The following is a 53,868-nucleotide window of genomic DNA, read 5'->3' as shown; positions in this document are numbered from 1 at the left end:
CGCTTCGGTGACCACCGGCGACGGCGAAGGCACGGTCGCGGTGACAATCGGCTCCGCAGCGGCAGCCTTGGCGGCCTTTGCAGCGGCAACGGCAGCCATCTTTTCTTCGGCGGCTTTCTTTTTTGCGGCTTCGGCGGCGTCGAGCGCTGCCATGCGGCGTCCTTCGGCCGAATCGATGCGGCCCATGCGCCCGGTGACGGTCACCGTGCCATCAGGGTTCAAGGATGGCGGCTCGATCGGCACGCGCTCGCCACGCGCCCGCTTCTTGGTCCACTCCGAGACGATGGCCGCTTCCTTGACGCCGGCGATCGTTGGCTTGGGCGCATCGACGCCGCCCTTCGAGGCGCTGGCGAAAGCGGCGTCATACTTGCTCTGATAGGCCTGATAGGCGGTCTGCAGGCCTTGCGGCTGGGTGAAGGCCGGGCAGGGGCCCGTCGGGTTGAACGCACCAGTGCCTTCGGCAACGCCGTTGAAGATATAGCGCTTTTCGCAGACATCGACCTTCGGCGGCACCTTGGTGATCTCGAAGTGGTCGTAGCCTTCCTTCAGCATCGCCCAGAACTGGTAGTTCGGGTCGTTGCGATAGCGCGCCATGTTGGCGGCGGTCATGCGGAAGGGGAACGCCTGGATCTGGAATTCGGTCTGGCCGCCCTGGAAGGCATCGCGGCCGAAGGCATAGATCTCCTCGATCTGCGCGTCGGTCATGGAATAGCAGCCCGAAGAAGAGCAGGCGCCGTGAACCATCAGGTTCGAGCCGGTGCGGCCGTTGGCGCGGTCATAGTTGTTGGGATAGCCGATGTTGAACGACAGGTGATAGCTGGAGTTCGGGTTCATCTGCGAGGGACGAACCGAATAGAAGCCCTCCGGCGCCTGGCGGTCGCCCTCGGTGAATTTGGGGCCGAGCTTGCCCGACCATTTGCAGATGTTGTAGCTCGCTATCATGTCGTAGCGGCCGTTGGTCTTCTGCTTCCAGATCTCGACCTTGCCCTCTTCCTTGAAGATGCGGGCCATGACCGGCGAGGCGCGGCTCATGCCCTTCGCCTTCATCTCGGAAAGGATCTTCTCCGGCAGGCCCTTATTCTTCGGCGAAAAGTCGTTGATAGCGGATTCCGAACAGCCGGCCACCGCGAGAGCGGCCATGAGCAATCCAGCGCGTGCGATATTGGCGATCATCGATAAATGTCGTCTTCTTCATATCGGCGACAGCGTAAGCACGCCGTCGACCGGCCCGTCCTGATACTGCCTCGACCCTAAGGCCGTTAACCTTGAAAAATCCTTACCGCAAGTTCTCGGCCCGTCCCAAATGCGCAAAATCACGGCAAGTTCATTGAACGTGCCGAGGCGGCAATTTTGTGGCGAAAACGTGCCGTGGCCCATTCAGGCCACAGTTTGCGCAATCAGAGGCTGCGGCCGATCGCCAGATATTTCTCGCGGCGATGCTCGCGGAAATCGATATTCGAGCCGGCAAATTCGCTGAATGTCTTGGCGATCAGGTCGCCGGTGGCCGAAATCACCGCTTCCGCGTTGCGGTGCGCGCCGCCGAGCGGCTCGGTGATGATCTGGTCGATGATCTTGAGGCCGAGCAAATCCTGGGCGGTGATTTTCATGTTCGTCGCCGCGTCCTTGGAGCGCGTCGTATCGCGCCACAGGATGGAGGCAGCACCTTCCGGCGAAATCACCGAATAGATCGCATGTTCGAGCATGAAGACGCGGTTGGCCGCAGCGATCGCAATCGCGCCGCCCGAACCGCCTTCGCCGATGACGATGGCGATCGAAGGCACCTTGAGACCAAGGCTTGTTGAGGTCGAGCGCGCGATGGCTTCGGCCTGGCCGCGCTCTTCGGCGCCCACACCTGGATAGGCGCCGGCGGTGTCGACGAGCATCACGACCGGGATATTGAAGCGGTCGGCCATCTCCATCAGGCGCACAGCCTTGCGGTAGCCTTCTGGGCGCACCGAGCCGAAATTATGCTTGAGGCGGCTCTTGGTGTCGGAGCCCTTTTCCTGGCCGAGCACCAGCACCGGTTCGCCGCGGAAGCGGGCGAAGCCGCCAACCATGGCATTGTCCTCGCCGAAATTGCGGTCGCCGGCGAGCAAGGTGAAATCGGTGAACAGGCCGTTGATGTAGTCGAGGCAATGCGGCCGGTCGGGATGGCGGGCCACCTGAACCTTCTGCCACGGCGTCAGCGCCTTGTAGGCGTCGCGCAGCGCATCGCGCGAGCGCTTCTCCAGCCGCTTGATCTCGTCGCCGACATCGACGGCTTCACCGTTCTCGGCGAGCTTCTTGAGCTCGAGGATTTTGCCTTCAAGGTCGGCAACGGGCTTTTCGAAATCGAGGTAATTGTACATTGGCGAGCGGGCTACCACGCTGAAAAAGGAGGCACTGGGAGCACAAAAATGGCGGTGCCGCGCCAGTGGAACGTGGCACTCACATAGCGATATGGACCCTAATCGGCAAGCGGATGATGTTCGTTGACCAGTTTCAGCAGTCTTTCCTGAAGCACATGGGTGTAGATTTGTGTGGTTGAAATGTCGGAATGGCCCAGCAATTGCTGTACCGCGCGCAGGTCGGCACCGTTTTGCAGGAGGTGGCTGGCAAAGGCGTGGCGCAGCACGTGCGGCGAGATTTTTGCTGTGGCGATGCCCGCGCGCGCGGCAAGCCCCTTGAGGTCGCGGGCAAAAACCTGGCGGGGCAGGTGGCCACTTTCCGATGCTGAGGGAAACAGAAATACGCTCTCGGCCTGCTTGGAATCGCGATTGCGTTCATCGAGCCAGCGCCGCATGGCATCACGCGCCTTGGCCGACAGCGGCACCATGCGGTCCTTGTCGCCCTTGCCGCGCACAACGAAGAATCGCTCGTCGCGCAGTGCCACCGTCAGCGGCAGGCTGACCAGCTCTGAAACGCGCAAGCCCGTGGCGTAGAGCACCTCGACAAGCGCATGCATCCTCGTTGTAGCGAAGCTGTCGCCAGCAGGATCGGCGGCTTCCGTCGCCGCACGGTCGAGCAGCCGTCCGGTTTCGGCCTCGCTCATCGTCTTGGGCAGCGGCCGGTCTTTCCTCGGGCTGTCCAGGATGCCGGTCGGATCGTCGCCACGCAGCCCTTCGGCATAAAGGAAACGGAAGAATTGCCTGAGTGCCGAGAGCTTGCGCGCTTGCGAGGTGGCAGCGAAACCGCGGCCTGCGATGTCGTCGAGATAGTTGCGAATGCCGGCGGAATCAGCGTCGGCAAGGCGGCCGCCAAGATATTCGGAGGCGTCTTCGAGGTCGCGGCGATAGCTTGAAAGCGTGTTGTCGGCGGCACCGCGTTCGGCGCTCATCATTTCGAGGAAGGCCTCGATGCGCGCGCCGCTTTTCATTTCTTGGGTGCGAGCTTTTCGGGCGGGATGCGGACGGTGATTTCGGCCTTCTTGGGCTCAACGAACATCACCAGCGCGAACATGGCACCGTAAATGATGCCCGCCAGAACAGCGAGCGTGACAAGGAACCGGAAAAGTGTCGGCATCGATGTGTTTGCCCGTCCGTACTATCCTGTGCCCTTATGGGACGCCGCTTGCGGCAATTCAAGGGCGCGTTTGGTGCCATGCGCTTGACGCAACGGGGCTTTTCATGTCGATACGCCGGCGAAAGGGCCGCCATGACACCCGACGTGCAGACTCCATTTCCCGAAGGCTCGGTTGCTGCCCTGCTCGAACGGCTCGGCACACGCTCGATTGTCTTCGTTGGCCTGATGGGGGCGGGCAAGACCGCCATCGGCCGCAAGGTGGCGCAGGTGCTGGGTCTCGGCTTCATCGACAGCGACCACGAGATCGAAAGCGTGTCGCGGATGACCATTCCCGAGCTGTTCGAACGTTATGGAGAGGTCGAGTTCCGCGCGCTCGAACAGCGTGTCATCGGCCGGGTGCTGGAGAGCGGCCCGCAGGTGCTGTCGACCGGTGGCGGCGCCTTCATGAACGCGCAGACAAGGTCGGCTATCGCGGCGCACGGCGTCTCAGTCTGGCTCAAGGCCGACCTCGACCTTCTGATGGAGCGCGTCTCCAAGAAGCAGAATCGGCCGTTGTTGCAGAACGCCGATCCGCGTGCCGTGCTCGCCAAGCTGATGGACGAGCGCTACCCGGTCTACGCGCTTGCCGATCTCACGGTAGCGACCCGCGACGATCGCAAGGAAGCGATCGCCAGCGAGGTTATTGAAGCGCTGTGCAACCATCTTGGCGTGCCCGGCAGGATACATGTCTCGGAAGCCTCGGAGGATCACGAATGAGTGGCATCGTCACAGTCGAAGTCGGGCTTGGCGACCGCGCCTACGACATCCTGATCGGCCCGGGCCTGATCGAGCGTGGTGGCGAGTTGATCCAGCAGCGCCTGCCCAAGGCGCGTACGGCAATCGTTACCGACGAGAATGTCGCTGCAGCGCATCTGGAGCCGCTGGTGGCCAGCCTCACAGCTGCCGGCAACGCGCCTGCGGTGATCAAGCTTCCCGCCGGCGAAAAGACCAAAAGCTTCGATTCGCTGGAAACAGTCGTTGACCAGATCATCGCCGCCCGTCTCGAACGCGGCGATGCGGTGATCGCGCTCGGCGGTGGCGTCATCGGCGATCTCACTGGTTTCGCCGCCGGCATCGTGCGGCGCGGCATGAATTTCGTGCAGATGCCGACCTCGCTTCTCGCCCAGGTCGATTCGTCCGTTGGCGGCAAGACCGGCATCAACAGCCCGCGCGGCAAGAACCTGATCGGCGTCTTCCACCAGCCGAAGCTGGTGCTGGCTGATACGGCAGCACTCGACACCTTGCCGCTGCGCGAATTCCGCGCCGGCTACGCCGAGGTTGCCAAATATGGCCTGATCGACCGTCCGGAGTTCTTTGACTGGCTGGAGAAAAACTGGCGCGAGGTTTTTGACGGCGGCCCGGCCCGCATCGAGGCCATCGCGCAATCCTGCCGCGCCAAGGCCGATGTCGTCGCCCGCGACGAATTCGAGACCGGCGACCGGGCACTGCTCAATCTCGGCCATACCTTCGGCCACGCGCTCGAAGCCGCCACCGCCTATGACGGTGCGCGACTTGTTCATGGCGAGGGTGTCGCCATCGGCATGGCGCTGGCGCATCGTTTTTCGGCGCGGCTCAATCTGGCAAGCCCCGACGATGCGGCGCGCGTCGAAGCGCATCTGCGCGATGTTGGCCTGCCCTGGCGCATGGCCGACATACCAGGCAGCCTGCCCGACGCCGATGCGCTGTTCAATTACATCACCCAGGACAAGAAGGTGTCGCGCGGCGCGTTGACCTTCATCCTGACGCGCGGCATCGGCCAGTCCTTCATTGCCAAGGACGTGCCGGCTTCCGAAGTGATCTCCTTCCTCAAGGAGAATCACCCGGGATGAGCGGCTGGATCGTTGCGGGCGTTCTGGTGGGGCTGATCCTTGTGGTCCTGGCCTTCCGCGACCGCCTGCTTACCTCGCTGGGCTACGAGCTGATCGCGCTGACGCCGCAGCGTTCCGCCCATGACGAGCTGCGCGGGGCGGTCGACGAGTTCCACCGCGACGGCCAGGTGGTCAAGCAGGACCGCGACCAGGTCGGCGGCCTGCTCGACCTGCACGAGCTCGAAGTCTCCGACGTCATGGTCCACCGCACCGCCATGCGCTCGGTCAATGCCGACATCGCCTCCGAATTGCTGGTCCGCGAGATCCTGCAGAGCCCCTATACGCGCATGCCCTTGTGGCGCGGTTCGATCGACAACATCGTTGGCGTCATCCACGCCAAGGACCTGCTGCGCGCGCTCAACGACGTCGAGGGCGACTATTCCAGGGTCGATGTCCTCAAGGTTGCGTCCAAGCCGTGGTTCGTGCCCGACACCACGACGCTGCAGGAGCAGCTCAACGCCTTTTTACGCCGCAAGGCGCATTTCGCCATCGTCGTCGACGAATATGGCGAGGTCGAAGGGCTGGTGACGCTCGAAGACATCATCGAGGAAATCGTCGGCGAAATCGCCGACGAGCACGACATCGATGTCCAGGGCGTCAAGCAGGAGGCCGATGGCTCGGTTGTGGTCGACGGCACCGTGCCGATCCGCGACCTCAACCGCGCGCTGGACTGGCACCTGCCCGACGACGAGGCAACGACAATCGCAGGCCTCGTCATTCACGAGACCCAGTCGATTCCCGAGGAAAAGCAGGCCTTCACCTTCCACGGCAAGCGCTTCATCGTCATGAAACGCGACAAGAATCGGCTGGCACGAATCAGGATCAGGCCGGCGGTGGCGGAGCCGCAGACGGCTGCAGTGCGACCGTCGAAGTAGCGCCGGGCCACAAGATTCGCCCTACGAACAGACCGAGCAACGCCCCGGCGAATTGGGCCACAATGAAGGCTGGTACATTGACCGGTGCGATGCCGGCAAATGTGTTGGTCAGGGCACGCGCTATGGTCACCGCCGGACTGGCGAAAGATGTCGACGAAGTGAACCAGTAGGCCGCGAGAATGTACAGGCCGACGGCAAAGGGCGTCGTTTTTGGCGCCTGAGCAATGCATCCAAGGATGGTCAGAATCAGGCCGAATGTGGCGATCGCCTCGCCGAGCCATTGGCCCGGGCCTGTGCGAACGGTTGTCGAAAACTGTACGATCGGCAAGTCGAACATCGCGTGCGTGGCCCAGACACCCAGGATCGCGCCGACCACCTGTGCGGCGACGTATGGCAAGAGCGATGACCATTCGAGACGATTCTCAAGGGCAAGTACGAGGCTGACCGCAGGGTTGAGATGGGCGCCGGAAACGGGTCCGAATATCGAGATGAGCACCACCAAGATGGCGCCGGTCGCAACGGCATTGCAGAGCAACGCCAAGGCGACAATTCCGCCCGCTAATTGCGCCGCCATGATGCCAGAACCGACGACCGTTGCGAGCAGGAACGCGGTGCCGAGGCACTCAGACAGCAGGCGGCGGGTGAGAGGACGACTCATCTGCCGCTGTCGGTGCCTTTGGAACTCGCGCCCTCCATCCTGCCGATTTCGTCAAGATGCGAGGTCAACGCCATATGGTCCAGGCTGGCGATGGGGAGTGCCGTGAAGGCCCTGATGCGGTTGCGCATGTATTTGAAAGCGGTGACGAAGGCCGCTTCCTTTTCGAGGTCGGTGCCTTCGACATGGCTCGGATCCTCGATGCCCCAGTGCGCATTGGCGGGATGACCGAGCCACACCGGGCAGGCTTCGCCAGCCGCGTCGTCGCAGACAGTGAAGATGAAATCCATTTCCGGCGCACCTTTTACCGCGAATTCGTCCCAGGTCTTCGAGCGAAAATTCTGGGTTGGATAGCCGTAGCTTTCGAGCACCGTCAGCGCGAAGGGGTTGACGCTACCCTTGGGTTGGCTGCCGGCGGAGAAGGCGTTGAAATGCGGCGCGCCATCCTTGCGCAGGATGCTCTCGGCAAGGATCGAACGGGCGCTGTTGCCGGTGCACAGGAAAAGCACGTTGAAGGGGCGGTGGGGCATGGAATCACTCCGACGGGGCGCAGCAGGGGGACAGTTCGGCAATCAGCGGCGCGCAGATCTCCGGCCTGCCGTCGCAGCAATCCTGGAGCAGAAACAGCAGTACCTTGCGCAGGGCAGGGAGATCGGCGCGGTAGATGATCGAGCGGCCCTGGCGGTCGTTTCTGGCAAGGCCAGCACGGACGAGCACAGCGAGATGCGCCGACATGGTGTTTTGCGGCACGTCGAGCCTGCGCGCCAGGTCGCCGGCGGCGATGCCCTCAGGCTCGGCCGCAGCAAGCCGGCGGAAGGCTTCGAGCCGCGTCGGTTGGGCCAGAGCGGCCAGTGCGTCTATCGTACCGTTTGCATCCATATATCCAGACTAATGGATGTATGTGACGGTCAAATGACGGCGCAGTTGCGCCGCCAGCGTTGATAGGCTGCGAAGGAAAGTTGCTACCAGCGGGTCTTTTCGCCGGGCGCTGCGGGTTCGATCGCCAGCGCGTGCAGGCCGGCCTTGAGTTCGGCGGCGAGCGCATCGTTGACCGCGCGGTGGCGGTCGATGCGACTCATGCCGGCAAAGGCGGGTGCGACGATGCGGATGCGAAAATGGGTTTCGCCCGAGCCGTCAAATGTTGCATGGTCGCCGCCATCGACGTGGTGATGGCCGGCATGCAGGTGGCTTTCGTTGAGGACGGCAAGCCGTTCTGGCGAAAATGCCATGTTCAGCTTGTCTTCGATGGTTGCCTGTATGGACATCGGTCTCACCTTTCACCACATGTGTCGCCGCGAACAATCGTGCTATCAGGCGCAATTGAGCCGCAAATCAGGCGTTAGGGCCAACATCCTTGAAATGTCAATTCTTGTTTCACCGCGCCAAGAGGCGGTAAATACAATCCGATGAAGCCGTATCCGAAATATTTCGACAAGATCCGCGTCCGGCCCGATCCGGAAGCGGAGGTGAAGTCGCACGCGCCGATCTGCCAGTGGGACGGCTGCAAGCAGCCGGGAACGCATAAGGCACCCGTCGGCCGCATGAAGGAAGGCGAGTACTTCCAGTTCTGCTTTGACCATGTGCGCGAGTACAACAAGGGCTTCAATTATTTCTCCGGCCTCGCCGAGGGCGAAATCGCACGCTTCCAGAAAGAGGCGATGACCGGGCACAGGCCAACCTGGACCATTGGTTCCAATGCTGCGGCCAGTTCTGGTGGCACGGCGCGCTCGGCGCCGGATTTTGCCCAGCAGCGCTCGGGTCGTGCCGGCTACTACAACCGCATGCGCGACCCCAACACCATATTTGGCGGGCATGGCACGCCGCGCCAGCGGAAGGCCAAGCCGCTCGAAGCCAAGGCACTAGAGACGCTCGGGCTTGATACGAGAGCCACCGGGACCGATATCAAGACCCGCTACAAGGAACTGGTAAAACGCCACCACCCCGACGCCAATGGCGGCGATAGGGGCTCTGAGGACCGCTTCAGGGATGTGCTCCAGGCATATCGTGTGCTCAAGCAAGCGGGATTGTGTTGAGCCAGCCTGCGGTCGTGGTCTTTTCCAACTTTCATCTGGTCGGAAAAGGCTTTAAGACCGCCCCCGAAGAAAATTCGATTGCCGGCGTGGTCTGAAGCCATGCGCGTGGAGACGCTATGAACAAGGTCGATCGCGACATCACCAACCTGCCAGACACGACAGTGTCGGTGAAAGACACGTTTGGCTTCGACTCGAAGATGGTCGTTCCGGCCTATTCGGCCTCGTCGGAGCACGTGCCCGACATCGATCCGGACTATCTGTTCGACAAGGCCACCACGATGGCGATCCTCGCGGGCTTCGCCTACAACCGCCGCGTCATGGTGTCGGGCTATCACGGCACCGGCAAGTCGACCCATATCGAGCAGGTCGCCGCCCGCCTCAACTGGCCGATGGTGCGCGTCAACCTCGACAGCCATGTCAGCCGTATCGATCTCGTCGGCAAGGACGCGATCGTGGTCAAGGAAGGCATGCAGGTCACCGAATTCAAGGACGGCATCCTGCCTTGGGCCTACCAGCACAATGTCGCGCTGTGCTTTGACGAATACGATGCCGGCCGCCCCGACGTGATGTTCGTCATCCAGCGCGTGCTTGAATCCTCGGGCCGCCTGACCCTGCTCGACCAGAGCCGCGTCATCCGTCCGCACCCGGCTTTCCGCCTGTTCGCCACCGCCAACACCGTCGGCCTCGGCGACACCACCGGCCTCTATCACGGCACCCAGCAGATCAACCAGGCGCAGATGGACCGCTGGTCGATCGTGACGACGTTGAACTACCTGCCGCACGACAACGAGGTCGCGATCGTCATTGCCAAGGCCAAGCACTATCGCGACGCCAAGGGCAAGGAGATCGTCAACAAGATGGTCCGTGTCGCCGACATGACGCGTTCGGCCTTCATCAATGGTGACCTGTCGACCGTGATGAGCCCGCGTACCGTCATCACCTGGGCGGAAAACGCCGAGATATTCGGTGATGTCGGCATGGCGTTCCGCCTGACCTTCCTCAACAAGTGCGACGAACTCGAGCGCTCTGTGGTGGCCGAGTTCTATCAGCGCGCCTTTGGCGAGGACCTTCCCGAATCAGCCGCCAACGTCGTGCTGGGATAAGAACAGGCTCAGATGGCGGGGCCGGGCGACAACACACGCAACAAGTCAAAGACGGGCTCCGAAGCCGACGGCTTCAAGCGCGCCGTGACCGTTTGCATGCGTGCCATTTCGGGTGACAACGGCCTTGAAGTGGCCTTTGCCAAAGAGCGGCCGGCACTTGCCGGCAACCGCGCCCGCCTGCCTGAGCTGCCCAAGAAGGCCTCCGCCGGCGATATCGCCGTTACCCGCGGCCTTGGCGATTCCATGGCGCTCAAGCGCGCCTGCCACGACAGCCGCATCCACGCCCGCCTTGCGCCCGAGGGCAAGCATGCGCGCGCTGTCTTCGACGCCGTCGAGCAGGCCCGCGTCGAGGCAATTGGCAGCCGCGCCATGACCGGCGTCGCCCAAAACATCACCTCGATGCTCGAGGACAAATACACCAAGGCCAACCTCGCCGACGTCACCGAACAGTCCGAAGCGCCGCTCGAAGAAGCGCTGGCGCTGATGGTGCGCGAGAAGCTGACTGGCCAGCCCGTTCCCAAGAGCGGCCAGCGCATGGTCGATCTCTGGCGCGAGTGGGTGGAAAGCAAGGCCGTCGGCGATCTCGACGGGCTGCTCGGCAGCCTTGAAGACCAGCAGGCTTTCGCCCGTGTCGTGCGCCACATGCTGGCTTCGCTGGAGATGGCCGAGGAATACGGCGACGACCAGGAAACCGAGGATAACGAGGACCAGGACGACCAGCCGCAGGGCGAGGAGCAGAGCGAAGAGGGCGGTGAGGACGATGCTGGTTCCGACCAGTCGCAGTCCGAAGAAGCCGAATCTTCCGCCGAAGAGGAACAGACCGGCGAGATGGAGGCGTCCGACGCCACCTCCGACGATATGTCCGACGATGACGATGTCGATTCGGAGACGCCGGGCGAGGCACGCCGCCAGGACAATCCTTTCGCCAATCTGCCCAGGGAAATCGACTACAAGGTCTACACCACCGCCTTCGACGAGACTGTCGGCGCCGAAGAGCTGTGCGACGAAGACGAGCTCGACCGCCTGCGCGCCTTCTTGGACAAGCAGCTTGCCAATCTGTCCGGTGTTGTCGGCCGCCTCGCCAATCGCCTGCAGCGCCGCCTGATGGCGCAGCAGAACCGCTCATGGGACTTCGACCTGGAAGAGGGCTATCTCGACCCCGCACGTCTCGTGCGCGTCGTCATCGACCCGATGCAGCCGCTGTCGTTCAAGCAGGAGCGCGACACCAAGTTCCGCGACACGGTGGTTACGCTGGTGCTCGACAATTCCGGCTCGATGCGCGGCCGTCCGATCACCGTTGCCGCCACCTGCGCCGACATTCTGGCTCGCACGCTGGAGCGTTGCGGCGTCTCGGTTGAAATTCTTGGCTTCACGACCCGCGCCTGGAAGGGCGGTCAGTCGCGTGAGAAGTGGCTGAAGGACGGCAAGCCGCCGAATCCGGGCCGCCTCAACGATTTGCGCCACATCATCTACAAGAGTGCCGACGCGCCCTGGCGGCGTTCGCGGCGCAATCTCGGCCTGATGATGCGCGAAGGCCTGCTCAAGGAAAACATCGACGGCGAAGCGCTGCTTTGGGCGCACCAGCGCCTGATGGCGCGGCCCGAGCAGCGCAAGATCCTGATGATGATCTCGGATGGCGCGCCGGTCGACGATTCGACCCTGTCGGTCAATCCGGGCAACTATCTCGAACGTCATCTGCGCGCGGTCATCGACCTGATCGAAACGCGCTCGCCGGTCGAGCTTCTGGCCATCGGCATCGGCCATGACGTCACGCGCTACTATCGCCGTGCTGTCACGATTGTCGACGCGGAAGAACTGGCTGGTGCCATGACCGAGCAGCTGGCCTCGCTGTTTGGCGAAGAGAGCGCGCGTGAGACCCGCCGCGGCGGCTTCCGGCGCGCCGGATGATCTTTTCCGCGGCCCGATTGCGGCAGTTTGCGTGCGCTGCGACGGTGGCGCTCGCTTTTTCGACATCGCTCACCGCCTCTTCGCGGGCCGAGCAGCCGGCCATTGAACGGATGGAGGTTTCCGCCCGTTCGATCACCCAGTTCCAGATCGGCCTCGACCAAAAGATGTTCGGCCCGCTCGAATTCGTCGGTGGCCTCGAACTGACATCGTCGTCGCGTAATCTCGGCGCACTTTCCGCTTTCCGATTTTTGAAGCCGGGCAGCGATTTCATCGGCGTCGCCGACACCGGCTTCTGGTTCTTCGGGAGCATTGCGCGCGATTCGGCCCTGCGGCCGAGCGGTGTCGAGAATTTCCGCATGGTCCAGATGGTCGACGCCTCAGGCAACGCCATCGAAAAGAAGTGGCTGGCCGATGCCGAGGGCCTCGCCGTCAAGGACGGCATAGCCACGGTTGGCTTTGAGCGCATGCATCGCGTCGCCCAATACCAGATCGACCCGGACAACATGAAACCGGCGTTGCGCGAGCTCGACTTCCTGGTGCCGCGCAACGAACTGCGCCAGAACAGGGGCTTCGAGACGGTCGCCTATTCTCCCGAGAAGGGTGGGCTGGTGGTGGTGTCGGAAAAGAGCCTCGATGCGGCCGGCAACATCTTCGCCGCGATCATCGAGGGGCCGAAAAAGGGCGTCTTCACCGTCAAGCGCCACGGCGAGTTCGACATCACCGACGGCGCCTTCCTGCCTGACGGCGACCTGTTGCTACTCGAGCGCAGCTTCTCGATGGCATCGGGCGTGAAGATGCGGATGAGGCGCATAGCGTCAGAAAGCATCGTTAAAGGCCAGGTTGCCGACGGCCCGGTGCTGTTTGAGGCCAATATGGGCTACCAGATCGACAATATGGAAGGGCTCGACGTCTGGCAGCGCAGCGATGGCGCGCTGATGGTGTCGCTGATCTCCGACGACAACCACTCGATCCTGCAGCGCAATCTCTATCTGGAATTCATCCTGCACGGCGATTGAGTAGCGCAACCCTCAACCCTGTCGGTAAGGCCGAACGGCAAAGCGGAGCAGGGGGAGGTTTCGAGAGCGCTATCCCGTCCCTTGCTGTACACACGCCAGCGCAAAAAAAAGCGAGAGGCCCCCCAGCCCCTCGCTGCCCTTAACTCTGGGCCTCAGTGGAAGTTCAGGCCGCCAGATGTGTTGCGCGTGCCTGGGCGTAGTTTTGGCCGAAGCGGTTGGCGAGGAAGGCGTCGAGCGAGATGTCTTCCTGGCGGATGAAGCCCTGCTGCGGCAGTGCGCCGGAAGCCAGCATGTCAAGGACAGCACAGATGCCGGACGCTGTGGTGATCTGGATGGCGCTGCGGGTGATCTTGCCCATCTGGCGGCTGTAGATCTTGTTGGCGTAGCTTTCCTGCATCAGGCGACCGTTCTTGCGGCCGCTGACGGTGACGAAGATCACCACCACGTCCTGCATTGTCGCCGGCAGTGCGTTCTCCAGAATGTCCTTCAGCACCTCGCGGCGATGGCGCAGGCCGAGATCGTTGAGCAGTGCCTTCATGATCGCGGCATGGCCGGGATAGCGGATGGTGCGGTAGTTCAGCGTGCGCACCTGGCCCTTGTAGGTCTCGCACAGCGTGCCGAGGCCGCCCGAGGTGTTGAATGCCTCATAGGTGATGCCATCGAGCGAAAACTCCTCGCGCTCCTCGAGCGGCGGCACCTCGACCAGCGAGCCTTCGACGATGGCCTCGCAGGGCTCGCAATATTCGTTGATGACGCCGTCGGTGCTCCAGGTCAGGTTATAGTTCAGAGCGTTCGACGGATACTGCGGCAGCGCGCCGACGCGCATGCGCACGCTCTCCAGCGAATCAAAGCGCTTGGCGAGATCGTTGGCGACGATCGAGATGAAGCCCGGCGCCAGGCCGCATTGCGGGATGAAGGCGCTTTTGGCGGTCGTAGCCAGCTCCCTGACGATGCGGGTCGAGGCGACGTCCTCGGTCAGGTCGAGATAGTGCACGCCAGCCTTGGCAGCGGCTTCGGCGATGCGCGTGGTGAGATGGAAGGGGGCTGCTGACAGCACGGCGAACTTGCCGGCCAGAACAGCGTCGAGCGCACCGGCTTCAGCGATCTCGACCTTCAGCGTGTCGACGCGATTGCCGGTTTCGAGCGCATCGAGCTGGGCCTGCGAACGGTCGACCACGGTGACGTGATAGTCGCCCGTTTCGGCCAGCATGTCGGCGATGGTCGAGCCGATCTTGCCTGCGCCTACGACTACGATTTGTTTCATGGTCATGTCCCCTTCGAATGGATTTCGCGCGGATTCTATGGCCGCGTCTCGTCGAAAGGCAGTATCGATATCGCCGAAAAGACGCTATGTTTTTGGCAGATCGACGAAGAGTATTGACGAAATGACGACCGATCCCGACAGGGCCCTGCTCAACCTCCTGCGCGAGAATGCGCGCGCCTCGACCGCCGAGCTGGCGCGCAAGCTCGGCGTGTCCAGAACGACGGTGCAAAGCCGTATCGAGCGGCTGGAACAGCGCGGCGTGATCTCGGGTTACAGCGTCAAGCTGTCGTCCGACTATGAGAGGAATCTCGTTCGGGCGCACATATTGGTGACGGCGCTGCCCAAGGTTTCGGCAGCGGTCGAGGCCGTGCTGCGCCGCATCCCGGAGGTACGCACGCTGCACTCGGTCAGCGGCAATTTCGACATGATCGTTGTGGTCGAGGCGCCGTCGGTGCGCGATCTCGACGCCCTGATCGACCGAATCGGTGCGCTTGAGGGCGTCGAGCGCACCTTGTCGTCGATCATCCTGTCGACGCGAATCGACAGGTAGGAATGTCTAGTTCGCGGCCAGTGCCGGCTGCGACCAGCGCGCGACGATCAGCCTGTAGGGGATGAGCGCGAAGATGGCGATCAGGAGCTTCACCGTGAGGTCGCCCAGCGCCCAGGAGACCCAGCGAGGCGCTTCCATCGACAACATGCCGAGAAGCGGTGCTGCTTCGACCGCAAAGGCGTCCTCGGGGCCGATGAAGGCGAAGGCGGCGGAGAAGGCGATGCCGAAGAAGATCGCGGTATCGAACACCGAACCGACGAGCGTTCCGAAGATCGGCGCGCGCCACCAGCTCTGCCGGCGCAGCCAGTTGAACACGGTGACGTCGAGCAGCTGCGCGGTCAGGAAGGCGGCGCCGGAGGCGACCGCGATGCGCGCCAGGCGGTCAGCTGCTGTGTCGAACGGAATGAGGCCGTAGCGGAACAGAAGCGGCGGCGCGACGATCGAGCAGACCACCGCCGTCATGAAGCCGACAAAGACGATCCGCCGCGCCATCTTCGGCCCGTAGCGGCGATTGGCGAGGTCGGTGACCAGGAATGAGAAAGGATAGGTGAAGGCGCCCCAGGTCAGGATGTCGGCAAGCGCCAGAGATCCGACCCGTCCCTGCATCGGGAACTGGACGAGAATGTTGGAGGCCACGACGACAAGCGCCATGGCCACCACGAAAGGCAGATAACGTGAACCGGAGTTCATTTTTTTATCCTGGGTAATGGAACCAGCTTTACGGGCAGTGCCCGGGCGGATTGGTCGGAGCCTCTATCGTCCTTGCGGCCGTCAGAGGCTCCAGGCGGTCGTCCCCCGCCCTGATTCGATTAGGCTGCGGCCTGCTCGGCGGTCTTCTTGGCGATCTGCTTCTTGAGCAGACGCGCGCGCTGCGACAGCTCTTCAGCGTCAGCCTTGGCCAGGAACGCGTCGAGGCCACCGCGATGCTCGACAGTACGCAGAGCGTTGGCCGAAATGCGCAGGCGCACGTTCTGGTTCAGCATCTCGGAGATGAGCGTGACGTTGACCAGGTTCGGCAGGAAGCGACGACGGGTCTTGTTGTTGGCATGGCTCACATTGTTGCCGGTCATGACGGCTTTGCCGGTGAGTTCGCAAGCGCGGGACATGTTACTTACCTTCAGTTCTGGCGGACCAAGCGACGAAAACGCACCAATCAAGAAATGGCGCGCGGTCTCAGTCTGGCGGCCTCATGGAAAAAGTTGGCGTTCCATAGGTGTATTTGGCTGACGCGTCAAGCGTCCAGGTCGTTTCGGGGCGTTGTCCCCAACTCCACAGAATGGCCGGAATTGCTTCTATAACCGATTGCAAGGGATGCGAACAGCCGGAACCAGCTTCCGCTGACGATGAAGGTGTTGTTAGCAATGCGCCGCTCCAAATCTGTCCTGCTCGCATTGGCCATTGTCCTGTCGCCGTCGCAGGTGCTGGCTGCCGGCAAATCGTTTCGTGGCGATTATTCGCTGTCTTTCCTCGGCATTCCCGTTGCCAAGGCAACTTTCGAAAGCAGCTATGACGGCAATTCCTATGTGGTGAACGGCACCGTATCCAGTGCCGGGCTGGCAACTTTCTTCGACGATACGCATGGCACGATCTCGACACGCGGCAGCCTGGGCGATGGCCGCATGCAGCCGCGCGCCTTCCGCGCCGATTATGTCTCGGGCAAAAAGGCGTCGCTGGTCGATATCCGGTTTTCCGGCGACCGCGTCACCAGCAGTGAGGTCGTGCCGGCGCCCAAGAAGCGCGGCGAGACCTGGATTCCGCTTGGCGCCGGCGACCTTCGCGGCGTCGCAGATCCCATCGCCGCCACCATCATCCGCGCACCCAGCCTCGACAAGGTCTGCGGCCGCACGGTGAAGATGTATGATGGGGAGCTGCGTGCCGATCTCAAGCTCACAGCGGTCTCGACGCGTGAGATATCGGTCCCCGGCTTCAAGGGCCAGACAGTCACCTGCCGCATGGGGTTCCAGCCTGTTTCAGGCTACCGCAGCGACAAACGCGCGCTGACCTTCCTGCGCGACCGCAGCCGGATCATGGTGACGTTTGCGCCGGTTGGCCAAACCGGGGTATACGCGCCTATCCACGCCACCATCAGCACGGAGATCGGCACGATCACCGTCAGGGCCAGGCGTTTCGAAGCTACCGACTAGACCGGGAGGGGTGAGTGGGGCGCGCGACTTTGATTGGGTTTTCGGCGGTTGCCATGTGGTCGCTGCTGGCGCTGCTCACCGACGCTTCTGGTTCGGTGCCGCCGTTTCTGATGTCGGCCATCACCTTCGCCATCGGCACCTGTGTCGGGCTCGTTGCCCGGCTGTTCATGCCCAAGCCGGACAGGACCGAAAAAATCCCGCCGCAAGTCTGGGTCATCGGCATCGCCGGGCTGTTCGGCTACCATTTCTTCTACTTCACAGCACTTCGTAACGCCCCGGCCGTCGAGGCAAGCCTGATCGCCTATCTCTGGCCGCTGTTCATCGTGCTGGGCTCCGCCCTGATGCCAGGCGAGCGGCTGCGCTGGAACCACATCGCAGGTGCGCTGCTCGGCCTTGCCGGCACCTTCCTGATCGTCACGAAGGGCGGCGGGCTGGCTTTCGAACCACGCTACGCATTCGGCTATGCCATGGCCTTCGTCTGCGCCTTCCTGTGGTCGGGCTATTCGCTTTTGTCGCGGCGCTTTCCATCGGTGCCGACATCAATCGTCACCTGGTTTTGCCTGGCGACGTCGATCCTGTCGCTCGTCTGCCATCTGGCGCTTGAACAGACAGTGCTGCCGGCCAATGCCGGTCAATGGCTCGCCGTGCTCGGTCTCGGGCTGATGCCTGTTGGTGCGGCCTTCTACGCCTGGGATATCGGCGTCAAGCGCGGCAACATCCAGGTGCTGGGGGCGGCGAGTTATGCCGCACCGCTGTTGTCGACATTGGTGCTGATCGCTGCCGGCTTTGCCGAGCCGTCCTTGCGCATCCTCGCGGCTTGCGTGCTGATCACCGGTGGTGCCGTGCTTGCGGCGAAGTCGCTGATCTTTGGCGAACGCAACGACAATCGTCCAGCCACGAACGGGGCGGGGGCTTAAGCCCCCTTCGGCTCCCAGCCCGGTTCGGCCAGCTCGAATTGGGCGAATTCGAAGCCGGGCGACACCGTGCAGCCGACAAGCGTCCAGTCGCCCATGCTGCGCGCCGTCTGCCACCAGCCTGCGGGAACCACGCATTGCGGCTGCTCACCGGCGGCGAGGTTGATGCCGAGCGTGTAGGCGATGACGCCGCCACCTTCCTGGTGCAGCTTGAGTTCGATCGGGGCGCCGGCATGGAAATGCCAGACTTCGGACGCGTCCCTGACGCGGTGCCAGTGCGACACGTCGTTATGTTCGAGCAGGAAGTAGATCGCGGTCGAATTGCCGCGCGCGCCGTGCGGGCCGCCATATGGGTTGTCGCGAAAGGTCTCGGTGTACCAGCCGCCTTCGGGGTGGCGGCGCATACCGAGCATGGCAATGATTTCGGCTGCGTACATGTCAGAAATTATCCTTGCGCTTGCGGATTTCGGCGAACACTTCGCTATCGGAGGCCTTTTCCATGCCGAGATGCTTTCTGATCGCCGGATCGGCCCAGCGCAGGAACGGATTGGTCGCCAATTCCTCGCCGATCGTTGTCGGCAGCGTCGGCTTGCCTTCCGCCCGAAGCGCCTCGATCTTTTCGGCACGGGCGCGCAAAGCCGCGTTCTCAGGATCGATGGTCAGCGCAAAGCGCGCATTGGACAGCGTGTATTCGTGCCCGCAATAGACCACCGTGTCAGCGGGCAGGGCGGCGAGCTTCTTCAGCGATTCGAACATCACGGGTGCGGGACGTTCAAACAGCCGGCCGCAGCCAAGCGCAAACAGCGTGTCGGCGGTAAACGCGATCTTCGATTTCGGCAGGTGGTAGCAGACATGGCCGGCGGTGTGGCCGGGCGTCGAAATCACCTCGATGGTCTCGTTGCCGAAGGGGATCACCGAGCCCTCCTCGACGGTGTCGTCGATGCCGGGGATCTTGTCGCGCTCGGCTTCGGGTCCGACGATGCGCAGCTTGAAACGCTGTTTCAGCGCCAGATTGGCCTCGACATGGTCGTTGTGGTGATGCGTCGTCAGGATCATCGACGGCGTCCAGCCGCTGTGCTCGATGGCCGACAGGATCGGGCCTTCCTCGGGAGCATCGATGATTGCCGTCTCGCCGGTTTCGCGGTCGTGCAGCAGCACGCCGAAATTGTCAGTGCGGCACATGAAAAGCTTGATCTCGACGGGCATCGCAGAACTCCATTCCGTGTCAGGACGATACGGCGCGCATCCCTCGCTGTCACCTCAATTGGCAGCGGTCGTTGAAGTCGTCGTTGCGGGCGTCTACCTTCAAGCTATGAATTCCGACATCGTCGACCTTCGCTCGTTTTATTCGACACCGCTTGGCCGCCTGGCCGAGCGATCGATCGCCATGGGGCTGTCGTCGGTATGGGCCGGCTTGCCCAATGAACGGCTGGTCGGTCTCGGCTATACGCTGCCCTGGCTCGATCGTTTCGGCAGTGACGCCGAGCGGGTCTTTGCCTTCATGCCGGCGACGCAAGGTGCTGTCGTGTGGCCGATGCAGGGGCCATCGGCGACGGCTCTTGTCTTCGACGAGGAGCTGCCGCTTGTCGATTCGTCCATCGACCGTGTGCTGCTCGTCCATTCGCTCGAACATGCCGAGAGCCCGCGTGAGACGCTGAAGGAAATCTGGCGCGTGCTTTCGCCCGCCGGGCGCATCGTCATCGTCGTGCCCAACCGGCGCGGTGTGTGGGCGCGTTTTGAACACACGCCGTTCGGCACCGGTAGGCCGTTTTCGAGTGGCCAGCTCAACGAGTTGCTGCGCGAGGCCAATTTCACCGTATCGGCATGGTCGGATGCGCTCCATTTTCCGCCGTCGCGGCGAAAATGGATGATGAGCCTCGATCATCTGTTCGAGAGCGCCGGCAGGCGCTTGTGGCCGATCTTTTCCGGCGCCATCGTTGTCGAGGCGCAAAAGCGTGTCTACCAAGGCATTCCGGTGGCGCAGCGCGCCTCGCGCCGCGTCTTCATGCCGGTGCTCACGCCGAGCGGGGCGACGCGCGGGTTTCCGGCGCTCAGGCGTGGCAAGGAAGAGCTGCGCAAGCCGGACATATTCTCGACATAGGGCTGCTATCCAAGGCTCAATGCCTTCAAATTCAGCCATGCAATCCCTAAATGGCAAGGCGAAAGTCCAAACTGCCACCTCGCACCAGCAGGGATCATCGAACTGACCGACGTCATCCACCCAAAACGCGCTGTCCAGCACTCCAAAGGCAAGCGCGCGATGCTGATCGTCAATCCGCGCGCCCGCCGTGGCGGCGGGTCGATCGATATCGCCAGGCAGGTGCTTGTCGATGCCGGGCTCGAGATCGAAGAGATGGCGACGAGCAAGGACGAGAACGCCTCCGAGCTGATCTCGCGCCATGCCGATCATTTCGACATCGCGATCGTCGGTGGTGGTGACGGTACGCTTAACAACGCGGCTGCCGGCCTTGCCCATTCAGGCCTGACGCTCGGCGTCTTGCCGCTGGGCACCGCCAATGATTTCGCCCGCACCATGGGCATCTCGCCGGACCCGGTCAAGGCAGCCGAGGTCATCGCTGCCGGTCACCAGACCACCGTCGATCTCGGCGAGGTCAACGGCCATCTGTTCTTCAACGTCGCCAGCATTGGCTTCAGCGCTGAACTGGCGGGCGAGCTCACCGAACACGCCAAGAAGCGCTGGGGCACGCTCGGCTACGGCATCGTTGCTGCACGGCTTCTGATGCGCTCCAGGCTGTTCACCGCCTACGTCGATCATGACGGCACGACCGAAGAAATCCACACCATGCAGGTCTCCGTCGGCAACGGCCGCCACTATGGCGGCGGCATGACGGTCGAAGAGACGGCGACCGCCGACGATGGCTGGCTCGATTTCTACAGCCTGGAGGTCGATCACTGGTGGCGGCTGCTTCGTCTGCTGCCCAGCCTGCGCAAGGGCACGCAAGGCCAGTGGGACGATGTCCGCGCCTTCAAGACCACCGAAGTGACCGTCCGCACCAAGCGCCCGCGTCCTGTCAACACCGACGGCGAGCTGGTGACCTGGACGCCGGCGCATTTCCGCATCCGGCCGAAATCGGTGCGCGTGTTCGCACCGAAAGGCTGACACTGCGCCTGGCCGGTTGGCCGCGACTTCGATCACGAGCTTGTTCAGCGAAGGCGGCGATACGTAGCCGTCGTTGAATGGCACAATGGACGCTTCGATTCGCGCGAAGCGAGCCAGTCGGAGGAAGCGCATGCCGGGCCAATCGTTTACTCAAGCCAATCGCGAGCCTCTGGCGCCCGACTTCGACGGTGGATTCTTAAATCACCTCAAGATGGCACGGCAGGCGCTGGCATCTTCGCCGGTGCGCAAGACACTGACCTGGCTCTGCCTTTCGATCCTGGGTGTCGTCGTCGCCACCTCGGCCGGGCAGATCGTGCTCAACCGCTGGAACAAGCCGTTCTACGACGCACTGGAAAGGCGCGACCTTGCCGCCTTCCTGGACCAGCTGATGATTTTTGCGGTGATCGCAATCTGCCTTCTGGTGCTGAATGTCGGCCAGCAATGGCTCAACCAGATGATCCGGCTCAAGCTGCGCGAGGGCCTGACGCTCGACCTGATCACCGAGTGGCTGCGGCCCGGACGTGCCTTCCGGCTTGCCAATGCCGGCGCTGTCGGCGTCAACCCCGACCAGCGCATGCAACAGGACGCCGGCCACCTGGCCGACCTCACCACCGACCTGGGCATCGGCCTGCTGCAGGCCTCGATCCTTCTCGTTTCCTTCGTCGGCGTTTTGTGGAGCCTGTCGTCTGGCTTTGTCTTTCATGTCGGCGGAAGCTCGTTCAGCATTCCAGGCTACATGGTCTGGGCCGCCATCATCTATGCCGGCTCGGCCTCCTTCCTGAGCTGGCTCGTCGGCCGGCCGCTGATCACGCAGAACTCCGATCGCTATTCGCGCGAGGCGGAGCTGCGTTTCTCGATGGTCCGCGTCAACCAGAACATCGACGCGATATCGCTGGCCCGGGGCGAAGCCGATGAAAAGCGGCGGCTGGAGCTGGATCTGGCAAGTGTCCTGACAGCGCTGCGGCGCATCTTCACCACCCAGATCAGCCTTGCCTGGGTGACCGACGGCTATGGCTGGTTCACGGTCGTTGCCCCCATTCTGGTTGCGGCACCGGTCTATTTTGCCGGCGATATCAGCTTCGGCGGGCTGATGATGGCGGTCAGCGCCTTCAACCAGGTGCATGCCTCGCTGCGCTGGTTCATCAACAATGTCGGCGCCATTGCCGACTGGCGCGCCACCTTGATGCGCGTCGGCGTGATCCGCAGCGTGCTGGTGGCAGCCGACGTGCTGCACGACAAGGAAGACCGCATCGACTTCGGCGAAAGCCGTGACGGCAGTCTCTCCTTCGACAATCTCGAGATTGTTTCGCCGAGCGGCTGCACCAGGCTTTCGGAGCCGCATCTCAGGGTCAAACCAGGCGAACGTGTGCTCGTTGTCGGTGAGGCAGGTGCCGGCAAGACCTTGCTGTTCCGCGCCCTGGCCGGGCTCTGGCCGTGGGGGAAGGGCCGCATCGAGCTTCCGGGAGGCAAGCAGGTCGCCTTCCTACCGCGCGCTTCCTATGTGCCGCCCGGCACGCTGCGCGACGTGTTGTGCTATCCCTCGCTCGACAAGACATTTACCGAGGCAGAATTCACAGCGGCACTCCGCGCCGTTGGGCTGGAGCGACTGACCGGGTCGCTCGACCGCGTCGCGTCATGGAGCGAGGAGCTGAACACCGACGAATTGCGGCTCGTCGCTTTCGCCCGGCTCAGCCTGCACCGGCCCGACTGGGTGATCATCGACGAGGCGTTCGACACGATCGATGCCGCAGCGCATGAGCGCGTCAAGGCCATGTTCGAGGGCGAACTGGCCAAAACCGGTGTGGTCTATTTCGGTCCGGCGCGGCAGAGCGGCGGCCTGTTTGACAGGACCGTCCATCTTGCCAAGGACAAGCGCGGGCCGGCTCTCAAGAAGATACGCCTCGAAGGCATGGCCCGGGCCGCGGCCGATGCCTGACGCGGCCCGAGCCGATATGCTCAGATAGCCGAGGTCTCCGCTTCCGGGCAGTCGGAAGCGCCGGCTGCCTTGCTTGGGCCAAAGATCGCAAAGCTGATCGCCGCCAGGATCCAGACGCCGATGCCGCCATAGAGTGCCACCCAGCCAAAGCCGTTGACCAGTGCTGCGTGAGCGATGGCCGCAGGCACGTCGAGGGCGCTTCCTTCAGGTGAAACCGCGCCGCCGGCGGCGATGCGCTCCGCCAGGGCCCGCAGTTGCGTGGCGTCGGACACTTCAGGAAGCGCGTCTCTCAGCGTGTAGAGAACGCCTTCGACAAGGACGAAGCCCATCACCGCGATGTTGACGGCGAGTGAAATCAACCGCGCGCTGGCGTCGATGCCCGAGGCCATGCCGGCGCGGCTTGCCGGCACCGATCCGGTGGTCATGTTGGTGGCTGGCGTCGTCGTCAGGCCAAGTCCGATGCCGGAGATCAAGGCACCCGCCAGAACCGTCAGGCCGCTTGCCTGCTCCAGGCCGCTGCCGAACCACATCACGATGAAGCCGAGGCCGATGGTGAACAGGCCAAGCGGGATGATGGTGCGCGCGTTGAAGCGCAACAGCAGATACTGGGCAACCGGCGACATCACCAGGAAGGGCACCGTATAGGCGAGCAGCGCCAGTCCGGTCATCGTGCTGTCATAACCGAGGCCGACGGTGAAATAGATCGGCAGATAGATCATCAGCGGCCAGTAGCTGAAGTTCATGCCGATGCAGCCGATGATCGCGCCTGAGAAGTCGCGGATTTTGAACACCGAGAAGTCGAACATCGGATGGGCATGGAATCGCTCGACCAGGATAAAGGCGACGAAGCCGACGACGGTGGCGGCGGCGATGCCGAGCGCCGTCGGGCTCAGGAAGCCGAGGTCGGCACCCTGGGTGATGTAGTAGGTCAGTCCGAAGACCGATGCGCTCAGGAGGACGATGCCGGGCAGGTCCAGCTTCTTGGCCTGTGGATCGCGCGATTCGGCTACGCTGGCATAGGTCAGGGCCAGGCACAGCACAGCCAGCGGCGCGTGGACCAGGAACACCCATTCCCAGGTCGACAAGGAGACGATCAAGCCGCCGATGACCGGTCCGAAGCCCAGGCCAATGCCTGATATGATGCCCCAGATGGCGAAGGCGTTGCCGCGCGCTTTCGCGTCCTGGAACTGGTGCGAGAGAATGGCGATCGAGCAGATGAACATGGCACCGCCGGCCATGCCTTGCAGGAAACGGCCGGCGATCAGCACCGTCGTGTTGGGAGCGAGGCCGCACATCAGCGACGTCACGCCAAAGGCCGCGACGGTGATGGCGAAGACCAGCCGGCGGCCGTAGCGGTCGGCCAGCGTTCCCGTCGCCATCAGCACCGTCGTACAGGCGATGGTGTAGGCGTTCATGATCCACTGCATGTCCTGGAAGTTGGCTTGCAGCACATGTTCGAGCGTCGGCAGGATCACCGGTACGCTCGATATTTCAAGGCCGAACATCAGCGCGGACAGACAGATTGCCCCCAGCGCCAGGTTGTCTCTGCTGATCAGGTTCATCCCATACCTCTGGCTGACGGCAGAGGCTCAGGGGCCTTGCCGTTGTGTTGCTTTGAGCAATCGAGATAGGTGATGCTTGATCATATCGAAATGGTATGTATTTCTATTTCAGTGATAACAAATTGGAATAGATGTGATGCTGTGGCTCGACGCTGAAGCGGTGCGGAACTTTGTCATGGTGGCGGAACTGCAAAGTTTCACCCGGGCCGCCGATGCGATGGGCACGACGCAAGCTGCGGTCAGCGTCAAGCTCAAGCGTCTCGAGGAGCGGGTTGGCCGCAAGCTGATCGAACGCACGCCCCGGCGCGTGCGGCTGTCCGCCGAGGGCGCGCTGTTCATCGATTCCGCCCGCGCTTTCCTGGTCGCGCATGACAATGCGGTCGCCGGCCTGTCATGCGGCACGCGGCGTTTTGCGCTCGGCATCGCCGGACATGTCGCCGGGCCTGAGGTAACGACCTTGCTGGCGCGTCTCAACCAGCACGATCCGGCGCTGACGATTGAGGTCCAGGTCGACAATTCAAGCAATCTGCTCGACGCCTTCGATCGCGGCAAGCTGGATGCGGCGATCGTCAGGCGCGAGGACGACCGCCGTGATGGTGAGGTGCTTGGACCTGAGCATTTCGGCTGGTTTGCGACGCCCGATTTCCATCACCGCCAGGGCGAGCCGATTCGCCTGGCTGCGCTGTCGCGGGCCTGCGGCGTGCGCGACCTTGCCACGCGCACGCTCGACGATGCGGGTATCCCCTGGGTCGAGGTGTTTCTCGGTGGTGGCTCGTCCGTGGTGACGGCCGCCGTTTCAGCCGGCCTTGCCACGGCGGTCTTTTCCAGCCGGCTATCGCCGCCCGGCACCATCGAGGTCAGCCGCAAGTTCGCCCTGCCTCAGGTGCCGTCATCGGAAATCGTGCTGCATTCGACGCTGACCGACCGCCGGTCGCGCGAAGCGCTGCGCATCCTCGCCTGCGCCTTCCGCGAGCACGGTGCGTCGTCGGCATAGATTGCCTGAGGGAGATGGCTTGATGTCTCCAGTGCGCTATCATAAAATGATAGTTGGCGATTGGAGATACCCCTATGCCGTCAAGCTATACCCTTGGCCAGCACTATGAGGGCCTGGTCCGCAATCTGGTTTCCAGTGGTCGCTATGCGTCGGCGAGCGAGGTCTTGCGAGACGGGTTGCGCCTGCTCGAAGAGCGGGAAGACCAGCGGCGTGCAAAGTTGGAGGCACTGCGCGATGCCATCCGAGAAGGCAAGGATAGCGGAGAGCCCGAACCGTTCGATTTCGATAGCTTCATGAGTGAGTTGCGCGAAGGCGCAGGCAAGCGTGGCGCGTAAGGTCCGCCTCACACCCAAGGCACGTGCCGATCTCAGGCAGATATGGACCTACATCGCCGGTGAAAATAGCGCTGCCGCCGAGCGTGTGCTGGAGCGGATCAACAAAGTTTTTCTGATGCTTGCCGGGCAGCCGGAAGCCGGGCGTCAGCGTAACGAACTCGGTGAAGGCTTGCGCAGCTTCGCGGCCCGCAACCATGTCGTTTTCTATGAGATTCGCGAAAGCTCGATCGACATTGTTCGCGTGCTGGACGGTCACCGTGACATCGTCGAGGATCATTTTCGCGAATAACCAGACAGCAGGACTGCTGCTTCAGCAAAAACACCGCTGCCCGCCGAAGAAGTTCCAGGATCACCCGCGCTTCGAAGGACCGCGCTCAGCGTCGAGCGCGGTCATGATTGAAGCGGCTAACGATTTTTACCGATGTTCTCCGGGTTATACGCCGTGGTCTGGTAGACCCGGTTGATCCAGTTGCCGAAAAGCAGGTGCGCATGCGAGCGCCAACGGTTGAGCGGCCGGCGTTGAGGATCGTCATCGGGATAATATTCGTGCGGCACGGCAATGGACACGCCGGCGGCCACGTCGCGGTCGTACTCTTCCTTGAGCGAGGTCGAGTCATATTCGATGTGGTTGAACATGTAGAGCCGGTTGGCGGCTTGCTCGGCGAGCAGGCTGGGGCCGGTCTCTTCCGATTCCATCAGCAGTTCCAGCCCGGAGCCTTCGGGGATGTCGGTGGCACGGACCTCCGTCCAGCGCGACACCGGAATGGCAAAGTCGTCCGAGAAGCCGGCGAGATAGGGGGAGGCAGGCGCGTTGTTGTTGTGGCGGAAAACGCCGAAGGCCTTCTCCTCCAGCGTGTGTTTTGGAACGCCATGGAAATGCCAGGCGGCGGCCATCGCGCCCCAGCAGATGAAGAACGATGAATGGACGTTTGTCGTCGTCCAGTCCAGGATCTGCTTGAGTTCGTCCCAATAGGTCACGTCCTCGAAGGGTAGCAGCTCCACCGGCGCGCCGGTGATGATGAAGCCGTCGAACTTGCGATCCTTCACCTCTTCCCAGGTCTGGTAGAAGGTGATGAGGTGTTCCTCTGAGGTGTTCTTGGCCTTGTGGTTGCCGATACGTATCAGCGTCAGTTCCACCTGCAGCGGGCTGGCGCCGATCAGCCGCGCAAACTGGGTCTCCGTCCGCACCTTGTTGGGCATGAGGTTGAGAAGGCCGATCTGCAGCGGACGGATGTCCTGACGCAGGGCGGTCTGCTCGTCCATGATGGACACGCCCTCTTTTTCCAGCACTTCGCGGGCGGGGAGTTGATCCGGGATCTTGATCGGCACTGTGCGAACTCCAAAAAACAAAAACCGGCATTGCTGTCGCAAAGCCGGTTTACGGATCGCAAACGGCCCTTTAGCGACTTGTTTAACGTGGCTGCAAGCCGACCGGCCAAATCACCACGGGTCTATGTGCTGCTATTACGCCTGGCGGCCGATTGCGTCAACTGCGACCCAAATGGGGCGCCAGAGCGGCCACAATTGCCGGTTTTTCTCGACATTATGTGCCTCGGGCGGTATTCCCGCTGCGACCTCCGGCCGGAGGCGCCAATCCAGGATTTTCGACATGACCAAGGCACCTGAGCAGATTCGCCCCGAACCCCGCGCGGGCATCATGGAAATCGCAGCCTATGTGCCCGGCAAGAGCACCGCCGGCGCAGGTGTCACCAAGGTCCATAAGCTCTCGTCGAACGAAAACCCGCTGGGCGCTTCGCCCCATGCCATCGAGGCCGTCCAGAAACTGGCGCATAAGATGGAGTATTATCCCGACGGGTCGTCGCTGCGCCTGAGGCAGGCGATCGCTACGACCCATGGGCTCAACCCGGCCAACATCTTGTGCTCCAACGGCTCCGACGAAGCGCTCGGCCTGCTCGCCCAGAGCTACCTCTCGCCGGGCGACGAGGCCGTCTACACCGAGCATGGCTTCATGGTCTACAAGATCTACACCCAGGCTGCCGGCGCCATTCCCGTCGTTGCCAAGGAAGATGCCGAGAAAGCCAGTGTCGACAACATCATCGCGGCGCTGACGCCGAAGACCAGGATCGTCTTTCTGGCCAACCCCAACAACCCAACCGGCACCTACATGCCGTTCGAGGAGGTGCGTCGCCTGCATGCGGCGCTGCCCAAGAACGTACTGCTTGTGCTCGATGCCGCCTATGCCGAATATGTCCGCCGCAACGACTACGAGGCGGGCGTCGAACTGGTCGCGGGCAACGAGAATGTCGTGATGACGCGCACCTTCTCCAAGATCCACGGTCTGGGTGGTCTGCGCATCGGCTGGATTTATGCGCCCTCGCACATCATCGACGTGCTGGAGCGTATGCGCGGGCCGTTCAACGTCAATGCGGCGGCTATCGAGGCAGGTGTTGCGGCGATGGAAGACCGCGGCCATGTCGAGCGCACGGTGGCGCACAACGCGCAGTGGGCGGAATGGCTGGTCAAGCAGTTCACGGCCCTTGGCCTCCGCGTCACGCCCAGTGTCGGCAACTTCCTGCTTATCCACTTCCCCGATGATGCCAAGCACGCGGCTGAGGCGGCCGACGCGTATCTCAGCGCGCGCGGCTATATCCTGCGCAGGGTCGCCGGCTACGGCTTCCCCAATGCGCTGCGCATGACCATCGGCACCGAAGAGGCCAATCGCGGCGTGATCGCCGCACTCACCGAATTTCTGAAAAGTTGAACCATGTCCGATCCCCTTTTTGAAAAGATCGCCCTCATCGGCATCGGCCTGATCGGCTCCTCGCTTGCCCGGGTCATCCGGCGCGAGGGCTTGGCCCGCCACATCGCCATCTCGACGCGCAGCGCGCAAACGCTCGCGCGTGCCGAAGAACTCGGCCTCGGCGACAGCTATGCGACCGATGCCAAGCTTGCAGTCAAGGACGCCGACCTGATCATCGTCTCGGTGCCTGTCGGCTCCTCCGGCGCGGTGGCCAGCGACATCGCATCCGTGCTCAAGCCGGGCGCCATCCTCACCGATGTCGGATCGACCAAGGCTTCGGTCATCGCCCAGATGCAGCCCTATGTCCCGGAAGGTGTCCACTTCATCCCCGGCCACCCGCTTGCCGGTACTGAAAAGTCGGGCCCCGACGCCGGTTTCGCCGACCTGTTTGAAAACCGCTGGTGCATCTTCACGCCGCTGCCTGATACCGACCCGGTGGCACTGGAAAAGCTGTCTGAGTTCTGGCGCCGCTGTGGTTCCAACATCGACACGATGGACCCCGAGCATCACGATATGACGCTGGCGATCGTCTCGCACCTGCCGCACATTATCGCCTACAACATCGTTGGCACCGCCGACGATCTCGAAGCGGTGACCAAGTCGGAAGTGATCAAGTATTCGGCGTCCGGCTTCCGCGATTTCACGCGACTGGCGGCTTCCGATCCGACGATGTGGCGCGACGTGTGCCTGCACAACAAGGACGCGATCCTCGAAATGCTGGCGCGGTTCTCCGAAGATCTCGCTTCATTGCAGCGGGCGATCCGCTGGGGCGACGGCGACAAGTTGTTCGACATGTTCACCCGCACCCGCGCCATCCGCCGCTCGATCATCGAGGCCGGCCAGGAAGTCGATGTGCCGAACTTCGGCCGCGAGGCGATCGAGCATCCGGTGAAAAGCTAGGGGATTGGGGCAGTAGGGCAGTAGGGCAGTAGGGCAGTAGGGCAGTAGGGCAGTAGGGCAGTAGGGCAGTAGGTATAACCCTCCGCCCGCTGCCTCAGGGCACAGTCCTTACTGCCTTATTCCCCTACTGCCATACTGCCCTCACTACTCACTTCACCGCCGGCACCATCCCCAGCGGAATGAAGCCGAGCGTCGCCTTGCCCTTGACGATCTTCAGCGGCAGGCTCGGGGCGTCGCCGAGCAAGGCAAGCCCTGAAAACACCGATCCTATCTGCTGACGCTGCTCGGGGATGACATCCGACAGGATGCGCGACAGTTCGCGCGGGTTCTGGACAATCACCTTCAGGTCTGCGTCGACCAGCCCGTCGGTATCGATCGACCATGGGCCGCTGAGTGCCACACCAGCACTGCCACCTGATGTCAGCGTCATCGAACGGATCGTGCCCGACTGGCCGCGCAAGACAGGCTGCCTGCTCGTCACAAGGGCAACGCCATTGTTCAGCGTCGTGTCGGCGCTGCCGTCGAGCCTGGGCAGTGTGCGGCCATCGATCGCCTCTGGGTCGATGGCGAGCCCGGTGAAGGTTCCGGCCAGGTCGAGGTTGGTACCGTTCGGACGCAGGTGCGTCTGGGTTTCCTCGGCCGTGAACAGCGGTGTCGGTGCGCCGTCGCTGAAGGCGGCCTGGCCGCTCAGCTTGCGCGTTTCCACCGAAATCCGCTCGGGTAGGGGATTGGCGATGCGGGCGCTGGCGTGCAGGAGGTCCCAGTTGAACTGAAGCTGGGGCAGGTCAGGCGCGGTTATGCGCAGCGGCCCGTCGAGTTCGAGAACGGTGCGCATTGGCTGGTAGATCTGGGCTGCGGTGCGCAGGTTGCCGGCGCTGGCGGAAATCCTGCGGGCGGAATCCTCATAGTCCAGCCTGTCGCAGAACAGTCCGATGCGGAACGGAAAGCCCTTGATCGTAGGGGCCGCGCATTCAACCGACACGCCGTCGCGGCTCAAGCCGGCGATCGCCTTGCGGACCTCGTTTTCGGCCTTTCCGGCAAACCAGAACCAACCGGCGCTGTAGCCGCCGAACAAAAGCACGATGAAAAGTCCGAGCCACAGGAAACGGCGGCTGTAGTTCGGTTTTGGTTCTTGGCTTGACGTCATGCTCGGGCTCTCGTTAGTGCATGACGCCGAAAATCGTAACCGATTTTCAGAAAGGATCATGCACAGATTCAAAGTGTTACAGCGTCCTTTGCGCGTCCGATAGGACGCGCGGCGCTGTAAGCGGGAAACCCGCGAAACACCAACAGGCTTGGCGATATGGGCGATTTTTGGGTTTTTGGCTATGGCTCGCTGATGTGGCGGCCAGGTTTTGCGCATATCGAGACGCGCCGCGCCCGGCTGATGGGCTTTCGCCGCTCGCTGTGCATCCGCTCCTTTGTGCATCGTGGCACCGAGCAGCGGCCGGGCCTGGTGCTTGGCCTCGACCGTGGCGGCTCATGCGTCGGCCTCGCTTTTCGCGTCCCTGGCGATCTCAGTGGCGAGGTGCTCGCCTATCTGCGCGAGCGCGAGCTTGTCACCAGCGTTTATCTCGAGCGCTCGCTTGCCGTACAGCTCGACCATGGCGAGAAGGTACAGGCAGTTTGCTACATCGCCGACCGCAGCCACCACCAATATGCCGGCAATCTCGACGCGGCACATGCCGCCGAGATCGTCACCGGAGCGGTCGGGCAATCCGGCCGCAACGAGGATTATGTCGCAAGCACAGTCGAGCATTTGCGCGCGCTCGGCATTCGCGACCACTGGCTGGAAGAAGTGGCACGGCTTGTCGGCAAATAGTGCGATGTCAGGAGGCGAAATCAACGCCCGTTTTTCGGCGGCACTCGGCGTGGACTCGCGCTAAGGATTCGTCATGCTTTTCCAACGCCCTGACGACGATACGCTCTATGACGCCCTCATTGCGCGCGATGCGGCTTACGACGGCTTTGCCTATGTCGGTGTGCGAACAACCGGCATCTTCTGCCGGCTTACCTGTGCCGCACGGAAGCCCAGGCGCGAAAACGTGCAGTTCTTCGACACCACGGCCGAATGCCTGCATGCCGGCTTTCGCCCCTGTCAACGCTGCCGTCCGATGATGGGCACCGGCGAACCGGAACCGCTTGTGGCAACACTCGTCGATGCGCTTGACAGCGATCCGGAGCGGCGGTGGCTGGAAACCGACATTATCGCCATGGGCTTCGATGCCTCGACGGTGAGGCGCGCCTTCAAGAAGCGCTTCGGCATGAGTTTCCTCGAAATGGCGAGGCTGCGGCGCCTCGGCCAGGCGACCGAGCGTCTGGCATCAGGCGACAGCGTCATCGACACGCAGATCGATGCAGGTTTCGATTCAGGCAGCGGATTTCGCGCGGCGATCACAAGGATGCTCGGCGAAGCCCCGGCCAAACTGCGCGGCAAGACCATGCTCAAGGCCGACTGGATCGAAACCCCGATCGGCCCGATGATTGCGATTGCCGACGCGCATGCGCTGCATATCCTCGAATTTCTGGAACGAAAGGCGCTGGCGACCGAAGTCGCCAAGCTGCAGGCCGCCACAGGTTCGGCCATCGTCTTTGGTCGCGCCGCACCTATCGACCAGATATCGACTGAACTTGGCGATTACTTCGCGGGAAAATCGTCAAGCTTCGCCGCCCGGCTTGCGCCACAAGGCTCGGCCTTCGAGCGTCAAGTCTGGGATGGGCTGCGGCAGATTCCGGTCGGCACCACCGCCACCTATTCAGGCCTCGCGGCCGATATCGGCAATCCGCCTGCTGTGCGTGCGGTTGGCCGCGCCAATGGCGCCAACCCGATCGCCATCGTCATTCCTTGCCATCGCGTGGTTGGTGTCAGCGGCGACCTCACCGGCTATGGCGGCGGCCTCTGGCGCAAGCGCTGGCTGCTTGAACATGAGCGGCGGCTGGCTAGCCGACGGTAACGCCCAATTCCTTCAGCCGCTTTACCGCCGTTGGCGGCATGGCGGGTGGGTTTTTCGACGTTGCTGCCTCGATCAGGAATTCGTCGCAGGCGGCCTCGGTCTCGGTGATCAGGCGCCTCATGAACTCTTCCTTGTCCAGGCCAGCTGGAATCGGCGGCAGGAAACGTGCCTTGATGGTGCCGGGGAAGCGCAGGAACTTGCGTCGCGGCCAATACAGGCCGGCGACATGGGCGACCGGAACAACCGGCAAGTTGAGTGCCGAATAGAGCTCGGCGATGCCCCATTTGTAGGCCGGCTCGGCACCTGGCGCGCGGCGGGTGCCCTCGGGATAGATGATCAGCTGGCGGTCGTTCTGCATCTCCTTGCGGGTCGCAACGACAACCGCCTTGAGCGCCACCGAGCGTTTGCCGCGATTGACCGGGATCATCTTCATCTTGGCGATGTACCAGCCGAAGAACGGAATCCACATCAGCTCGCGCTTGAGGATGTAAAGCGGATCGCGAAGATAGGGGAAGAAGGCGATCGCATCCCAGAACGACTGGTGCTTGGGCGCCAGGATGAACGAGCCCTCGGGCAGGTTCTCGATGCCGGTCACTTCGCTCCTGGTGCCGGCGATCTTTTCTTGCAGCCAAAGGCTGGTGCGCGCCCAGAATTTCGGCACGAACCAGGCGCGATGGCGCGGCGACAGGAAGTAGTAGGGCGTCCACAGGATCATCTGGACGACCAGGCTGACATAGAAGACGAAGTTGAACGCCAGCGAGCGGATATAGAGCATTGTTGAGGAGCGCCTGAGGACGGATTTTGCCGTTGGTTACACCAAGCCGTCCAAAAAGGAAAACGGCGCGTGGCGGCTGTTGGCGTCTTTAGGGCAGGGTTGGCCTTATTCGGCTGCCTGGGCCTGCTCCACAAGCTCGCTGTCAGCCGACGGCTTGATCGGCACGATGCCGCGCGCCAGAGCCAGCAGGTACTTGTTGTATTCGGTGAACAGCACGCGGAATGCCTCGGGTTTGGTCAGCCAGATGCCGTCGTCGAGCCTGGAGTTGACGACCGGGTAGGGCTCCAGGCTGGCGTGGCGCAGCAGCCGCCCCATCTCCAGCAGGCTGCGCGGCATGTGATAGTTGTTGGTGACCAGAATGACGCGCTCATAGGCATGACCCTCGACCCATTTGGCGCTTTCCTCGGCATTGCCGATGGTGTCGAGCGCCGCACGGTCGATGTCGACACAGCAGTTGAACAGCGCCTTGTCGCCGCGCGTGGCGAGCTGCAGCTGGCGCCGCGTTGCCGAAGGATGCACGCCGCTGATCAGCAGGCGCTGGCCCTTGCCGGCCTTGAGCAGGCCAAGGGCAGCGTCGATTCGTGATTGGCCACCGGTCAAAACGATGATGGCGTCGGCCTTGGCGGGGTCGGCGGGGGTGGTCAAGCCGCTGACGTGAGTCGCAAAAAGGGCGAAGCCCCCAGTGAAGATAAAGGCTGCGGCAACCAGGATGAACAGTATGCGGCGCAAAAAAACTAGTCTCCGGCGCGGCTTAAGCCTGGCCGGGTAGAATTTCGTTCCTGAAACCGTCCCCGATGCGGCGAGCGCGTTCTGTCCCATCACGAAACCATGGTTAAGCAGGGATTGCGGCTTTTGCAGAGCCTATTTATGCACATTCTATGACGGTTTGAAATCATCCGTGACTACAACCCGTCCGGCTGGTGCGCATCGATGTCGCCGAGATAGCTGACGACAGTGAAATGCGAGGTGGCGGCGGTCAGCCCACCGATCACCGCGACAATCACGGCAACGCCGAGATAGCCGTTGGCGCCGATGGCGAAGTTGCCGAACAAAGCGGTTGCCTGGTCGGCTTCCGGGGTCGCCAGATTGCGCGACGACCACCAGGAAAAGACGATGAAGACGATCACCGCGGCAACACCGCCGGCGGCCGCGCCCTTCATGCCGGTCAACAGGAAGTGGCGGCGGAATTCGGAGGCGATGAAGCCGGCCTCGGCACCGACGAAATGCAGCACCTCGATGATGTGGCCGTTGCCAGCCATGGCGCCACGTGTCGCAAACACCACCGAAAGCACGGTCGCGGCCAGCATCAGCACCAGCACGCCGGTGCCGATGGTCACAGTGGTACGCGCCATCGCCACCAGCCGATCGACCCAGGTGCGGTGGTCGTCGAGCGTGGCGGTCGGCACTTTCGGCGTGATCGCCTGGCGTATCGCGGCAAAATCGGGCGGGTTGTTTTCGTCGATGGTGACGATCACCAGCCGCGGCACCGGCAATTCGTCGATGTTGAGGCCAGAGCCAAGCCAGGGTTCGAGCAGGCGGGCGGTAGCCTCGCGGTCAACGATCTTCGTGCTGCTGACGCCGGCAAACTCGCTGGCGATGCGGGCTGCGGTCTCCAATGCCGCCTCCATGTCGAGCCCTTCGACTGGCTTGATCTGGATCGTTGCCTCGCGCGAAATCTGGTTTTCCCACACCGAGGCCGTGTCGCGCACCAGCGTCACCGCGCCGAGTGTCAGGCACGACAGGAAGGTCATGATGGCGATGACCAGCACCAGCGCGCGTCCGGCGACGTTCTGCGATGGCACGATGGGGGCGGTCTTGCGCTGCGCCCGTGGCGGCTGCTGTTGCAGCGGCGCATCTTCGAATTCGTCTTCGAACTCTTCGTCGTGAGCGCGGTCGTCGGCGGGGGCTTCAGTCATAGATGTCGAGCTTTCCGCCGGCGAGAATCATGCGTCGGGCGTCGACCTGGTCCATCAGCCCGAGGTCGTGGGTGGCGATCACCACGGCGGTGCCAAGCCGATTGAGCTCGATGAACAGGCGAAGCAGGCGCCGGGCGAGCGGCGGATCGACATTGCCGGTCGGCTCGTCGGCCAAAAGGATCTCGGGCTGCTCGATCAGGGCGCGGGCAATTGCGGCGCGCTGCTTTTCGCCGCCAGACAAAACCGGCGGCAGCACATGCATGCGTTCGCCCAGGCCGACCCATTTCAGCAGTTCGGTGACGTCGGTGCGGTAGCTCGCTTCCTCGCGGCCACGCACGCGCAGCGGCAGCGCCACATTCTCGTAGGTGGTCATGTGGTCGAGCAGGCGAAAATCCTGGAACACCACGCCGATTCGCCGGCGCATCAAAGGCAGCTCGGCGCGGGTAATGCGCGAGCGGTCCTTGCCGAAGACGCTGATCAGCCCGCGCGTCGGCTTGAGCGATAAAAACAGCAGACGCAGCAAGGTGGTCTTGCCCGCACCCGATGGCCCGCTCAGGAACTGGAACGAGCGCTCGGGAATGTGGAAGGAGATGTCACGCAGGATCTCCGGTCCCATTCCGTATCTGAGGCCGACATTCTCGAAGCGGATCACGTGCTGCAGACCTTGAACTTGCGAATCCACTGAGATTCATCGGGACCCTGGCCGCCCGTTTCTAAGAGACGACCATGGGTCCGCATGGTTAACGGACGGTTAAGTTTCCGTCCGGGGCGAGGCGCGAAAGTCCCTCGGTGGCGAAGCATTAACCATTTCCGTTTACCCCCTCTCAGCAAAATGTCTAAGGGGTCTGATGGCTGAGCAGCGGAAAGCACGCCCGGTTTCCGGCGAAATCATGACCGCGGAAGGCCGCGACACATTCGCCCAGCCGTCGCGTGTGGTTCCAGCCGACATTATCGACGCCGATTTCGAGGTCGTGACGCCCTCGCAGCCCGCCAACGAATCATCTGTCGACCAGCCCGCTTTCGCCAACCAGGCGGCAGACGTGGGCGGAATGGAGATGCTGCGGTCCGCTCGCATGGCTGCTGACGCGAGCTCCGGGCGTGGCGGGCCGGTCTTCTGGGTTGCCGGTATCTCATTGGCGGCAATGACATTCTGGGTGTCGGGTGGGCACGCCATCGTGCGTGCGGCAGCGTTTCCACTGTCCTGGCAGGCACAGGAACTGCGCATCGCTGACGTCATTTCACGCATCGACAGCTCCGGCCGCAAGCCGGTGCTGCTTGTCGATGGTGCCGCGTTCAATGACGGCAAAAGCCCCGCATCCTTGCCGCCGATCGACATCGCAGTGGCCGGAAATGACGGCAAAATCCTGCGCTACAGGCTGGGGACGGGGGCTGTTGCGGTGGCTCCCGGCGCAAGATGGGCCTTTTCGAGCCGGCTCGACGTGCCTATGAACGGGATAAAGACCGTCACGGTCGCTTTCTCGGAATAGGATGCTGTCATGCCAGTTGTGCGCGACAAGGAAATCGAAGTGCTGTTCTCCGCCTCGGCGATCGCACGGCGCAATCTCGAGCTCGCCAAGGACATCGCGGCGCACGATTACACCGACCTTCTGGTCATCTCGGTGCTCAAGGGCTCGTTTATCTTCGCCGCCGATCTGATCCGCGCCATGCACGATGTCGGCCTGTCGCCGGAAGTCGAGTTCATCTTCATCTCCAGCTACGGCGCCGGCACGACCAGCGGCGAGGTCCGCGTGCTGCGGGATATCGATAACGAGGTCGCCGGCCGCGACGTGCTGTTGATCGATGACATCCTCGAATCGGGCAAGACGCTGAAATTCACCCGCGAGCTGATGATGTCGCGCGGCGCCAAGAGCTGCTCGATCGCCGTGCTGCTCGACAAGCGCATGCGCCGCAAGACCGATCTCGATGCCGATTATGTCGGTTTCGACTGCCCGGATTATTTCGTCGTCGGTTACGGCATGGACGTGGCGCACGCCTTCCGCGAGCTGCCTTTCGTCGGTGTGGTCAAAGGCGAAGCTTGAGTTTTTTTGACGCCTCCGGTCTTCGACCTTCAGAAATCGTCAACCTGTCGCGGCAAATATCGCGGCATGGCAAAACTTCTGATCGTTGAGGACGACGAGTCCGTCCGCACCCTCGCTGCCCGCGCGCTCGAACGCGCCGGCCATAAAGTCGATGTCGCCTGCGATGGCGCGCAGGGGCTCGACTGCATCCATGCCGAGCTCGGCATCTATGACCTTGTCGTCTCCGACATCCGCATGCCGGAGATGGACGGCATCGAGATGGCGCAGGCGGCAGCCCGCTCCTATCCCGGCCTGCCGATCCTGTTGATGACCGGCTATGCCGACCAGCGCGAGCGCGCCGAAGAGCTCGACGCCATCATCATCGATGTCGTGCAAAAGCCGTTCACGCTCGCTGATATCCGCGACCGCGTCTCGTTGGCGCTGGCAAGGACGAATCAGTCGGTGGCACTCGCCGGCGCTGCCTGAGGCGCCCGTCCGCCGGCATTGAGCGCGAAGATACCCGCACCCACGATCAAAAGCGCTCCGACAACGGTGCCGCTGCCGGGGATTTCGGCGAAGAACAAGAAGCCCAACAGCGGCGCCCACAGCAGGCCGGTATATTCGAACGTCGCAGCCTTGTTGGCTGGCGTCAGCCTGTAGGCCTGTCCGAGCAGCACCATGCCGACAGCGGCAATGACGCCGCAGGCGCCCATCATCAGGAAGTCGCGCAGGCTCGGCCAGACCCATGGCCGCATCAGGAAATCGAGGCTTGGGTGGCCGGTCTTGTGGAATCCCGTTGCCGAGAAGATCGCCGTGATCACCACCGCGCCGATGAGATAGGCGGCGTTCTGATAGAAGGCCATTGTCGTGGCACTTTCGGTGACGCCGATCTTGCGCGCCATCAACTGCGAGAATCCGTAGAGAAACGCCGAGACCAGCGACAACAATGCCGCCCATTCGAAAACGCCAGACCCCGGATTGACCATGACGATGACGCCGAGCAGCCCGACAGCGCCTGCGGCAAGGCTCTGCCACGGCACCCGTTCGCCAAGATAGGGGCCGGCCATTGTCATGATCAGCAAGGGCGCCAGGAAAAACAGGGCAGCCGCATCGGCGATCGGAAGGGCAGGGATCGCCAGATAATAGGCGCAGTAGGAAATGAACAGGATCGATGAGCGCGTGGCGAGGAAACGCCAGTTGGGCGAGGCGAGCGCTGCCAGGCCGACATCGCGATGCACCATCACAAGCAGGATAGGCAGCGCCACCATGGCGCGAATCAGCAGCGCCTCGCTGACCGGATAGGTTCCGGCAACCGCCTTGATCAGCGCGTCCTGGATCGAAAACACCAGCACGCCCAGGCAGAGGCACAGGATGCCGAGAAGCGTTCTATTCTGCATGAGGTCGGCGTGGCCTGTCGTATGAGGTCGTCTGTCAGTTCTATCTTGGGTCGGAGCCAGGCGAGAGCGCTTGTCGCAGCCTCCTGTTGGGCCAGCCAAAAAAATACCCGCCGTGAAGGTCGCGGCGGGTGAAAGTGAGGACGGTACTTACCAGTCCGTAGCCGCATCTGACGGCCACCTTCCAATGGGTAACCAGACTATTCATCGGCTTTTGAAACGATGCAAGCGAATTGAAATCATGACAGTCCTACAATTGCCGCGGATGATCGAGGCGTCCGGTGTTGGCCAGATCTGTACAACAGGCGTGGTGTTCCAATTCCGCGCGCCAAAAGCCAAGCCGTCGACATCATGGCCGATGCGATCGGCGATGTTTTCCATCAGCACCACTGATCGCTGGCCCAATCGAATATCCTGATGTTACTCCTGACAAACTGCTGTCAGGAGCGCCGTGCTAGTTTTGGGGGCCATAAAAAAGGAGAGAAAGCATGATCACCTTCTACCACGCTCCCTGGTCTCGTTCATCAACGATCCTGTGGCTTCTGGAAGAGCTCGGCGTGCCCTACCAGATCGAGAAGGTGAACATTCGCGCGCCGGGCGGCGCACCGGAAGACTACCGTTCGATCCAGCCCAACAAGAAGGTGCCAGCGATCATCCATGACGGCGTGGTCGTCACCGAGCGTGCGGCGATCTGCAACTATCTCAGCGACGCCTTTCCGCAAGCCGGCTTGGCGCCCGCTATCGGCGACAAGATGCGTGGGCCATACCTTACCTGGCTCGCCTATGCCGATGCGGTGTTCGATCCGGTTCTGGCCGCCAAGGCGCACGGACATGAATTCATGGGCGGCGGCTATTCCTATGGTTCGTTCACCGAGATGGTCGCCAATCTCGAACGTACCCTTTCTACGCGGCCATACATTGCAGGCGATCGTTTTACGGCGGCCGACACGCAGATCGGCGGCGGCATCAACTACGGCATCCGCGTGATGAAGGTCCTGCCTGAAAAGCCGGTCTTCCTGGAGTATTTCGACAGGCTTTCGGCAAGGCCCGCCTTCCAGCGCTCCAGCCAGAAAGATTTCGAACTGGCGCAAGAAGCGGGCATGGTTCCGGGCTGAGGGTGGGGAGGGCGGTAGCTGAGTGTGAGCGCGGGGTAGGACTTTCAGCGTCGTGCATCTTCGCACCCCCCTCTGTCCTGCCGGACATCTCCCCCGCAAGGGGGGAGATCAGCAGCTCCGGCCTCAAGGTTCGCCTTTGCATCTTTGCGGAACAAGTAGCTATCGACGCTGGAGATTCGCGAAGCGCAAGATGACGGCATGATCTCCCCCCTTGAGGGGGAGATGTCCGGCAGGACAGAGGGGGGCGCGAAGGATCGGGCGCTTGGCTACTTCAGCTCGAGCAGGCGCTCGAGATAACTCCGCTCCAGCTCGGGGCTGAGCGCGTTGCCGAGGCGCTTGCGGATCGCGTCGAGGATCTGGCGCGCACGTTGCACGTCGATCTCATCGGGCACCTTCACTGTATCGCCATCGTCTGGACCGGCGGTGGCGCTCGGCCGGCCAAGAGGGTCGCGGCCCGAGTTCCGCTGGCGGCCGCCTTCACCGGTGGTGCCCTGGTCGCCCTGCATCGCCTGCAACTGCTGCATCATGTCCTGGGCGCCCTTGCGCAGCGCTTCCAGGGCCCGGCCCTGATGGCCAACCGCACGATCGCCTTCGCCCTTGCCGAGCGCGCCTTCGGCCTGCTTCATCGAGTCTCCCGCCTCGCCAAAACCTTGACCCGGCTTGATGCCCAGCCCCTCAAGGCCCTTCATCAGCGCTTCGAGGTCCTTTTCCAGCTGGCCCTGGCCCTCCTGCAACTGCTTCAGCGCGTCGGCGAATTCCTGCGGGGTCATCGGCTTGCCCTGCTGGCCCTGGCCTTGCTGGTCTTGCCCCTGCTGCCCCGGGCGATCCTGCTGCTGGCCAGGGTCGCGATTGTCGCCGAATGGATCGGTTTGCTGGTCGCCGGGCTGCTGCCCGCGCTGCATCTGGTCCATGCGGAAGGTCTCGTTCATCGTCTGCTGCTGGCGCCGCATGAGCTCGCCAAGCTTGTCCATCTGCTGGCGCATCTCGGAATTCTGCTGGCCCTGCTGGCTATTCTGCTGCCGGCCGGCCTGCAGGTTGTTCATCATGTCCTGAAGCTGCGACAGCAGTTGCTTGGCCTGGTCGCGATTGCCCGACTTGGCGAGGTTCTCGATCTGGTCGAGCATGCGCTGCAGGTCGCTCTGGCGCAGTTCCTGGCCTTGCTGCGACTGCGCCGACTTCTGGTTCTGCTGGGCGCGTTGGGCGAACTCGCGCAGGAAGGAGTCCATCGCCGAGCGCAGTTCGGCCATCAGCTTGTCGATCTCTTCGTCGCTGGCGCCGCGCTCCAATGCGTCCTGCAAGGCCTGCTGGGCCTGGCGCAGGCGCTTTTCCGCCGCCGACAGATTGCCGTCCTCGATGCCGAGCGCGACCTGCCAGAGATAGCTGACCACCTCGCGCAACTGGTCGTCGGAGCCGGCCATCTTGAGCCGGGTGCGCGCGCTCATCAGCGCGAGATAGTGCGAAAGATTGTCGATCGTGTCTTCGGGGCGCAGCGTGATCGCGTCCATCAGATCGAGCACGCGCGGCTTGGCATTGGCATCGAGCGCCAAGAGCCGCCGCTGTTCGATCACCGCCCGGGCGAGCGGGTTGGTGAAGGGCTTTTCGGGCAGGATGAAGGTCTTGGTCTCGCTTTTGGCCTCCTGGCCGGCATCGTCCACCGCCTGCAGCGTCAGCGTCACCGGCGCGCCGGCCCAGACATGTTCGGTCAGGTCGCGTGTGGTCTTGACCGGCTTCTTGGCCGCGCCGCGACGGGGCAGGGTCAGCGGCATTTCAGGTGCGCCATAAAGCGGACGGGCGTTTGGCGACTGGGCTTGATCAAGGGCGAATTCGCCCTTGGCTGAGGCCGCGCCATAGTCGTCCTCGATGTTGTAGGTCAGTTCCAGCGTGCCGTTGACGGCGCGCTTGGGCTCGCCGGCGAAGCTGATCTTCGGCGGGTTGTCTGGAATGACGGTGAAGCCCCAGCTGTCCAACTCGTCGCCGCCGGATTTCAACGTCACCTTGCCTTCGGCAACGAGCTTGTCGGTAAATTGCGTGACGGTGGCGACCGGCCCGGTCGCGGCGGGCTTGGCCGCATCGGCTTTCTCGCCCATCGGTGCGATGTCGCGCGCCGCACCCGCAGCGTCGGTGAAAGCGAGCGTTTCCTCACCTGAACCGCCGGTGACGCGGAGCGACAATTCACTGCCTTCGGGCACGCTGATGACGGGCATGTCCTTGCTGGCATCGGCGGTCAGGAAGATCGGCGCCTTGCCGGTATAGGTCGGCGGCGTCACCCAGGCGTCGATGCGCGGGGCAACCGCGTCGTGCGCGGCATGCGCCCTGAAGGCATCGCCGAGGCGGCCGCCCATCGGGCCGAATGAAAAGGCAAAGGCGCAGACAAACAGCAGTGCTGCCGCCGCCCGCAGCGCCCATGGGTCGCGTTCTGGCACGCGCGTCTGGGGCAGGTCGCCGCCAAGTGTGCCGAGCCGCTCTGTCATGCGTTTCTGGTGCTCGCGCCACAGCGCGTCGGCAAAATGGTCAGGCTTGCCCGAGGGGCGATCGGTCTGGACCTGCACCGGCGTGTGCAAAAGCTTGTTGGCGCGTTCGAGGCGGCTGTCGATCTCGGCCCATGAAGGCAGGCGGAAGAAGCGCAGCGGGTAAAACGAAGCCAGTCCGGCAATGGCGAAGGCAACGGTCAGCGCCAGCCGTGCCATGTCGGGCATCAGCCGGAACAGGCCGAGCCAGGACAGGGAGACGAACAGGCTTGCGACAACGATCAGCGGCAGCACCAGCGGCCAGCCGCGCTCGACGATCATCGCAGCGCCGATGGCCAGGCGCGTCCTGCCCAGGCTGGCGTTGATGTCGCGATGCAGCTCTGATCTGGTTCGTTCCGTCATCGGCCTTTCCGCTTGGGCGCGGGATGCGGCCCACCTGCCTATGGCAGAATACCATCAATCACGGCGAAGGCGAGGCGGCCAACGCAATCGTGAAGCGCAGTAACAGCGCTGTACATCCTGGTGGACGCGCAAGGAACGCCGGACCTGCCTGTCTCAGGCCAGCCAGTCGGGCAGGGAATCGAGGCCGATCAGTTCCTCATAGGTCTGGCGCTTGCGCACGACATGGAAGCGGTCGCCGTCGACGAGCACTTCGGGCACCAGCAAACGGGTGTTGTAGGTGCCTGCCTGTACAGCCCCATAAGCGCCTGCTGTGCTGACGGCGATCAGGTCGCCCGACTTGAGCCTGGGCAGGTCGCGGTCGTGGCCGAGGTAATCGCCGGTCTCGCACACCGGCCCGACCACATCGACCATCATGCGCGGGGCATTGGCCGGTGGCTGCACCACAGGGCGGATGTCGTGGAAGGCATCATACAGCGTCGGGCGGATCAGGTCGTTCATCGCCGCATCGACGATCAGGAAGTTCTTGGCGTCGCCTTCCTTGACGAAGATGACCTCGGACACCAGAACGCCGGCGTTGCCGACGATCAGCCGGCCCGGCTCGAACATCACCTTGAGGCCGAGCTTGCCGACATGCTTGTGCACGATCGCGGCATAGGCGTCGGGCAGCGGCGGTGGCGAATTGTCGGTCTTGTAGGGAATACCGAGTCCGCCGCCGAGGTCGACATGCTCGATGGCATGGCCGTCGGCCTTGAGCGTGGCGACCAGCTCGACCAAAAGCGCAAAGGCGTCGTCGAAAGGCTGCAGCTCGGTGATCTGGCTGCCGATATGCATGTCGATGCCGGCAACCTTGAGGCCGGGCAGGGCGGCTGCACGCGCATAGACTTCGCGTGCGCGCTGACGGGGAATGCCGAACTTGTTTTCGGCGAGGCCCGTCGAGATCTTCTTGTGCGTCTTGGCATCGACATCGGGGTTGATGCGCAGCGACACCGGGGCCGTCTTGCCGTTGGCGACAGCCCGGGCCGAAAGCAGCTCGAGCTCCGGTTCGGATTCGACATTGAAGCACAAGATGCCGGCCTGCAGCGCGAAGTCCATTTCGCGCGCGGTCTTGCCGACGCCTGAGAACAGGATCTTCTTGGCCGGAATGCCGGCGGCAAGCGCGCGCCGCATCTCGCCTTCCGAGACCACGTCGGCGCCGGCGCCGAGCCTGGCCAGCGTCGTCAGCACCGCCTGGTTGGAATTCGCCTTCATGGCGTAGCAGACCAGCGCGTCGAGATCGGCGAAGGCCTTGGAAAAGACGTTGAAATGGCGCGTCAGGGTCGCCGTCGAATAGCAGTAGAACGGCGTGCCGACTGCCTGGGCAATGTCGGTCAGCGCCACGTCTTCGGCGTGCAGGACGCCGTCACGATAGTCGAAATGGTTCACGGCAACAGGCTTTCGAAAAACAGAGCGCCGCTCAGATCAGCGGGTCGAGGATGAAAGGCTTGTCCGCGACCGGTTTTTGCGGCGCGGCCACGGGCTGGCCGGCCTTTTGCGCGTCCTTCTGGGCCTGCACGGCAGCCTCATAGGGTGTGTCGAGACCGGCTTTGCGCCCACAGGCCGAAACCAGGCCGACCGCAGCGATAAGCCCGAGCGTCATCACAATCTTGCCAGCGGTCATCGATCCATCCGTCCGAGAAATTTTCCCCGCCGCTTGTAGCGGAGATTTTTGGTCATTGCACCCCGGCTCGATCAAGCTTTTGCGAGGCGCTTTTTCCAGTAACGGATCTGTTTCTTCACCTCGCTAGGTGCCGTGCCGCCAAAGGAGGTGCGGCTCTTGACCGAGTTCTGCACCGACAGCACCGAGAAAATATCTGAGGTGATGCCGGGATGGATCGACTGCAGGTCTTCGAGCGCAAGCTTTTCCAGGCCTAGCTTCTTCTGCTCAGCCAGCGCCACGGCGCGGCCGGTGACATGGTGCGCCTCGCGGAAAGGCAGGCCCAGCGTGCGCACCAGCCAGTCGGCGAGGTCGGTCGCGGTCGAATATCCCGAGCCGGCAGCCTTCTTCATCGCCTGGTCGTTGATGGTCATGTCGGCGACCATGCCCGACATCGCCGCCAGCATCAGGTCGAGCGTCTCGGCGGCGTCGAACACCGCTTCCTTGTCTTCCTGCATGTCCTTGGAATAGGTCAGCGGCAGGCCCTTCATGACGGTCAAAAGGCCGACAAGATGGCCGTTGACGCGGCCGGTCTTGGCGCGCACCAGTTCGGCGGCGTCGGGGTTCTTTTTCTGCGGCATGATCGACGAGCCGGTCGAATAGCCGTCCGACAGGCGCACGAAGCCGAATTGCGGTGTCGACCAGATGACGATCTCTTCGGCCAGCCGCGACAAATGCGTGGCGCAGATGGCAGCGATCGACAGGAACTCGAGCGCGTAGTCGCGGTCCGACACTGAGTCGAGCGAGTTGCGGGTCGGTTCGCGGAAGCCGAGTGCTTTGGCCGTCTGGAAACGGTCGATGGGGAAACCGGTGCCGGCGAGGGCGGCCGCACCCAGGGGGCTCTCGTCCATGCGCTCGATGGCGTCGCGGACGCGGGAAAGGTCGCGGGCAAACATCTCGACATAAGCCATGCAGTGATGGCCGAAGGTCACCGGCTGGGCGGTCTGCAGATGGGTGAAGCCGGGCATGACAGTTGCCGCATGCTGCTCGGCGCGTTCGAGGAAGGCAGCGATCAGCCCCTTCAGCGCTTCGGCGACACGATGGAACTCGTCCTTGACCCAGAGCCGGAAGTCGACCGCCACCTGGTCGTTGCGCGAGCGCGCGGTGTGCAGGCGGCCTGCTGCCGGGCCGATCAGTTCGGCCAGGCGCGACTCGATGTTCATGTGGATGTCTTCGAGCCTGGTCGAGAAGGCGAACTTGCCGTCTTCGATTTCTCGCAGGATCGTGTTCAGCCCGTGAGCGATTTTCTGTTGATCCGCAGCCGAAATAATGCCCGTTTCCGCCAGCATTTCAGAATGGGCAACGGAACCTCGGATGTCTTGGGCGTACAGCTTCTTGTCGAAGCCGATTGAGGCGTTGATCGCCTCCATGATCGCGGCCGGGCCCGAGGCAAAACGTCCGCCCCACATCTGGTTACTGGCCTTCTTGTCGCTCATCGTGATAACCGGGCTCCAGAGAAAATTGAGTAGATGTCGGACCGCAGAAAAATGTTTCCCGCCCCACGCCATATCCTGATTGCCGCCGTTGCGGGCGTGCTCGCCGGCGCGGTCGCGGTATATGTCAGCACCACCCTTCCTGGCAACAAGACGCCGTCGCCGACAGTGGCAGCCGACACGAGCGTGCAAGCCAGCGCCGACGACAAGCTGTGCGCCGCCAAGGCTGATACCGCCAAGGCGATCGGCGCAGCGGCCACAGGCCACGTCGCGGCGATGCTGCCCGCTGATCCGCCGCAGTCGCTGAAGAAGCTTGCCTTCAACGATCCCCAGGGCAAGCCGATGACGGTCGGAGACCACGCCGGCCGCACGCTTCTGGTCAATCTGTGGGCGACATGGTGCGCGCCGTGCCGCGCTGAAATGCCGGCGCTCGATGCGCTGGAGCGCGAGATGGGCGGTGAGAATTTCGAGGTCGTGGCGATCAATGTCGACACCGGTGACGACACCAAGCCCAAGAAATTCCTCGAAGAAATCAGTGTCTCCTCGCTGGGCTACTACCGCGACAACACGCTTGGCGTGTTCAACGATCTCAAAAAGCGGGGGCTGGCACTTGGCCTGCCGGTAACGCTGTTGATCGACGGTGAAGGCTGCCTGCTTGCCAACATGAACGGCCCGGCCGAATGGTCTAGCCCCGACGCCAAGAAGCTGATCGAGGCCGCGCTGGCCAAATAAGCCGGTATCCACACACGCGCGTTTTTGCGGGCTGCAATTCCAGATTGTACAATCGATCCAGGGCCTTTCGCGCATTCCAGGCGCGAAAGGCCTTTTTGTTGCATGCCCCAGGCGATCTGTGCCTTTTGTTAGCCGGCATTTCACGATGGTCAGATGCGGTCAATTGTCGGCAGATCGGTTTCGTTTTTCGCAAAAGCGAAAGTTGCCTTTCAGGTTGCAACGCAAGTGAAATCAAAACGCGCCAATTGCGATCTTCATACGATCGCTACAAAACTGTTGTCGCGCTGTCATAATCCGACAATACTGCTCCTTGCGGAACTAAACATTTCGCCAACCAGAACGGGAGCGAGACATGAAGACCCTAGGCTTCGCGGCCGGAGTTGCCGCCACCATTACGCTGCTATCCAGCACCTCCGCCTTCGCAGTCACCGAGATTTCATGGTGGCACGCCATGACCGGCGCGAACAACGAGGTCGTCGAGAAGCTTTCCAAGGAATTCAACGAGAGCCAGGCCGACTACAAGATCGTGCCGGTTTTCAAGGGCACCTATCCCGAGACGCTGAATGCCGGCATCGCCGCTTTCCGCGCCAAGCAGCCGCCGGCGATCATGCAGGTTTTCGATGCCGGCACGGGCACGATGATGGGTGCTGAGGGTGCCATCAAGCCGGTCGCCGAGATCCTGTCGATGGACGGCAAGGCCTTCGACAAGAGCCAGTACCTGCCGGGCATCGTTTCATATTATTCGAAGCCCGACGGCACCATGCTGTCGTTCCCCTACAACTCGTCCTCGCCGATCCTGTACTACAACAAGGACATCTTCCAGAAAGCCGGCCTCGACGTCGACAACCCGCCCAAGACCTGGACTGAGGTCTGGGATGCCGCCAAGAAGATCAAGTCGAGCGGTGCTGCTCCCTGCGGCTTCACCTCGACCTGGCTGACCTGGATCCATACCGAGAATTTCGCTGCCTGGAACAATGTGTCCTACGGCACCAATGAAAATGGCATCGGTGGCACCGATGTCGAGCTCAAGATCAACGCTCCGGCCTTCGTCAAGCACTTCCAGGAGCTCGCCGATCTCGCCAAGGACGGCACCTTCAAATATGGCGGCCGCACCTCTGAAGCCAAGCAGATATTCCTCGCCGGCGAATGCGGCATGTTCACCGAATCCTCGGGCGGTCTCGGCGACGTCGTGAAGTCGGGCATGAACTACGGCACCGGCCAGCTGCCCTACGAGGCGGACGCTGCAGGTGCTCCGCAGAACACCATCCCCGGCGGTGCTTCGCTGTGGGTTTTCGCTGGTCTGCCTGACGACCAGTACAAGGGCGTAGCTGCCTTCTTCAACTTCCTGTCGCAGACGCCGATCCAGGCCCGCCTGCATCAGGTATCGGGCTATCTGCCGGTTACGCTCGCAGCTTATGAGGAAACCAAGAAGTCGGGCTTCTACGACAAGAACCCGGCTCGCGAGATCCCGATCAAGCAGATGATGGGCAAGGCGCCGACCGAAAACTCGAAGGGCGTTCGCCTCGTCAACCTGCCGCAGGTCCGCGACATCGAAAACGAAGAGCTCGAAAAGATGCTCGCCGGCCAGCAGACCGCCCAGCAGGCGCTCGACAACACTGTCACGCGCGGCAACAAGGCGATCCAGGAAGCGATCGGCAACTGACGCTCGCTTGAATGTCATCGTAGCGCTGCCCCTCATCCGCCTGCCGGCACCTTCTCCCCGTAAACGGGGAGAAGGGACAAGCGGCAAAGTGGACGCCCCCCTCTCCCCGTACTTCACGGGGAGAGGGTAAGGGTGAGGGGCGGCGCCAACGTTGACCCGAAGGATGTCGCCGAGAGGCCATCCAACTTCTGACAAACGCGTAACGAGAGGCTCTCATTGTCCCCACGCGTCGTCTTTCCCAACAAGATCCTGCCTTACCTGCTGGTCGCCCCGCAGCTGGCGATCACGCTGATCTTTTTCTATTGGCCCGCCAGCCAGGCGCTGCGCCAGTCGATGCTGCGCGAGGATCCCTTCGGCCTGTCGTCGAAATTCGTCTGGTTCGCCAACTTCAAGAAGGTGCTGTCGGACCCCTATTACCTCAACTCGATCCAGGTCACGGCGGTGTTTTCGATCGCCACAGCTGCGGTTGCCATGGGCACGGCACTGCTGCTCGCCGTCATGGCCGAAAAGGTGATCCGCGGGCGCGGCATCTATCGCACGCTGATGATCTGGCCCTATGCGGTTGCCCCAGCGATCGCCGGCATGCTGTGGCTGTTCCTGTTCAACCCGTCCATCGGCTCGCTCGCCTACGGCCTGCGCTGGCTCGGCATCAACTGGGACCCGCTGCTCGATGGCTCGCAGGCAATGGCGCTGGTCGTCGCCGCCGCGTCGTGGAAGCAGATCAGCTACAATTTCCTGTTCTTCGTCGCCGGCCTGCAGGCGATCCCCAAGACGCTGATCGAAGCAGCGGCCATCGATGGCGCCAAGCCATTCAAGCGCTTCTGGACAATCGTCTTTCCGCTTCTGGCGCCCACCACGTTCTTCCTCTTGGTGGTCAACACCGTCTACGCCTTCTTCGACACCTTCGGCATCATCCACGCCGTCACCGGTGGCGGGCCGGGCAAGTCGACCGAAACGCTGGTCTACAAGGTCTACAATGACGGCTTCGTCAATCTGATCCTCGGCGACTCGGCGGCGCAGTCGGTGATCCTGATGGTCATCGTCATCGCGCTCACCGCCGTCCAGTTCCGCTACGTCGAAAAGAAGGTGCATTATGGGTGAGAGATCAGCCTCCTTCTCCCCGTTCACGGGGAGAAGGTCCCGGCAGGGGGATGAGGGGCGGAGCTGGCGCGCGAACGTTTTGCGCGACGGTCCAGCTCCATCGCTGCCCCTCATCCGACTTCGCTTCGCTCAGCCACCTTCTCCCCGTAAACGGGGCGAAGGAAGGAGGCTGCGCCCATGATCGATAAATCCCCGATCCGCACCTTTATCGCGCATGCCGTCCTGATCCTCGGCATCCTGATCGTGGCGTTTCCGATCTATTACACCTTCGTCGCCTCGACCCATTCGCTGCAGACGATCCTGCGCCCGCCGCTGCCGCTTTGGCCCGGCGACCGCTTTTTTGAGAACTATTACGAAGCGCTGTTAGGCGGTGTCGGCCGCATCGGCGGCGTCAGCGTGGCGACGCTTCTGTTCAACACCACCGTGGTGGCGCTTGGCATCGCCATCGGCAAGATCATCATTTCCTTGCTGTCGGCCTATGCCATCGTCTTCTTCCGCTTTCCGCTCAGGATGACGTTCTTCTGGCTGATCTTCATCACGCTGATGCTGCCGGTGGAGGTCCGCATTCTGCCGACCTACAAGGTGATGGTCGATTTCGGCCTGATCGACACCTATACCGGGCTGATCGTGCCGCTGATCGCCTCGGCGACGGCAACGCTTTTGTTCCGCCAGTTCTTCCTCACCATTCCAGGCGAACTGGTCGAGGCAGCTAGGGTGGATGGCGCAGGCCCATGGCGGTTCTTCTGGGATATCCTTTTGCCGCTGTCGCGCACCAACATCGCGGCCCTGTTCGTCATCTTGTTCATCTATGGCTGGACGCAATATCTGTGGCCGCTGCTCGTCACCAACCGCAACGATATGAACACCATCGTCATTGCACTCAGGAAGATGATCTCGTTCGCCGATGCCGACACAGAATGGCATCTGGTGATGGTCACTTCCATGCTGGCCATCGTGCCGCCCATCCTGGTCGTAGTGCTGATGCAGCGCTGGTTCGTCCGCGGCCTCGTCGATACGGAGAAATAATGGCAACCGTCGATCTCAAGGACGTACGTAAGGTTTATCCCGGCGGGGTCGAAGCGGTGAAGGGCGTCTCCATCGCCATTCCCGACAAGGCGCTGTGCGTGCTCGTTGGCCCCTCCGGCTGTGGCAAGTCCACGCTTCTGCGCATGGTTGCGGGGCTCGAAACCATCTCGGCCGGCACCTGCTCCATCGACGGCAAGGTGGTCAACGACATCGGTCCGACCGAGCGCGACATCGCCATGGTGTTCCAGAATTATGCGCTCTACCCGCATATGAAGGTCTACGACAACATGGCCTATGGCCTGCGCAATCGTGGCACGCCCAAGGACGAGGTCGACAGCCGCGTGCGCGCCACCGCCCAGACGCTGGAGCTTGCCCATCTGCTTGAGCGGCGCCCGCGCGAGCTGTCGGGCGGCCAGCGCCAGCGCGTCGCCATGGGCCGCGCCATCGTGCGCAATCCCAAGGTCTTTTTGTTCGACGAGCCGCTGTCCAACCTCGATGCCAAGCTGCGTGGCCAGATGCGTGTCGAGATCAAGAACCTGCAGCGCAAGCTCGGCGTCACCTCGGTCTATGTCACCCACGACCAGCTCGAGGCGATGACGCTGGCCGACGTTCTGGTGGTGATGAATGCCGGGCTGGTCGAACAGCAAGGCGCGCCGCTCGACATCTACGAAAAGCCCGCCTCGACCTTTGTCGCGAGTTTTATCGGCGCGCCGCCGATGAACCTTCTGCCGCTGCGAAACGGCCAGCTTGAGGATGCCATCACGCTTCCGACTGTTGCCGGCAATGCCACGACGATCGGCTTCAGGCCCGAGGACTGCGAGGTCGGCGCCGATGGAGCCACGTCAAACGACGGCCTGAGACTCATGGCCAACGTTGAAGGCGTCGAGCCGGTGGGTGCCGAGAGTTTCCTGTATTGCCAGGCCGGCGGTGGCAAGATCGTGGTGCGCGTGCCCGGCCGCACTGAAGTGCGGATCGGCGATCAGCTGCCGATCTTTGCCCGGCGCGAAAAGCTGCATTTCTTCGGCAGCGACGGCAAGCGGGTCTAGGCTGCCGCGTCTCGCGGCAGCCTAGCCGAAAATCAGCGCGTCGGAACCGGGTGTTCGCCGCGATAGTCGTAGAAGCCACGTCCGGTCTTGCGGCCAAGCCAGCCGGCTTCGACATATTTGACCAGAAGCGGGCAGGGGCGGTATTTCGAGTCCGACAGGCCGTCATGCAGCACCTGCATGATCGACAGGCAGGTGTCGAGGCCGATGAAGTCGGCAAGCTGCAGCGGCCCCATCGGGTGATTGGCGCCGAGCTTCATGGCGGTGTCGATGGCTTCCACCGTGCCAACGCCCTCATAGAGCGTGTAGATCGCCTCGTTGATCATCGGCAACAGGATGCGGTTGACGATGAAGGCAGGAAAATCCTCCGATACCGTCACTGTCTTGTCGAGGTTGCTGACAAAGGCCTTGGCCGTCTCGAAGGTCTTGTTTTCGGTGGCGATGCCGCGCACCAGCTCGACAAGCTTCATCAACGGCACCGGGTTCATGAAGTGGATGCCGATGAAACGCTCGGGACGGTCGGTCTGGGCGGCAAGCCGCGTGATCGAGATCGACGAGGTGTTGGTGGCCAGGATCGCCTCGGGATTGAGCTGCGGGCAGAGCTGCGCATAGATCTTGCGCTTGATCGTCTCGTCTTCGGTCGCCGCTTCGATCACAAGATCGGCGCTGGCAAGGTCGGCCATCGCGGGCGCCGACGAGATGCGGGCCATGGCGTCCTTGCGGGCCTGGTCCTCAAGCTTGCCGGATGCGACCTGGCGCGCCAAATTGCCGTTGATCGTGGCAATGCCCTTTTCGATGCGGTCAGGGGAAATGTCGTAAAGCAGCACGCTGTAGCCAGCCAGCGCCGAGACATGCGCGATTCCGCTACCCATCTGGCCAGCGCCGACAATGCCGATCGTCTCGATCTTACCCGTCATCACACCTATCCCGTCAAAGGCTTCTTATTAGATTTTGTGCAATGCAAACTAAATGGCCGGGGTAGCACTCGTCTACCCCGGCCACGATATTTAATACCGTACGCGTTGACGCGTCAAAGCGCCTTTTCGAGTTCCGGCAGGATGACGAAGAGGTCGCCGACGATGCCGTAGTCGGCAACCTGGAAGATCGGGGCTTCCTCGTCCTTGTTGATGGCGACGATGACCTTGGAGTCCTTCATGCCGGCGAGGTGCTGGATCGCACCTGAGATACCGCAGGCGATGTAGAGGTCTGGAGCCACCACCTTGCCGGTCTGGCCGACCTGCCAATCGTTGGGCGCGTAGCCCGCGTCGACAGCGGCGCGCGAAGCGCCAACCGCCGCACCGAGCTTGTCGGCAACCGGCAGGATGACTTCCTGGAACTTCTCCGACGAGCCCAGCGCGCGGCCACCCGAGATGATGATCTTGGCCGAGGTCAGTTCCGGACGGTCATTTTCCGACAGCTTGTTTTCGACGAAGGTCGACAGGCCGGGATTGGCGGCAGCCGACACCGTCTCGATCGCTGCCGAACCACCCTCGGGCGCCGCCTGGAAGGAGGCGGTGCGGATGGTGATGACTTTCTTGGCGTCGGTCGCCTGCACCGTCTGGATGGCGTTGCCGGCATAGATCGGGCGCTTGAAGGTGTCGGCCGAGACCACTTCGATGATTTCCGAAACCTGGGCGACATCGAGCAGGGCCGCGACGCGCGGGGCGACGTTCTTGCCGGTCGAGGTCGCGGCGGCAATGATGGTGTCGTAGTTGGGCGCGAGCGAAACGACGAGAGCCGCCATCGGCTCGGCCAGGCGCTCGGTCAGCTCGTCGGCCTCGGCGAGCAGAACCTTGCGAACACCCTTGAGCTTGGCTGCCGCGTCAGCGGCTGCCTTGGCACCTTTGCCGGCAACCAGCACGTCGATGTCTGAGCCGATCTTGAGGGCTGCCGACAAAGCCTTGGCGGTCTGGTCGGAGAGCGAAGCGTTGTCGTGTTCGGCGATGAGGAGAATTGCCATGTTTTTGATCCCTTTCCGCTTCGCTTACAACACGCCGGCTTCGTTGCGCAGCTTGTCGACCAGTTCGGCCACCGTCTTGACCTTGACGCCCGCCTTGCGGCCGCTCGGCTCTTCGGTCTTCAGCACCTTGAGGCGCGGGGCGACGTCGGCGCCGAAATCGGCGGCCGACTTCTCGTCGAGCGGCTTTTTCTTGGCCTTCATGATGTTGGGCAGCGAGGCATAGCGCGGCTGGTTGAGGCGCAGATCGACAGTCACGATCGCCGGCATCTTGAGCTCGACAGTCTGCAGGCCGCCGTCAACTTCGCGCGTCACATTGGCCTTGTCGCCAGCGAGTTCGATCTTCGAGGCGAAGGTGCCCTGGGCCCAGCCCAGAAGGGCTGCCAGCATCTGGCCGGTCTGATTGCTGTCGTCATCGATCGCCTGCTTGCCGAGCAGCACCAGGCCGGGCTTTTCTGCCTCGACCACGCCCTTCAGCACCTTGGCGACGCCGAGAGGCTCGACAGCCTCGTCGACCTTGACCAGGATCGCGCGGTCAGCACCCATGGCGAGCGCGGTGCGAAGCGTCTCTTGCGCCTGGGCAGGTCCGATCGAAACGACGATGATCTCTTCGACCTTGCCGGCTTCCTTGAGGCGGATCGCTTCTTCGACCGCGATCTCGTCGAACGGGTTCATCGCCATCTTGACGTTGGCAAGCTC

At 62.7% G+C, this 53,868-nt stretch carries 58 protein-coding genes and 1 riboswitch (2 of these 59 cut by a window edge); of the genes, 29 read left to right on the top strand and 29 right to left on the bottom strand.

Features of this window, described 5'->3' with window-relative positions; genetic code table 11:
• From AC1RTB_RS23540 to AC1RTB_RS23525, 4 genes are all read right to left on the bottom strand, one after another.
• Positions 1-1,173 carry the 5' portion of a L,D-transpeptidase family protein gene (locus tag AC1RTB_RS23540; RefSeq protein WP_492881577.1) on the bottom strand. 90 nt of this gene lie to the left of the window's left edge, so only the first 1,173 of its 1,263 coding nucleotides appear in the window; it begins with the start codon at positions 1,171-1,173; its stop codon lies beyond the left edge, outside the window.
• A 224-nt stretch (positions 1,174-1,397) separates the two neighbouring features.
• Positions 1,398-2,348 carry an acetyl-CoA carboxylase carboxyltransferase subunit alpha gene (locus tag AC1RTB_RS23535; protein WP_492881576.1) on the bottom strand — a complete coding sequence of 317 codons (951 nt, stop codon included), beginning with the start codon at positions 2,346-2,348 and terminating at the stop codon, positions 1,398-1,400.
• A gap of 98 nt (positions 2,349-2,446) precedes the next feature.
• Complete coding sequence (locus AC1RTB_RS23530) at positions 2,447-3,355, bottom strand: site-specific tyrosine recombinase XerD (RefSeq protein ID WP_492881575.1); 909 nt, start codon at positions 3,353-3,355, stop codon at positions 2,447-2,449.
• Positions 3,352-3,501: a histidine kinase gene (locus AC1RTB_RS23525; protein WP_492881574.1), complete on the bottom strand. Its 150-nt coding sequence runs from the start codon at positions 3,499-3,501 to the stop codon at positions 3,352-3,354. Before AC1RTB_RS23525 ends, AC1RTB_RS23530 begins: the two co-directional genes overlap by 4 nt.
• A gap of 132 nt (positions 3,502-3,633) precedes the next feature.
• On the opposite strand from AC1RTB_RS23525, the gene AC1RTB_RS23520 reads away from it, so the two are divergent.
• From AC1RTB_RS23520 to AC1RTB_RS23510, 3 genes are read left to right on the top strand one after another with little or no spacing between them, the layout of a single operon-like run.
• Positions 3,634-4,257, top strand: coding sequence for a shikimate kinase (locus AC1RTB_RS23520; protein WP_492881573.1), 624 nt, complete (start codon positions 3,634-3,636; stop codon positions 4,255-4,257).
• The gene (gene aroB, locus AC1RTB_RS23515) at positions 4,254-5,369 is read left to right on the top strand and encodes a 3-dehydroquinate synthase (RefSeq protein WP_492881572.1); all 1,116 of its coding nucleotides are present in this window, start codon (positions 4,254-4,256) and stop codon (positions 5,367-5,369) included. Before AC1RTB_RS23520 ends, aroB begins: the two co-directional genes overlap by 4 nt.
• A complete protein-coding gene (locus AC1RTB_RS23510) occupies positions 5,366-6,283 on the top strand; it encodes an HlyC/CorC family transporter (protein WP_492881571.1) in 918 nt (305 codons plus the stop codon). The genes aroB and AC1RTB_RS23510 overlap by 4 nt, the downstream gene beginning before the upstream one ends.
• On the opposite strand, the gene AC1RTB_RS23505 is transcribed toward AC1RTB_RS23510, so the two are convergent.
• The 4 genes from AC1RTB_RS23505 to AC1RTB_RS23490 all read right to left on the bottom strand — a co-directional run bounded on the left by AC1RTB_RS23505 (position 6,231) and on the right by AC1RTB_RS23490 (position 8,203).
• The gene (locus AC1RTB_RS23505; RefSeq protein ID WP_492881570.1) at positions 6,231-6,941 is read right to left on the bottom strand and encodes an MIP/aquaporin family protein; all 711 of its coding nucleotides are present in this window, start codon (positions 6,939-6,941) and stop codon (positions 6,231-6,233) included. The genes AC1RTB_RS23510 and AC1RTB_RS23505 overlap by 53 nt on opposite strands.
• The gene (locus AC1RTB_RS23500) at positions 6,938-7,468 is read right to left on the bottom strand and encodes an arsenate reductase ArsC (RefSeq protein ID WP_492881569.1); all 531 of its coding nucleotides are present in this window, start codon (positions 7,466-7,468) and stop codon (positions 6,938-6,940) included. The genes AC1RTB_RS23505 and AC1RTB_RS23500 overlap by 4 nt, the downstream gene beginning before the upstream one ends.
• Positions 7,469-7,472: 4 nt before the next feature.
• Entirely contained in the window at positions 7,473-7,817 is a 345-nt protein-coding gene (locus AC1RTB_RS23495) for an ArsR/SmtB family transcription factor (RefSeq protein WP_492881568.1), read from the bottom strand.
• A gap of 83 nt (positions 7,818-7,900) precedes the next feature.
• Complete coding sequence (locus tag AC1RTB_RS23490) at positions 7,901-8,203, bottom strand: BolA family protein (RefSeq protein WP_492881567.1); 303 nt, start codon at positions 8,201-8,203, stop codon at positions 7,901-7,903.
• Between the two features lie 141 nt (positions 8,204-8,344).
• On the opposite strand from AC1RTB_RS23490, the gene AC1RTB_RS23485 reads away from it, so the two are divergent.
• From AC1RTB_RS23485 to AC1RTB_RS23470, 4 genes are all read left to right on the top strand, one after another.
• The gene (locus AC1RTB_RS23485) at positions 8,345-8,971 is read left to right on the top strand and encodes a J domain-containing protein (RefSeq protein WP_492881566.1); all 627 of its coding nucleotides are present in this window, start codon (positions 8,345-8,347) and stop codon (positions 8,969-8,971) included.
• A 116-nt stretch (positions 8,972-9,087) separates the two neighbouring features.
• Positions 9,088-10,074, top strand: coding sequence for a cobaltochelatase subunit CobS (gene cobS, locus AC1RTB_RS23480; RefSeq protein WP_492881565.1), 987 nt, complete (start codon positions 9,088-9,090; stop codon positions 10,072-10,074).
• A 12-nt stretch (positions 10,075-10,086) separates the two neighbouring features.
• On the top strand, positions 10,087-11,982 hold the full coding sequence (cobT, locus tag AC1RTB_RS23475; RefSeq protein ID WP_492881564.1) for a cobaltochelatase subunit CobT: 1,896 nt from the start codon (positions 10,087-10,089) through the stop codon (positions 11,980-11,982).
• The gene (locus AC1RTB_RS23470; RefSeq protein WP_492881563.1) at positions 11,979-12,998 is read left to right on the top strand and encodes an esterase-like activity of phytase family protein; all 1,020 of its coding nucleotides are present in this window, start codon (positions 11,979-11,981) and stop codon (positions 12,996-12,998) included. Before cobT ends, AC1RTB_RS23470 begins: the two co-directional genes overlap by 4 nt.
• A gap of 163 nt (positions 12,999-13,161) precedes the next feature.
• Here the strand turns inward: AC1RTB_RS23470 and AC1RTB_RS23465 are convergent, their stop codons facing one another.
• Positions 13,162-14,301: a saccharopine dehydrogenase family protein gene (locus AC1RTB_RS23465; protein ID WP_492881597.1), complete on the bottom strand. Its 1,140-nt coding sequence runs from the start codon at positions 14,299-14,301 to the stop codon at positions 13,162-13,164.
• An 82-nt stretch (positions 14,302-14,383) separates the two neighbouring features.
• On the opposite strand from AC1RTB_RS23465, the gene AC1RTB_RS23460 reads away from it, so the two are divergent.
• Positions 14,384-14,812: an Lrp/AsnC family transcriptional regulator gene (locus AC1RTB_RS23460; RefSeq protein WP_492881562.1), complete on the top strand. Its 429-nt coding sequence runs from the start codon at positions 14,384-14,386 to the stop codon at positions 14,810-14,812.
• 6 nt (positions 14,813-14,818) lie between these two features.
• On the opposite strand, the gene AC1RTB_RS23455 is transcribed toward AC1RTB_RS23460, so the two are convergent.
• Positions 14,819-15,502 carry a queuosine precursor transporter gene (locus AC1RTB_RS23455; RefSeq protein WP_492881561.1) on the bottom strand — a complete coding sequence of 228 codons (684 nt, stop codon included), beginning with the start codon at positions 15,500-15,502 and terminating at the stop codon, positions 14,819-14,821.
• A gap of 119 nt (positions 15,503-15,621) precedes the next feature.
• Positions 15,622-15,918 carry a 50S ribosomal protein L28 gene (gene rpmB, locus AC1RTB_RS23450; protein WP_492881560.1) on the bottom strand — a complete coding sequence of 99 codons (297 nt, stop codon included), beginning with the start codon at positions 15,916-15,918 and terminating at the stop codon, positions 15,622-15,624.
• Between the two features lie 255 nt (positions 15,919-16,173).
• On the opposite strand from rpmB, the gene AC1RTB_RS23445 reads away from it, so the two are divergent.
• Together AC1RTB_RS23445 and yddG are read left to right on the top strand one after the other, a co-directional pair.
• Entirely contained in the window at positions 16,174-16,956 is a 783-nt protein-coding gene (locus tag AC1RTB_RS23445) for a DUF3108 domain-containing protein (protein ID WP_492881559.1), read from the top strand.
• Positions 16,957-16,970: 14 nt separating this feature from the next.
• Positions 16,971-17,873, top strand: a complete 903-nt coding sequence (yddG, locus tag AC1RTB_RS23440) for an aromatic amino acid exporter YddG (RefSeq protein WP_492881558.1) — start codon at positions 16,971-16,973, stop codon at positions 17,871-17,873.
• Here the strand turns inward: yddG and AC1RTB_RS23435 are convergent.
• Positions 17,870-18,307 carry a cupin domain-containing protein gene (locus AC1RTB_RS23435; protein WP_492881557.1) on the bottom strand — a complete coding sequence of 146 codons (438 nt, stop codon included), beginning with the start codon at positions 18,305-18,307 and terminating at the stop codon, positions 17,870-17,872. The genes yddG and AC1RTB_RS23435 overlap by 4 nt on opposite strands.
• Before the next feature lies 1 nt (position 18,308).
• Entirely contained in the window at positions 18,309-19,076 is a 768-nt protein-coding gene (gene gloB / locus AC1RTB_RS23430) for a hydroxyacylglutathione hydrolase (RefSeq protein WP_492881556.1), read from the bottom strand.
• A 106-nt stretch (positions 19,077-19,182) separates the two neighbouring features.
• Between gloB and AC1RTB_RS23425 the strand changes: the two genes are divergently transcribed.
• The 3 genes from AC1RTB_RS23425 to AC1RTB_RS23415 all read left to right on the top strand — a co-directional run bounded on the left by AC1RTB_RS23425 (position 19,183) and on the right by AC1RTB_RS23415 (position 22,927).
• Positions 19,183-19,971, top strand: a complete 789-nt coding sequence (locus tag AC1RTB_RS23425; protein WP_492881596.1) for a class I SAM-dependent methyltransferase — start codon at positions 19,183-19,185, stop codon at positions 19,969-19,971.
• Between the two features lie 114 nt (positions 19,972-20,085).
• On the top strand, positions 20,086-20,991 hold the full coding sequence (locus tag AC1RTB_RS23420) for a lipid kinase (protein WP_492881595.1): 906 nt from the start codon (positions 20,086-20,088) through the stop codon (positions 20,989-20,991).
• A 130-nt stretch (positions 20,992-21,121) separates the two neighbouring features.
• Entirely contained in the window at positions 21,122-22,927 is a 1,806-nt protein-coding gene (locus tag AC1RTB_RS23415) for an ABC transporter ATP-binding protein/permease (protein ID WP_492881555.1), read from the top strand.
• 20 nt (positions 22,928-22,947) lie between these two features.
• Here AC1RTB_RS23415 and AC1RTB_RS23410 read toward each other — a convergent pair whose 3' ends face one another.
• Positions 22,948-24,489, bottom strand: coding sequence for an MFS transporter (locus AC1RTB_RS23410; protein ID WP_492881554.1), 1,542 nt, complete (start codon positions 24,487-24,489; stop codon positions 22,948-22,950).
• Between the two features lie 136 nt (positions 24,490-24,625).
• Here AC1RTB_RS23410 and AC1RTB_RS23405 point away from each other — a divergent pair, with 136 nt between their 5' ends.
• From AC1RTB_RS23405 to AC1RTB_RS23395, 3 genes are all read left to right on the top strand, one after another.
• Positions 24,626-25,483: a LysR family transcriptional regulator gene (locus AC1RTB_RS23405; protein WP_492881553.1), complete on the top strand. Its 858-nt coding sequence runs from the start codon at positions 24,626-24,628 to the stop codon at positions 25,481-25,483.
• Positions 25,484-25,557: 74 nt separating this feature from the next.
• Positions 25,558-25,818 (top strand): type II toxin-antitoxin system ParD family antitoxin, encoded by a 261-nt coding sequence (locus tag AC1RTB_RS23400; protein ID WP_492881552.1) that lies wholly within the window; start codon positions 25,558-25,560, stop codon positions 25,816-25,818.
• Complete coding sequence (locus tag AC1RTB_RS23395; RefSeq protein ID WP_492881551.1) at positions 25,808-26,107, top strand: type II toxin-antitoxin system RelE/ParE family toxin; 300 nt, start codon at positions 25,808-25,810, stop codon at positions 26,105-26,107. Before AC1RTB_RS23400 ends, AC1RTB_RS23395 begins: the two co-directional genes overlap by 11 nt.
• Before the next feature lie 116 nt (positions 26,108-26,223).
• Here the strand turns inward: AC1RTB_RS23395 and metA are convergent, their stop codons facing one another.
• On the bottom strand, positions 26,224-27,147 hold the full coding sequence (metA, locus tag AC1RTB_RS23390) for a homoserine O-acetyltransferase MetA (RefSeq protein ID WP_492881550.1): 924 nt from the start codon (positions 27,145-27,147) through the stop codon (positions 26,224-26,226).
• A 50-nt stretch (positions 27,148-27,197) separates the two neighbouring features.
• Positions 27,198-27,275: riboswitch (SAM riboswitch) on the bottom strand.
• Between the two features lie 152 nt (positions 27,276-27,427).
• On the opposite strand from metA, the gene hisC reads away from it, so the two are divergent.
• Together hisC and AC1RTB_RS23380 are read left to right on the top strand one after the other, a co-directional pair.
• A complete protein-coding gene (gene hisC, locus AC1RTB_RS23385; RefSeq protein WP_492881549.1) occupies positions 27,428-28,540 on the top strand; it encodes a histidinol-phosphate transaminase in 1,113 nt (370 codons plus the stop codon).
• A gap of 3 nt (positions 28,541-28,543) precedes the next feature.
• Positions 28,544-29,479, top strand: coding sequence for a prephenate/arogenate dehydrogenase family protein (locus tag AC1RTB_RS23380; RefSeq protein ID WP_492881548.1), 936 nt, complete (start codon positions 28,544-28,546; stop codon positions 29,477-29,479).
• Positions 29,480-29,627: 148 nt separating this feature from the next.
• On the opposite strand, the gene AC1RTB_RS23375 is transcribed toward AC1RTB_RS23380, so the two are convergent.
• A complete protein-coding gene (locus AC1RTB_RS23375; protein WP_492881546.1) occupies positions 29,628-30,626 on the bottom strand; it encodes a DUF2125 domain-containing protein in 999 nt (332 codons plus the stop codon).
• Between the two features lie 156 nt (positions 30,627-30,782).
• Here AC1RTB_RS23375 and AC1RTB_RS23370 point away from each other — a divergent pair, with 156 nt between their 5' ends.
• Together AC1RTB_RS23370 and AC1RTB_RS23365 are read left to right on the top strand one after the other, a co-directional pair.
• Entirely contained in the window at positions 30,783-31,301 is a 519-nt protein-coding gene (locus tag AC1RTB_RS23370) for a gamma-glutamylcyclotransferase (protein WP_492881545.1), read from the top strand.
• A 73-nt stretch (positions 31,302-31,374) separates the two neighbouring features.
• Entirely contained in the window at positions 31,375-32,433 is a 1,059-nt protein-coding gene (locus AC1RTB_RS23365) for a bifunctional transcriptional activator/DNA repair enzyme AdaA (RefSeq protein WP_492881544.1), read from the top strand.
• Here AC1RTB_RS23365 and AC1RTB_RS23360 read toward each other — a convergent pair.
• The 4 genes from AC1RTB_RS23360 to ftsE form a co-directional block, all read right to left on the bottom strand.
• Positions 32,420-33,208 carry a lysophospholipid acyltransferase family protein gene (locus tag AC1RTB_RS23360; RefSeq protein WP_492881542.1) on the bottom strand — a complete coding sequence of 263 codons (789 nt, stop codon included), beginning with the start codon at positions 33,206-33,208 and terminating at the stop codon, positions 32,420-32,422. The genes AC1RTB_RS23365 and AC1RTB_RS23360 overlap by 14 nt on opposite strands.
• 105 nt (positions 33,209-33,313) lie before the next feature.
• Positions 33,314-34,027: a YdcF family protein gene (locus AC1RTB_RS23355; RefSeq protein ID WP_492881594.1), complete on the bottom strand. Its 714-nt coding sequence runs from the start codon at positions 34,025-34,027 to the stop codon at positions 33,314-33,316.
• 83 nt (positions 34,028-34,110) lie between these two features.
• Positions 34,111-35,124, bottom strand: a complete 1,014-nt coding sequence (locus AC1RTB_RS23350; protein ID WP_492881541.1) for a cell division protein FtsX — start codon at positions 35,122-35,124, stop codon at positions 34,111-34,113.
• On the bottom strand, positions 35,117-35,776 hold the full coding sequence (gene ftsE / locus AC1RTB_RS23345; RefSeq protein WP_492881593.1) for a cell division ATP-binding protein FtsE: 660 nt from the start codon (positions 35,774-35,776) through the stop codon (positions 35,117-35,119). The genes AC1RTB_RS23350 and ftsE overlap by 8 nt, the downstream gene beginning before the upstream one ends.
• A gap of 238 nt (positions 35,777-36,014) precedes the next feature.
• Here ftsE and AC1RTB_RS23340 point away from each other — a divergent pair, with 238 nt between their 5' ends.
• From AC1RTB_RS23340 to AC1RTB_RS23330, 3 genes are all read left to right on the top strand, one after another.
• Entirely contained in the window at positions 36,015-36,611 is a 597-nt protein-coding gene (locus AC1RTB_RS23340) for a hypothetical protein (protein ID WP_492881540.1), read from the top strand.
• A 9-nt stretch (positions 36,612-36,620) separates the two neighbouring features.
• On the top strand, positions 36,621-37,163 hold the full coding sequence (hpt, locus tag AC1RTB_RS23335) for a hypoxanthine phosphoribosyltransferase (protein ID WP_184773976.1): 543 nt from the start codon (positions 36,621-36,623) through the stop codon (positions 37,161-37,163).
• A 66-nt stretch (positions 37,164-37,229) separates the two neighbouring features.
• Positions 37,230-37,628: a response regulator gene (locus AC1RTB_RS23330; protein ID WP_492881539.1), complete on the top strand. Its 399-nt coding sequence runs from the start codon at positions 37,230-37,232 to the stop codon at positions 37,626-37,628.
• Here AC1RTB_RS23330 and AC1RTB_RS23325 read toward each other — a convergent pair.
• Positions 37,598-38,539, bottom strand: a complete 942-nt coding sequence (locus AC1RTB_RS23325) for a DMT family transporter (RefSeq protein WP_492881538.1) — start codon at positions 38,537-38,539, stop codon at positions 37,598-37,600. The two genes, AC1RTB_RS23330 and AC1RTB_RS23325, sit on opposite strands and share 31 nt — an antisense overlap.
• A 201-nt stretch (positions 38,540-38,740) precedes the next feature.
• Positions 38,741-38,917, bottom strand: coding sequence for a hypothetical protein (locus AC1RTB_RS23320; RefSeq protein ID WP_492943842.1), 177 nt, complete (start codon positions 38,915-38,917; stop codon positions 38,741-38,743).
• Between the two features lie 107 nt (positions 38,918-39,024).
• Here AC1RTB_RS23320 and AC1RTB_RS23315 point away from each other — a divergent pair, with 107 nt between their 5' ends.
• Complete coding sequence (locus AC1RTB_RS23315) at positions 39,025-39,651, top strand: glutathione S-transferase family protein (RefSeq protein ID WP_492881535.1); 627 nt, start codon at positions 39,025-39,027, stop codon at positions 39,649-39,651.
• Positions 39,652-39,917: 266 nt separating this feature from the next.
• On the opposite strand, the gene AC1RTB_RS23310 is transcribed toward AC1RTB_RS23315, so the two are convergent.
• From AC1RTB_RS23310 to argH, 4 genes are all read right to left on the bottom strand, one after another.
• Positions 39,918-42,521, bottom strand: coding sequence for a TIGR02302 family protein (locus AC1RTB_RS23310; protein ID WP_492881534.1), 2,604 nt, complete (start codon positions 42,519-42,521; stop codon positions 39,918-39,920).
• Positions 42,522-42,674: 153 nt separating this feature from the next.
• Positions 42,675-43,943, bottom strand: coding sequence for a diaminopimelate decarboxylase (gene lysA / locus AC1RTB_RS23305; RefSeq protein WP_492881533.1), 1,269 nt, complete (start codon positions 43,941-43,943; stop codon positions 42,675-42,677).
• 31 nt (positions 43,944-43,974) lie between these two features.
• Complete coding sequence (locus AC1RTB_RS23300) at positions 43,975-44,178, bottom strand: hypothetical protein (protein ID WP_492881532.1); 204 nt, start codon at positions 44,176-44,178, stop codon at positions 43,975-43,977.
• A 71-nt stretch (positions 44,179-44,249) separates the two neighbouring features.
• Positions 44,250-45,650 carry an argininosuccinate lyase gene (gene argH / locus AC1RTB_RS23295; RefSeq protein WP_492881531.1) on the bottom strand — a complete coding sequence of 467 codons (1,401 nt, stop codon included), beginning with the start codon at positions 45,648-45,650 and terminating at the stop codon, positions 44,250-44,252.
• 33 nt (positions 45,651-45,683) lie between these two features.
• Here argH and tlpA point away from each other — a divergent pair, with 33 nt between their 5' ends.
• The 5 genes from tlpA (at position 45,684) to ugpC (ending at position 51,215) form a co-directional block, all read left to right on the top strand.
• On the top strand, positions 45,684-46,379 hold the full coding sequence (gene tlpA / locus AC1RTB_RS23290; protein WP_492881530.1) for a thiol:disulfide interchange protein TlpA: 696 nt from the start codon (positions 45,684-45,686) through the stop codon (positions 46,377-46,379).
• A 352-nt stretch (positions 46,380-46,731) separates the two neighbouring features.
• Entirely contained in the window at positions 46,732-48,042 is a 1,311-nt protein-coding gene (gene ugpB, locus AC1RTB_RS23285; protein ID WP_492881529.1) for a sn-glycerol-3-phosphate ABC transporter substrate-binding protein UgpB, read from the top strand.
• 216 nt (positions 48,043-48,258) lie between these two features.
• Positions 48,259-49,143, top strand: a complete 885-nt coding sequence (gene ugpA / locus AC1RTB_RS23280; protein WP_492881528.1) for a sn-glycerol-3-phosphate ABC transporter permease UgpA — start codon at positions 48,259-48,261, stop codon at positions 49,141-49,143.
• Positions 49,144-49,320: 177 nt separating this feature from the next.
• Positions 49,321-50,169 carry a sn-glycerol-3-phosphate ABC transporter permease UgpE gene (gene ugpE / locus AC1RTB_RS23275; RefSeq protein WP_492881527.1) on the top strand — a complete coding sequence of 283 codons (849 nt, stop codon included), beginning with the start codon at positions 49,321-49,323 and terminating at the stop codon, positions 50,167-50,169.
• Positions 50,169-51,215, top strand: a complete 1,047-nt coding sequence (gene ugpC, locus AC1RTB_RS23270; protein ID WP_492881526.1) for a sn-glycerol-3-phosphate ABC transporter ATP-binding protein UgpC — start codon at positions 50,169-50,171, stop codon at positions 51,213-51,215. Before ugpE ends, ugpC begins: the two co-directional genes overlap by 1 nt.
• 32 nt (positions 51,216-51,247) lie before the next feature.
• On the opposite strand, the gene AC1RTB_RS23265 is transcribed toward ugpC, so the two are convergent.
• The 3 genes from AC1RTB_RS23265 to AC1RTB_RS23255 form a co-directional block, all read right to left on the bottom strand.
• Complete coding sequence (locus AC1RTB_RS23265) at positions 51,248-52,129, bottom strand: 3-hydroxybutyryl-CoA dehydrogenase (protein ID WP_492881524.1); 882 nt, start codon at positions 52,127-52,129, stop codon at positions 51,248-51,250.
• 113 nt (positions 52,130-52,242) lie between these two features.
• Complete coding sequence (locus AC1RTB_RS23260; RefSeq protein WP_492881523.1) at positions 52,243-53,172, bottom strand: electron transfer flavoprotein subunit alpha/FixB family protein; 930 nt, start codon at positions 53,170-53,172, stop codon at positions 52,243-52,245.
• Positions 53,173-53,196: 24 nt separating this feature from the next.
• Positions 53,197-53,868 carry the 3' portion of an electron transfer flavoprotein subunit beta/FixA family protein gene (locus AC1RTB_RS23255; RefSeq protein ID WP_476785323.1) on the bottom strand. Its footprint extends 78 nt past the window's final position, so 672 of the gene's 750 nt are visible here — the last part of the coding sequence; its start codon lies off the right edge, out of view — the gene reads right to left on this strand; its stop codon occupies positions 53,197-53,199.

The sequence above is a fragment of the Aminobacter sp. GW821-FHT11F06 genome (assembly GCF_058808215.1).
The sequence above is the reverse complement of the archived record's forward strand: the minus strand, read 5'-3'. Positions and strand labels throughout refer to the sequence as shown.

Excerpts from the sequence above, each read along its gene's own strand:
- AC1RTB_RS23535 (WP_492881576.1), bottom strand. The coding sequence starts at position 2,348 with ATGTACAATTACCTCGATTTCGAAAAGCCCGTTGCCGACCTTGAAGGC.
- AC1RTB_RS23530 (WP_492881575.1), bottom strand. The coding sequence starts at position 3,355 with ATGAAAAGCGGCGCGCGCATCGAGGCCTTCCTCGAAATGATGAGCGCC.
- AC1RTB_RS23525 (WP_492881574.1), bottom strand. The coding sequence starts at position 3,501 with ATGCCGACACTTTTCCGGTTCCTTGTCACGCTCGCTGTTCTGGCGGGC.
- AC1RTB_RS23520 (WP_492881573.1), top strand. The coding sequence starts at position 3,634 with ATGACACCCGACGTGCAGACTCCATTTCCCGAAGGCTCGGTTGCTGCC.
- aroB (WP_492881572.1), top strand. The coding sequence starts at position 4,254 with ATGAGTGGCATCGTCACAGTCGAAGTCGGGCTTGGCGACCGCGCCTAC.
- AC1RTB_RS23510 (WP_492881571.1), top strand. The coding sequence starts at position 5,366 with ATGAGCGGCTGGATCGTTGCGGGCGTTCTGGTGGGGCTGATCCTTGTG.
- AC1RTB_RS23505 (WP_492881570.1), bottom strand. The coding sequence starts at position 6,941 with ATGAGTCGTCCTCTCACCCGCCGCCTGCTGTCTGAGTGCCTCGGCACC.
- AC1RTB_RS23500 (WP_492881569.1), bottom strand. The coding sequence starts at position 7,468 with ATGCCCCACCGCCCCTTCAACGTGCTTTTCCTGTGCACCGGCAACAGC.
- AC1RTB_RS23495 (WP_492881568.1), bottom strand. The coding sequence starts at position 7,817 with ATGGATGCAAACGGTACGATAGACGCACTGGCCGCTCTGGCCCAACCG.
- AC1RTB_RS23490 (WP_492881567.1), bottom strand. The coding sequence starts at position 8,203 with ATGTCCATACAGGCAACCATCGAAGACAAGCTGAACATGGCATTTTCG.
- AC1RTB_RS23485 (WP_492881566.1), top strand. The coding sequence starts at position 8,345 with ATGAAGCCGTATCCGAAATATTTCGACAAGATCCGCGTCCGGCCCGAT.
- cobS (WP_492881565.1), top strand. The coding sequence starts at position 9,088 with ATGAACAAGGTCGATCGCGACATCACCAACCTGCCAGACACGACAGTG.
- cobT (WP_492881564.1), top strand. The coding sequence starts at position 10,087 with ATGGCGGGGCCGGGCGACAACACACGCAACAAGTCAAAGACGGGCTCC.
- AC1RTB_RS23470 (WP_492881563.1), top strand. The coding sequence starts at position 11,979 with ATGATCTTTTCCGCGGCCCGATTGCGGCAGTTTGCGTGCGCTGCGACG.
- AC1RTB_RS23460 (WP_492881562.1), top strand. The coding sequence starts at position 14,384 with ATGACGACCGATCCCGACAGGGCCCTGCTCAACCTCCTGCGCGAGAAT.
- AC1RTB_RS23455 (WP_492881561.1), bottom strand. The coding sequence starts at position 15,502 with ATGAACTCCGGTTCACGTTATCTGCCTTTCGTGGTGGCCATGGCGCTT.
- rpmB (WP_492881560.1), bottom strand. The coding sequence starts at position 15,918 with ATGTCCCGCGCTTGCGAACTCACCGGCAAAGCCGTCATGACCGGCAAC.
- AC1RTB_RS23445 (WP_492881559.1), top strand. The coding sequence starts at position 16,174 with ATGCGCCGCTCCAAATCTGTCCTGCTCGCATTGGCCATTGTCCTGTCG.
- AC1RTB_RS23435 (WP_492881557.1), bottom strand. The coding sequence starts at position 18,307 with ATGTACGCAGCCGAAATCATTGCCATGCTCGGTATGCGCCGCCACCCC.
- gloB (WP_492881556.1), bottom strand. The coding sequence starts at position 19,076 with ATGCCCGTCGAGATCAAGCTTTTCATGTGCCGCACTGACAATTTCGGC.
- AC1RTB_RS23425 (WP_492881596.1), top strand. The coding sequence starts at position 19,183 with ATGAATTCCGACATCGTCGACCTTCGCTCGTTTTATTCGACACCGCTT.
- AC1RTB_RS23415 (WP_492881555.1), top strand. The coding sequence starts at position 21,122 with ATGCCGGGCCAATCGTTTACTCAAGCCAATCGCGAGCCTCTGGCGCCC.
- AC1RTB_RS23410 (WP_492881554.1), bottom strand. The coding sequence starts at position 24,489 with ATGAACCTGATCAGCAGAGACAACCTGGCGCTGGGGGCAATCTGTCTG.
- AC1RTB_RS23405 (WP_492881553.1), top strand. The coding sequence starts at position 24,626 with ATGCTGTGGCTCGACGCTGAAGCGGTGCGGAACTTTGTCATGGTGGCG.
- AC1RTB_RS23400 (WP_492881552.1), top strand. The coding sequence starts at position 25,558 with ATGCCGTCAAGCTATACCCTTGGCCAGCACTATGAGGGCCTGGTCCGC.
- hisC (WP_492881549.1), top strand. The coding sequence starts at position 27,428 with ATGACCAAGGCACCTGAGCAGATTCGCCCCGAACCCCGCGCGGGCATC.
- AC1RTB_RS23380 (WP_492881548.1), top strand. The coding sequence starts at position 28,544 with ATGTCCGATCCCCTTTTTGAAAAGATCGCCCTCATCGGCATCGGCCTG.
- AC1RTB_RS23375 (WP_492881546.1), bottom strand. The coding sequence starts at position 30,626 with ATGACGTCAAGCCAAGAACCAAAACCGAACTACAGCCGCCGTTTCCTG.
- AC1RTB_RS23370 (WP_492881545.1), top strand. The coding sequence starts at position 30,783 with ATGGGCGATTTTTGGGTTTTTGGCTATGGCTCGCTGATGTGGCGGCCA.
- AC1RTB_RS23365 (WP_492881544.1), top strand. The coding sequence starts at position 31,375 with ATGCTTTTCCAACGCCCTGACGACGATACGCTCTATGACGCCCTCATT.
- AC1RTB_RS23360 (WP_492881542.1), bottom strand. The coding sequence starts at position 33,208 with ATGCTCTATATCCGCTCGCTGGCGTTCAACTTCGTCTTCTATGTCAGC.
- AC1RTB_RS23355 (WP_492881594.1), bottom strand. The coding sequence starts at position 34,027 with ATGGGACAGAACGCGCTCGCCGCATCGGGGACGGTTTCAGGAACGAAA.
- AC1RTB_RS23350 (WP_492881541.1), bottom strand. The coding sequence starts at position 35,124 with ATGACTGAAGCCCCCGCCGACGACCGCGCTCACGACGAAGAGTTCGAA.
- AC1RTB_RS23340 (WP_492881540.1), top strand. The coding sequence starts at position 36,015 with ATGACCGCGGAAGGCCGCGACACATTCGCCCAGCCGTCGCGTGTGGTT.
- hpt (WP_184773976.1), top strand. The coding sequence starts at position 36,621 with ATGCCAGTTGTGCGCGACAAGGAAATCGAAGTGCTGTTCTCCGCCTCG.
- AC1RTB_RS23330 (WP_492881539.1), top strand. The coding sequence starts at position 37,230 with ATGGCAAAACTTCTGATCGTTGAGGACGACGAGTCCGTCCGCACCCTC.
- AC1RTB_RS23325 (WP_492881538.1), bottom strand. The coding sequence starts at position 38,539 with ATGCAGAATAGAACGCTTCTCGGCATCCTGTGCCTCTGCCTGGGCGTG.
- AC1RTB_RS23320 (WP_492943842.1), bottom strand. The coding sequence starts at position 38,917 with ATGGAAAACATCGCCGATCGCATCGGCCATGATGTCGACGGCTTGGCT.
- AC1RTB_RS23315 (WP_492881535.1), top strand. The coding sequence starts at position 39,025 with ATGATCACCTTCTACCACGCTCCCTGGTCTCGTTCATCAACGATCCTG.
- AC1RTB_RS23310 (WP_492881534.1), bottom strand. The coding sequence starts at position 42,521 with ATGACGGAACGAACCAGATCAGAGCTGCATCGCGACATCAACGCCAGC.
- AC1RTB_RS23300 (WP_492881532.1), bottom strand. The coding sequence starts at position 44,178 with ATGACCGCTGGCAAGATTGTGATGACGCTCGGGCTTATCGCTGCGGTC.
- argH (WP_492881531.1), bottom strand. The coding sequence starts at position 45,650 with ATGAGCGACAAGAAGGCCAGTAACCAGATGTGGGGCGGACGTTTTGCC.
- tlpA (WP_492881530.1), top strand. The coding sequence starts at position 45,684 with ATGTCGGACCGCAGAAAAATGTTTCCCGCCCCACGCCATATCCTGATT.
- ugpB (WP_492881529.1), top strand. The coding sequence starts at position 46,732 with ATGAAGACCCTAGGCTTCGCGGCCGGAGTTGCCGCCACCATTACGCTG.
- ugpE (WP_492881527.1), top strand. The coding sequence starts at position 49,321 with ATGATCGATAAATCCCCGATCCGCACCTTTATCGCGCATGCCGTCCTG.
- ugpC (WP_492881526.1), top strand. The coding sequence starts at position 50,169 with ATGGCAACCGTCGATCTCAAGGACGTACGTAAGGTTTATCCCGGCGGG.
- AC1RTB_RS23265 (WP_492881524.1), bottom strand. The coding sequence starts at position 52,129 with ATGACGGGTAAGATCGAGACGATCGGCATTGTCGGCGCTGGCCAGATG.
- AC1RTB_RS23260 (WP_492881523.1), bottom strand. The coding sequence starts at position 53,172 with ATGGCAATTCTCCTCATCGCCGAACACGACAACGCTTCGCTCTCCGAC.